Annotated in this window: 50 protein-coding genes; 22 read left to right on the top strand and 28 right to left on the bottom strand. The window is 64.1% G+C overall.

The genetic code is table 11. The annotated features are described in order from the left end of the window. The first annotated feature begins 115 nt into the window (after positions 1-115). A complete protein-coding gene (locus BMY68_RS28735; RefSeq protein ID WP_085534530.1) occupies positions 116-1,063 on the top strand; it encodes a S66 peptidase family protein in 948 nt (315 codons plus the stop codon). Between the two features lie 78 nt (positions 1,064-1,141). Here the strand turns inward: BMY68_RS28735 and BMY68_RS28730 are convergent, their stop codons facing one another. The 5 genes from BMY68_RS28730 to leuS all read right to left on the bottom strand — a co-directional run bounded on the left by BMY68_RS28730 (position 1,142) and on the right by leuS (position 7,217). After that, positions 1,142-2,464, bottom strand: coding sequence for a lytic murein transglycosylase (locus BMY68_RS28730; protein WP_009045786.1), 1,323 nt, complete (start codon positions 2,462-2,464; stop codon positions 1,142-1,144). A gap of 61 nt (positions 2,465-2,525) precedes the next feature. Next, positions 2,526-2,687 (bottom strand): alternative ribosome rescue factor ArfA, encoded by a 162-nt coding sequence (gene arfA / locus BMY68_RS28725; RefSeq protein WP_007927093.1) that lies wholly within the window; start codon positions 2,685-2,687, stop codon positions 2,526-2,528. Positions 2,688-2,839: 152 nt separating this feature from the next. Continuing rightward, positions 2,840-3,877: a DNA polymerase III subunit delta gene (gene holA, locus BMY68_RS28720; protein ID WP_007927092.1), complete on the bottom strand. Its 1,038-nt coding sequence runs from the start codon at positions 3,875-3,877 to the stop codon at positions 2,840-2,842. Positions 3,878-3,916: 39 nt separating this feature from the next. Beyond that, a complete protein-coding gene (gene lptE, locus BMY68_RS28715) occupies positions 3,917-4,522 on the bottom strand; it encodes an LPS-assembly lipoprotein LptE (RefSeq protein WP_085534532.1) in 606 nt (201 codons plus the stop codon). A gap of 88 nt (positions 4,523-4,610) precedes the next feature. Next, entirely contained in the window at positions 4,611-7,217 is a 2,607-nt protein-coding gene (gene leuS, locus BMY68_RS28710; protein WP_085534534.1) for a leucine--tRNA ligase, read from the bottom strand. Positions 7,218-7,477: 260 nt separating this feature from the next. Here leuS and BMY68_RS28705 point away from each other — a divergent pair, with 260 nt between their 5' ends. Next, complete coding sequence (locus BMY68_RS28705) at positions 7,478-7,798, top strand: hypothetical protein (protein WP_009045783.1); 321 nt, start codon at positions 7,478-7,480, stop codon at positions 7,796-7,798. 127 nt (positions 7,799-7,925) lie between these two features. After that, positions 7,926-8,696: a YdcF family protein gene (locus BMY68_RS28700; RefSeq protein WP_085534536.1), complete on the top strand. Its 771-nt coding sequence runs from the start codon at positions 7,926-7,928 to the stop codon at positions 8,694-8,696. Positions 8,697-8,768: 72 nt separating this feature from the next. On the opposite strand, the gene lnt is transcribed toward BMY68_RS28700, so the two are convergent. The 5 genes from lnt to miaB form a co-directional block, all read right to left on the bottom strand. Then, positions 8,769-10,292: an apolipoprotein N-acyltransferase gene (lnt, locus tag BMY68_RS28695; protein ID WP_085534538.1), complete on the bottom strand. Its 1,524-nt coding sequence runs from the start codon at positions 10,290-10,292 to the stop codon at positions 8,769-8,771. An 8-nt stretch (positions 10,293-10,300) separates the two neighbouring features. Next, positions 10,301-11,140, bottom strand: a complete 840-nt coding sequence (locus BMY68_RS28690) for an HlyC/CorC family transporter (RefSeq protein WP_007927086.1) — start codon at positions 11,138-11,140, stop codon at positions 10,301-10,303. 5 nt (positions 11,141-11,145) lie between these two features. Beyond that, positions 11,146-11,640, bottom strand: coding sequence for an rRNA maturation RNase YbeY (gene ybeY / locus BMY68_RS28685; RefSeq protein WP_007927084.1), 495 nt, complete (start codon positions 11,638-11,640; stop codon positions 11,146-11,148). After that, complete coding sequence (locus BMY68_RS28680; protein ID WP_007927082.1) at positions 11,633-12,652, bottom strand: PhoH family protein; 1,020 nt, start codon at positions 12,650-12,652, stop codon at positions 11,633-11,635. Before BMY68_RS28680 ends, ybeY begins: the two co-directional genes overlap by 8 nt. A gap of 178 nt (positions 12,653-12,830) precedes the next feature. Beyond that, positions 12,831-14,159 (bottom strand): tRNA (N6-isopentenyl adenosine(37)-C2)-methylthiotransferase MiaB, encoded by a 1,329-nt coding sequence (gene miaB, locus BMY68_RS28675; protein ID WP_175534876.1) that lies wholly within the window; start codon positions 14,157-14,159, stop codon positions 12,831-12,833. Positions 14,160-14,294: 135 nt separating this feature from the next. Between miaB and BMY68_RS28670 the strand changes: the two genes are divergently transcribed. Continuing rightward, on the top strand, positions 14,295-14,621 hold the full coding sequence (locus tag BMY68_RS28670) for a DUF1820 family protein (protein WP_007927079.1): 327 nt from the start codon (positions 14,295-14,297) through the stop codon (positions 14,619-14,621). A 47-nt stretch (positions 14,622-14,668) separates the two neighbouring features. Here BMY68_RS28670 and BMY68_RS28665 read toward each other — a convergent pair whose 3' ends face one another. From BMY68_RS28665 to BMY68_RS28650, 4 genes are all read right to left on the bottom strand, one after another. After that, complete coding sequence (locus BMY68_RS28665; protein ID WP_007927077.1) at positions 14,669-15,223, bottom strand: tetratricopeptide repeat protein; 555 nt, start codon at positions 15,221-15,223, stop codon at positions 14,669-14,671. Positions 15,224-15,438: 215 nt separating this feature from the next. Beyond that, positions 15,439-16,722 (bottom strand): glutamate-1-semialdehyde 2,1-aminomutase, encoded by a 1,284-nt coding sequence (gene hemL / locus BMY68_RS28660; RefSeq protein WP_009045779.1) that lies wholly within the window; start codon positions 16,720-16,722, stop codon positions 15,439-15,441. Positions 16,723-16,746: 24 nt separating this feature from the next. Beyond that, the gene (gene thiE, locus BMY68_RS28655) at positions 16,747-17,364 is read right to left on the bottom strand and encodes a thiamine phosphate synthase (RefSeq protein WP_009045778.1); all 618 of its coding nucleotides are present in this window, start codon (positions 17,362-17,364) and stop codon (positions 16,747-16,749) included. A 17-nt stretch (positions 17,365-17,381) separates the two neighbouring features. Further along, positions 17,382-18,179, bottom strand: coding sequence for a hydroxymethylpyrimidine/phosphomethylpyrimidine kinase (locus tag BMY68_RS28650; protein ID WP_062824496.1), 798 nt, complete (start codon positions 18,177-18,179; stop codon positions 17,382-17,384). Positions 18,180-18,470: 291 nt separating this feature from the next. Here BMY68_RS28650 and BMY68_RS28645 point away from each other — a divergent pair, with 291 nt between their 5' ends. From BMY68_RS28645 to BMY68_RS28630, 4 genes are all read left to right on the top strand, one after another. Then, complete coding sequence (locus BMY68_RS28645; RefSeq protein ID WP_085534542.1) at positions 18,471-20,852, top strand: hybrid sensor histidine kinase/response regulator; 2,382 nt, start codon at positions 18,471-18,473, stop codon at positions 20,850-20,852. Between the two features lie 75 nt (positions 20,853-20,927). Further along, positions 20,928-22,577, top strand: a complete 1,650-nt coding sequence (locus BMY68_RS28640; RefSeq protein WP_085534544.1) for an acyl-CoA dehydrogenase family protein — start codon at positions 20,928-20,930, stop codon at positions 22,575-22,577. 165 nt (positions 22,578-22,742) lie between these two features. Next, positions 22,743-24,215, top strand: a complete 1,473-nt coding sequence (gene amn / locus BMY68_RS28635) for an AMP nucleosidase (RefSeq protein WP_162270017.1) — start codon at positions 22,743-22,745, stop codon at positions 24,213-24,215. Between the two features lie 70 nt (positions 24,216-24,285). Next, positions 24,286-24,927 (top strand): pseudouridine synthase, encoded by a 642-nt coding sequence (locus BMY68_RS28630; protein ID WP_009045773.1) that lies wholly within the window; start codon positions 24,286-24,288, stop codon positions 24,925-24,927. On the opposite strand, the gene BMY68_RS28625 is transcribed toward BMY68_RS28630, so the two are convergent. Further along, the gene (locus BMY68_RS28625; protein WP_007927060.1) at positions 24,922-25,131 is read right to left on the bottom strand and encodes a DUF2788 domain-containing protein; all 210 of its coding nucleotides are present in this window, start codon (positions 25,129-25,131) and stop codon (positions 24,922-24,924) included. The two genes, BMY68_RS28630 and BMY68_RS28625, sit on opposite strands and share 6 nt — an antisense overlap. A 213-nt stretch (positions 25,132-25,344) precedes the next feature. Further along, the gene (locus tag BMY68_RS28620) at positions 25,345-25,824 is read right to left on the bottom strand and encodes an Lrp/AsnC family transcriptional regulator (protein ID WP_009045772.1); all 480 of its coding nucleotides are present in this window, start codon (positions 25,822-25,824) and stop codon (positions 25,345-25,347) included. Between the two features lie 443 nt (positions 25,825-26,267). Here BMY68_RS28620 and BMY68_RS28615 point away from each other — a divergent pair, with 443 nt between their 5' ends. Beyond that, on the top strand, positions 26,268-27,266 hold the full coding sequence (locus BMY68_RS28615; protein ID WP_085534546.1) for a DUF6515 family protein: 999 nt from the start codon (positions 26,268-26,270) through the stop codon (positions 27,264-27,266). On the opposite strand, the gene BMY68_RS28610 is transcribed toward BMY68_RS28615, so the two are convergent. Together BMY68_RS28610 and BMY68_RS28605 are read right to left on the bottom strand one after the other, a co-directional pair. Further along, on the bottom strand, positions 27,260-28,156 hold the full coding sequence (locus BMY68_RS28610) for a cation diffusion facilitator family transporter (RefSeq protein WP_085534548.1): 897 nt from the start codon (positions 28,154-28,156) through the stop codon (positions 27,260-27,262). The genes BMY68_RS28615 and BMY68_RS28610 overlap by 7 nt on opposite strands. A 31-nt stretch (positions 28,157-28,187) precedes the next feature. Further along, entirely contained in the window at positions 28,188-28,607 is a 420-nt protein-coding gene (locus tag BMY68_RS28605; protein WP_085534550.1) for a polyribonucleotide nucleotidyltransferase, read from the bottom strand. 117 nt (positions 28,608-28,724) lie between these two features. On the opposite strand from BMY68_RS28605, the gene hrpB reads away from it, so the two are divergent. Beyond that, on the top strand, positions 28,725-31,256 hold the full coding sequence (hrpB, locus tag BMY68_RS28600; RefSeq protein WP_085534552.1) for an ATP-dependent helicase HrpB: 2,532 nt from the start codon (positions 28,725-28,727) through the stop codon (positions 31,254-31,256). 388 nt (positions 31,257-31,644) lie between these two features. Here the strand turns inward: hrpB and BMY68_RS28595 are convergent, their stop codons facing one another. Beyond that, the gene (locus BMY68_RS28595) at positions 31,645-32,724 is read right to left on the bottom strand and encodes an endonuclease/exonuclease/phosphatase family protein (protein ID WP_085534554.1); all 1,080 of its coding nucleotides are present in this window, start codon (positions 32,722-32,724) and stop codon (positions 31,645-31,647) included. An 89-nt stretch (positions 32,725-32,813) separates the two neighbouring features. Continuing rightward, positions 32,814-33,473: a DUF7847 domain-containing protein gene (locus BMY68_RS28590; protein ID WP_007929142.1), complete on the bottom strand. Its 660-nt coding sequence runs from the start codon at positions 33,471-33,473 to the stop codon at positions 32,814-32,816. Between the two features lie 179 nt (positions 33,474-33,652). Here BMY68_RS28590 and BMY68_RS28585 point away from each other — a divergent pair, with 179 nt between their 5' ends. The 3 genes from BMY68_RS28585 (at position 33,653) to BMY68_RS28575 (ending at position 35,695) form a co-directional block, all read left to right on the top strand. Next, positions 33,653-34,435, top strand: coding sequence for a DUF2076 domain-containing protein (locus BMY68_RS28585; protein ID WP_085534556.1), 783 nt, complete (start codon positions 33,653-33,655; stop codon positions 34,433-34,435). Positions 34,436-34,571: 136 nt separating this feature from the next. Then, positions 34,572-35,051, top strand: coding sequence for an NYN domain-containing protein (locus BMY68_RS28580; RefSeq protein WP_007929138.1), 480 nt, complete (start codon positions 34,572-34,574; stop codon positions 35,049-35,051). Positions 35,052-35,083: 32 nt separating this feature from the next. Next, a complete protein-coding gene (locus BMY68_RS28575) occupies positions 35,084-35,695 on the top strand; it encodes a 3'-5' exonuclease (protein WP_085534558.1) in 612 nt (203 codons plus the stop codon). Positions 35,696-35,819: 124 nt separating this feature from the next. Here the strand turns inward: BMY68_RS28575 and BMY68_RS28570 are convergent, their stop codons facing one another. Then, entirely contained in the window at positions 35,820-36,272 is a 453-nt protein-coding gene (locus BMY68_RS28570) for an Lrp/AsnC family transcriptional regulator (RefSeq protein WP_007930752.1), read from the bottom strand. Between the two features lie 161 nt (positions 36,273-36,433). Between BMY68_RS28570 and yedA the strand changes: the two genes are divergently transcribed. Then, positions 36,434-37,348 (top strand): drug/metabolite exporter YedA, encoded by a 915-nt coding sequence (gene yedA, locus BMY68_RS28565; RefSeq protein WP_009045765.1) that lies wholly within the window; start codon positions 36,434-36,436, stop codon positions 37,346-37,348. A 71-nt stretch (positions 37,349-37,419) separates the two neighbouring features. Here the strand turns inward: yedA and BMY68_RS28560 are convergent, their stop codons facing one another. Continuing rightward, on the bottom strand, positions 37,420-40,287 hold the full coding sequence (locus BMY68_RS28560) for a discoidin domain-containing protein (RefSeq protein WP_085534560.1): 2,868 nt from the start codon (positions 40,285-40,287) through the stop codon (positions 37,420-37,422). Between the two features lie 289 nt (positions 40,288-40,576). Further along, positions 40,577-41,032 (bottom strand): hypothetical protein, encoded by a 456-nt coding sequence (locus tag BMY68_RS28555; protein WP_085534561.1) that lies wholly within the window; start codon positions 41,030-41,032, stop codon positions 40,577-40,579. A gap of 214 nt (positions 41,033-41,246) precedes the next feature. On the opposite strand from BMY68_RS28555, the gene BMY68_RS28550 reads away from it, so the two are divergent. After that, a complete protein-coding gene (locus BMY68_RS28550) occupies positions 41,247-42,581 on the top strand; it encodes an RNA helicase RhlE1 (protein ID WP_009045762.1) in 1,335 nt (444 codons plus the stop codon). A gap of 178 nt (positions 42,582-42,759) precedes the next feature. Here the strand turns inward: BMY68_RS28550 and BMY68_RS28545 are convergent, their stop codons facing one another. Both BMY68_RS28545 and BMY68_RS28540 read right to left on the bottom strand, forming a co-directional pair. Further along, on the bottom strand, positions 42,760-44,001 hold the full coding sequence (locus BMY68_RS28545) for a TIGR03862 family flavoprotein (protein ID WP_085534563.1): 1,242 nt from the start codon (positions 43,999-44,001) through the stop codon (positions 42,760-42,762). A gap of 759 nt (positions 44,002-44,760) precedes the next feature. Then, on the bottom strand, positions 44,761-45,681 hold the full coding sequence (locus BMY68_RS28540) for a histone deacetylase family protein (RefSeq protein ID WP_062824509.1): 921 nt from the start codon (positions 45,679-45,681) through the stop codon (positions 44,761-44,763). 74 nt (positions 45,682-45,755) lie between these two features. Here BMY68_RS28540 and BMY68_RS28535 point away from each other — a divergent pair, with 74 nt between their 5' ends. The 3 genes from BMY68_RS28535 (at position 45,756) to BMY68_RS28525 (ending at position 47,886) form a co-directional block, all read left to right on the top strand. Further along, on the top strand, positions 45,756-46,325 hold the full coding sequence (locus tag BMY68_RS28535; RefSeq protein WP_009045759.1) for a GNAT family N-acetyltransferase: 570 nt from the start codon (positions 45,756-45,758) through the stop codon (positions 46,323-46,325). A 101-nt stretch (positions 46,326-46,426) separates the two neighbouring features. Further along, entirely contained in the window at positions 46,427-47,296 is an 870-nt protein-coding gene (tesB, locus tag BMY68_RS28530; RefSeq protein WP_007928905.1) for an acyl-CoA thioesterase II, read from the top strand. Continuing rightward, positions 47,293-47,886 carry an HAD family hydrolase gene (locus tag BMY68_RS28525; protein WP_085534565.1) on the top strand — a complete coding sequence of 198 codons (594 nt, stop codon included), beginning with the start codon at positions 47,293-47,295 and terminating at the stop codon, positions 47,884-47,886. The genes tesB and BMY68_RS28525 overlap by 4 nt, the downstream gene beginning before the upstream one ends. A gap of 45 nt (positions 47,887-47,931) precedes the next feature. Here the strand turns inward: BMY68_RS28525 and BMY68_RS28520 are convergent, their stop codons facing one another. Next, on the bottom strand, positions 47,932-48,909 hold the full coding sequence (locus BMY68_RS28520) for a hypothetical protein (RefSeq protein ID WP_085534567.1): 978 nt from the start codon (positions 48,907-48,909) through the stop codon (positions 47,932-47,934). After that, positions 48,909-49,805 (bottom strand): KPN_02809 family neutral zinc metallopeptidase, encoded by an 897-nt coding sequence (locus BMY68_RS28515; RefSeq protein WP_085534569.1) that lies wholly within the window; start codon positions 49,803-49,805, stop codon positions 48,909-48,911. Before BMY68_RS28515 ends, BMY68_RS28520 begins: the two co-directional genes overlap by 1 nt. Before the next feature lie 139 nt (positions 49,806-49,944). Here BMY68_RS28515 and pcaQ point away from each other — a divergent pair, with 139 nt between their 5' ends. The 3 genes from pcaQ (at position 49,945) to pcaG (ending at position 52,313) form a co-directional block, all read left to right on the top strand. Then, entirely contained in the window at positions 49,945-50,874 is a 930-nt protein-coding gene (gene pcaQ, locus BMY68_RS28510) for a pca operon transcription factor PcaQ (protein ID WP_062824513.1), read from the top strand. A 103-nt stretch (positions 50,875-50,977) separates the two neighbouring features. Further along, positions 50,978-51,697 carry a protocatechuate 3,4-dioxygenase subunit beta gene (pcaH, locus tag BMY68_RS28505; RefSeq protein WP_053262773.1) on the top strand — a complete coding sequence of 240 codons (720 nt, stop codon included), beginning with the start codon at positions 50,978-50,980 and terminating at the stop codon, positions 51,695-51,697. Between the two features lie 10 nt (positions 51,698-51,707). After that, complete coding sequence (gene pcaG, locus BMY68_RS28500; RefSeq protein WP_085534571.1) at positions 51,708-52,313, top strand: protocatechuate 3,4-dioxygenase subunit alpha; 606 nt, start codon at positions 51,708-51,710, stop codon at positions 52,311-52,313. A gap of 173 nt (positions 52,314-52,486) precedes the next feature. Here pcaG and BMY68_RS28495 read toward each other — a convergent pair whose 3' ends face one another. Continuing rightward, a complete protein-coding gene (locus BMY68_RS28495; RefSeq protein ID WP_085534573.1) occupies positions 52,487-54,214 on the bottom strand; it encodes an FAD-dependent oxidoreductase in 1,728 nt (575 codons plus the stop codon). 210 nt (positions 54,215-54,424) lie between these two features. On the opposite strand from BMY68_RS28495, the gene BMY68_RS28490 reads away from it, so the two are divergent. Beyond that, the gene (locus tag BMY68_RS28490; protein WP_007928890.1) at positions 54,425-55,201 is read left to right on the top strand and encodes an IclR family transcriptional regulator; all 777 of its coding nucleotides are present in this window, start codon (positions 54,425-54,427) and stop codon (positions 55,199-55,201) included. Positions 55,202-55,947 lie beyond the last annotated feature (746 nt).

Below are 55,947 nucleotides of genomic sequence, written 5' to 3'. Positions count from 1 at the left end.
GCGTCTCCCTCCCTTCATAGACTTTTCCTGCAAGCGCCGTGGCGTTTCGGCACTTCTGTTTGCCCGCTTTCATGTCTACTGTGCACTAGAGAATCCACACAGGGAGAACCACTGGATGACCCTCCAACCGACTGATGTCCTTTGTGCGCAACGGCCAGTGCCGGCGCTGCCTTCGCAAGGGCTGATCGGCTTGATTGCGCCCGCCGGGCCCGCAGCCCTGGATACCGAGCAAGCCGCCCGCTGGATGCGCGCTCGAGGTTATTCACTGCGGATTTATCCTGGGGTCCAACAGAAGGACGGCTATCTGGCCGGTAGCGACGAGGTCCGCCTGAACGACCTGCACGCCGCTTTTGCCGATGATGATGTCGATACCATCCTGTGCCTGCGGGGCGGCTATGGCAGCCCACGCTTGCTCGACCGGATCGATTACGACCTGCTACGCCGCCATGCCAAGCCGTTTGTCGGCTACAGCGACATCACCGCGCTGCATCTGGCGATCAATCGTCATGCGGGTTTCGTGACCTTTCACGGGCCGATGCTCAATGCCGACTTGTTGGGGGACAAACAGCCACCTACCGAGTCCTCGCTGTTCAGCCTGCTCCGGGGGCAGTTGAAGGCTGGCAGCCTGCTGCCGCATCCGGCGGCTTATCCCTTGACCACCGTCGAGCCTGGCATCGCCTGCGGCCAGTTGCTGGGGGGCAACCTGTCGTTGATCGCCGCGACCATGGGCACGCCATACGAGATCAATGGCGACGGCATCATTCTGTTTATCGAAGACATCAACGAGCCGCTGTACCGGATCGACCGTCTGCTGACGCATCTGCGTCTGGCTGGCAAGCTCGACAGGCTTCGCGGGGTGCTGGTGGGAGATGTGGCGGGAGTAGAGCCCCAGGCGCTTGCCGGACTGCTCAAGCAGACCTTCGAACCCCTGTGCATCCCGGTGTTGGCGGGATGGCGCAGTGGCCACTGCGATCCGAACCTGACCCTGCCGCTGGGGGCGATGGTCAGGCTGGATGCGGGGGAGAAGCAGTTGATCCTGGAACAGGACGTGGTATTCGGCTGATCAGCCCGTGCTCGCTGCCCTTGTGGGAGCGAGCTTGCTCAACTATGGCGCCCCTATGATTCAGCGCGCAGGCCTGGCTCAACGCGAGCGCAGGCTCTCCAGCAGCTTGTGGGTCGGATAGCCGTCGGCAGGCCAGCCCAGCGATTGTTGGGCGCTGCGAATCGCTTTGCGGGTATTGGCGCCGATAATGCCGTCCGGGTTGCCGGCATCGTAATTGTTGGCACTGAGCAGGTTCTGCAGTTCGATGCGCTCGGAGCGGCTGAGGGGCATGTCGTCCTTCGGCCAGACGCCGTTGATCAGACCTGAACCGTTGAAGCGTTGTGACAGCAGGTTCACCGCCAGGGCATAGGACGAGGAGTTGTTGTACTTCAGAACGGCGCGGAAGTTGTCGAGGATCAGGAATGCCGGCCCGCGATAACCCGCCGGCAACAGCAAGGCCGCCGAAAGCTGTTCGGCGCCGGCCGGAACACTGGCACCGTTGGGCAACTGCATGCCCAGGCGCAGCCATTCGGCTACCGGTTTGCGGATCGCGCCATCCGCCAGCGCATAGTCGAAGCCGTTCGCCAGCTGCACTTCGAAACCCCATGGCTGGCCCTTCTGCCAGCCGGAGCTTTGCAGATAGTGCGCGGTCGAGGCCAGGGCGTCGGCCGGGCTGTTCCAGATGTCGCGGCGGCCATCGCCGTCGAAGTCCACGGCATGGGTGTTGTAGGTGGTCGGGATGAACTGGGTCTGCCCCATCGCGCCGGCCCAGGAGCCGAGCATCTTCTCGGGCTGGATGTCGCCGTGCTGGAGAATCTGCAGGGCGGCCAGCAGCTGGCTGTTGGCAAAGGCCGGACGGCGACCTTCGTAGGCCAGGGTCGCGAGGGAGCGGATGACCGATTTGTTGCCCTGGAACTCACCGAAGTTGCTTTCCATACCCCAGACCGCCACCAGGGCCTGGCGATCGACGCCATAACGCTGTTCGATCTGCTGCAGGATGTCGGCGTACTGATTGAGCAGTGCCTGGCCCTTGCGCACGCGCAGCGGCGACAGGGCTCCGTCCAGGTATTCCCACACCGGCCGGGTGAATTCCGGCTGGCTGCGGTCGGCCTTGATCACACCCATGTCGGGGGTGATACCGGCGAATGCACGGTCGAAAAGATCGGCACGGATCCCGGCGTTCAGGGCTTCGACACGAAAGCCTGCCTGCCATTGGGCAAAGGTCTGGGTTGGCTGGATGTCCAGGTTGTCGACGGCCAGCGGAGCGACGGTTGCAGGCGCGGCGAGAGGGGCGGCTTGAATGCTTTGGAGTGGCTGGGCATCGGCGGCGGTGGGTTTTTCCGCGCAGGCGACGAGCAGGGCAAGGCTGGAGGCAGCGATCAGTTGGCGCAGGTGCCAACGACGGGAAAGACAAAAGGGCATGCACAGGTCCAGAGAATACGAATCAGATACAGACCTTATCATGCCGGCGGGGTTCTCCGCTTTATGCAGCCAGAAAGTAAGAAGCCTCCCAGCTTTTAGACTGGAAGGCTTCGCGGCGGTAGCTGCCTTTGCCCTTGGCGGGTCGTTCCTGACGGCTGCGGAACAGTGGCTGGGCGATGATGGATTTGGCCTTGTTGGGGCCATGCTTGGATGGCTTGCTCATTTTGGGTTCTCGCTTGAGGTGGGTTTACGCGGCAGATGATCGGCCAGCTTGACCCTGCTGTCCAGCCCTGTGATGCGTAGGGTTTTTCAGCAAACCTCACGGATTCCCCCATTCCCTGTAGGAACGAGCCTTGCTTCTGCAAGACGTTGGGGTTACTCGGCTGGGAGAGGCAGGCGTTGCCCTGCCATCAACAGCGATAGGCGGCTCAGGCTGCTCCAGGGCGAACCGGCGGCCTGCCCCTTGATCTGCGCATCGATACGCTGGGCGTCGAGCAGCAATTGCGCCCAGCGCGGCGCGGAATAGCGCTGCAGGGCCTTGCTCATCAACGGCTTGCGTTTGTCCCAGACGGGCGGACGGGCCTGGCTGAACACTTTGTCCAGCGGAGTGCCCTGGCTGTACTGCAGCGACATATTGGCCAGCGCCCGCAATTCCCGGGACAGCGCCCAGAGAATCACCGGCGGTTCGACACCTTCGCCGCGCAGGCCTTCGAGCATGCGCAGGGCATGCGCGGCCTCGCCATTGAGGATGGCGTCCACCAGCCCGAAAACATCGAAGCGCGCACTGTCGGCGACTGCCGCTTGCACGGTTTCCACCGTGATCTGGCCACCCTCGGCCATCAGCTTGAGCTTTTCGATTTCCTGGGCCGCGGCCAGCAGATTGCCTTCTACCCGGGCCGCAATGAGCTCCACGGCGTCCTGGCTGGCGGAAAGCCCGGCCTGGGACAGGCGTTGGCGAATCCACTGCGGCAATTGGTTGGCATCCACTGGCCAGATCTGGATGAACTGGGTCTGCTCGCCATCGATCAGGGCCTTGCCCCATTTGGTCTTTTGCGCGCTGCCATCGAGCTTGGGCAGGCTGATCAGCAGCAGGGTGTCTTCGGCCGGCCGTGAGCAGTATTCGATGAAGGCCGCGGCGCCTTTGTCGCCGGGCTTGCCCGAAGGCAGGCGCAGTTCCAGCAAGCGTTTTTCGGCGAACAACGACATGCTCGCGCCGGCTTGCAGCAGCGTTCCCCAATCGAAATTGGCGTCGGCGCTGAATACCTGGCGTTCATCGAAGCCTTGCTGGCGGGCGGCGGTGCGAATGGCGTCGGCGGCTTCCTGGCACAGCAACGGGTCGTCGCCACTGATGACATAGACCGGTGCGAGCGTGCCTTGCAGGTGTTTGCCGAGCTGAGCGGGGGCGAGTTTCATAAGGAGGGGCAAGCGGGGCGCCTGGGCGCCCCACAAGGCTTACTGGTTCGGCAGCTGCATGGGCGACTGTTGCGGGGTTTCCGCCTCAGCCTTCTGCGCGGCTTCCAGCGCATCGGCCTCGGCCTTGGCGCGGGCATCCGCGGTCTGCTGCAGTTGATCCAGCTGGGTCGGGGTCAGCAGTTGCAGGCGCAGCATCATGTTCTGCACCAGGTCGCGACGCATTTCCTTGCGCACTTCCAGCGATTCCTGGTCGGAACCCACCAGGTTGTTGCCGTCGTGGATGTAGACCTTCTGCACTTGTAGCTTGTCGCTGAGCAGGGTCAGGTTGTTCTGGCCCTGGATTTCGTAGTTCAGCACGGTGGTCAGTTCATACTCGGCTGAACGACCGGCACCGGCGTAGCTGAGGCTGCGCTGGGATTCCTGCTCGCGGGTCAGCACCAGCTTGTAGGGCGCACCGGCATAGACCTTGACGCCACTGCTCTGCAGAACCTGGCGCAGCTGGGTCACGGTTTCGCCGTAAGCGTTACGGGCGCTCAGGTCGAGTTCCTTGATCGCCAGTTCGGTGGTGCCGGTACCGCGCAGCTGAAAGCCGCAGGCGCTCAGCAGTACGGCCAGGCCCATCATCAGGAGGTTGCGTTTGATCATCTTGTTGCTCCCCTTGAAACCATGTGGGCCGACAGGGCGGCCCTGGAGGTTTTATTCGGCGTCAGCCATGGGCTGACGCCTGATCCAATTAGCTAGCGACGATATTGACCAGCTTGCCAGGCACGACGATCACTTTACGAATCGTCAGGCCTTCGGTGAAGCGCAGCACGTTCTCGTTGCTCCGGGCGGCGGCTTCGATCTCTTCACGGCTGGCGCTGGCCGGCATTTCGATCTGGCCACGCAGTTTGCCATTCACTTGAATGACCAGCTGCAGGCTGTCCTGAACCAGGGCGTTCTCATCCAGCACCGGCCAGCCGGCGTCGATGATGGCACCGCTGCGACCCAGCTGGCTCCACAGCTCGTGGCTGATGTGCGGGGTGATCGGTGCCAGCAGCAGGGCCACGGTTTCCAGGCCTTCCTGCAACAGGGCACGGTCCTGCGGGGTGGCTTGCGGTGCTTTTTCCAGCACGTTCATCAGCGTCATGACCTGAGCGATGGCGGTGTTGAATTTGTGGTTCTGGCCGACGTCCTGGCTGGCTTGCTTGATCGCCAGGTGGATGGCGCGACGAATGACTTTCTGTTCGTCGTTCAGCGAACCCAGCTCCAGTGTGCCCGGCAGGCCCTGGGCTACGTGAGCCTGAGCCAGACGCCAGACGCGCTTGAGGAAGCGATGGGCACCCTCGACGCCGGAGTCGGACCATTCCAGGCTCATGTCGGGCGGCGAAGCGAACATCATGAACAGGCGGCAGGTGTCCGCGCCGTACTGTTCGATCATCGACTGAGGGTCGACGCCGTTGTTCTTCGACTTGGCCATCTTCTCGGTGCCGCCGATTTCCACCGGCAGGCCGTCGCTGATCAGCTTGGCGCCGACGATCTTGGCCTTGCTGTCACGCTCCAGCTCGACATCGGCCGGGTTGTACCAGGTGTAGGCACCGTTGGCTTCGCGGCGGTAGTAGGTCTCGGCGACCACCATGCCTTGCGTCAGCAGGTTCTTGAACGGCTCGTTGGAACTCACCAGGCCTTCGTCGCGCATCAGCTTGTGGAAGAAGCGAGCGTAGAGCAGGTGCAGGATCGCGTGTTCGATACCACCGATGTACTGGTCCACCGGCAGCCAGTGGTTGGCCGCGGCCGGGTCGACCAGGCCACCCTCGTATTTTGGCGAGGCATAGCGGGCGTAGTACCACGAGGACTCGACGAAGGTGTCCATGGTGTCGGTTTCACGCTTGGCAGGCTTGCCGCATTTCGGGCAGCTGCACTCGTAGAACTCGGGCATGCGCGCCAGTGGCGAACCGGCGCCGTCCGGCACCACGTCTTCCGGCAGTACTACCGGCAGTTGGTCTTCCGGTACCGGTACATCGCCACAGCTGTCGCAGTGGATGATCGGGATCGGGCAGCCCCAGTAGCGCTGGCGGCTGATGCCCCAGTCGCGCAGGCGGAACTGGGTGCGGGATTGGCCGAGGTTTTTCTTCAGCAGGGCGACTTCGATGGCATCGAAGGCGCCGGCAAAATCCAGACCGTTGAACTCGCCGGAGTTGATCAGTTCGCCGTGCTCGCCGTAGGCGTCCTGCCAAGGTGCTGGCGTTTCGTCGCCAGCGCTGGTGCGCACCACGTTCTTGATCGGCAGGTTGTACTTGGTGGCGAATTCGTAGTCGCGCTCGTCGTGTGCCGGAACGGCCATCACCGCGCCATCGCCGTAGTGCATCAGCACATAGTTGGCGACCCATACCGGGAGTTTTTCACCGGTCAGCGGGTGTTCGACGAACAGCGAAGTCGGCAGGCCTTTCTTCTCTTGAGTGGCGATGTCGGCTTCGGCGACGCTGCCGCCCTTGCACTCGGCGATAAAAGCTTGCAGCGCCGGGTCGTTCTGCGCTGCCAGGGTGGCCAGCGGGTGCTCGGCGGCTACCGCGACGTAGGTCGCACCCATCAGGGTGTCAGGGCGGGTGGTGAAGACTTTCAGTGCGCCCGCTTCGCCAATGGAGGCCTGGTCGTAGGGGAATTGCACTTCCATGCCACGGGATTTGCCGATCCAGTTGCGTTGCATGGTCTTGACCTGCTCGGGCCAGCCCGGCAGTTCGTCGAGACTCTCCAGCAGCTCATCCGCGTAGGCGGTGATCTTGAAGTAGTACATCGGGATTTCGCGTTTTTCGATCAGCGCGCCGGAACGCCAGCCGCGACCGTCGATCACCTGTTCGTTGGCCAGGACGGTCTGGTCGACCGGGTCCCAGTTCACGGTACCGTTCTTGCGGTAGATCACGCCTTTTTCGAACAGGCGAGTGAACAGCCACTGTTCCCAGCGGTAGTAGTCCGGCTTGCAGGTAGTGACCTCGCGGGACCAGTCCACCGCCAGGCCCAGGCTGCGCAGTTGGGACTTCATGTAGGCGATGTTTTCGTAGGTCCACTTGGCCGGTGCGACGTTGTTCTTCATCGCGGCGTTTTCCGCTGGCATGCCGAAGGCGTCCCAACCCATGGGTTGCAGCACGTTCTTGCCTTGCATGCGCTGGTAGCGGGAGATCACGTCGCCGATGGTGTAGTTACGCACGTGCCCCATGTGTAGCTTGCCGCTGGGGTAAGGGAACATCGACAGGCAGTAGTAAGTTTCCTTGCCTGGCTGTTCACTGACTTCAAAGGACTTTTGCTCATCCCAGAACGACTGGGCGGCGGCTTCGATTTCACGGGGCTGATAGTGTTCGTGCATGGCTACTTTTGAACTGAATAGGGGTGGCCTAATCCTCTTCAATGCAACGTTGGGTGGTGATGGCGCCAGATATGGCGTTTTCGCTACCCAGTCGAGCTGGAAGTGGAGTTACAGGAAGCGCCGTAGCATACATGACCGCGCTCTACCGAGGGAAACCCTGATTACGCGCCGTGGGCCGTTGGTCGCGGCACCCTGCCGGTTTCGGCAGTGCGGCTAAGCTCAAAAAGGGGGAGTGATTCTTACTTTCATGAGGTGAGTGGATGGTTGAGTCGCAGCGAAAAGTTACAAAACCCGAGTTGTACGAACGATTGATAGATCGTCTGGCTTTGGCCTTGGATACAGCGAAAACAGCAGGGAGCTTGCGTAATGAGCGTCCTGCGGAGTTGGAGTTGCGGGGCCTGAGTCACGCCGAGCTCGAGGTGATCAAAGCCTATCTGGATCGTAGCGAGCGTGAGACGCAATTGAGCGTGCTCGAATGCCTGAGGCACGAAGTGACTCCACATTCGGCCAAGGTCATCTGGTTGAAAGACAAGGTGCCCGCCCGGGATGCGGTAAAGGTCCGATCCCTGCAGTTCAAGTGAGTCTGCGCAGCCCATGCGGGCATCTGCGCAGCGTCAACGCCGCGTACCTTGTGCGTGAAATCTGTTTCATATCTGTTGTTGCTTTGCTTTTACCCACTTAGGCTTCGAGCATCTTTGGAGATGCTCGATGCCTTTTCGTTATTTCGTCAAACAACTACTCCTGCCGCCAGGCCTTCTGTTGCTGCTGCTTCTGCTCGCCTGGTGGTTTCGCCGCTCGAGGCCGCGATTGGCCGGTGTGTGTTTTGCCCTCGGCCTGGGCGGGTTCTGGTTGATGAGCCTGCCTGTGATGGTGGAGTGGGGCGCGAGTGCCCTGGAAAGTGAGCCGGCGCTGACGCAAAGCCAGTGGTCGACCCTGGCCGGACAGGCCGATGCGATTGTGGTGCTGGGTTCGGGCCGTGAGCGTGGCGATCCGGCCTGGGGTTCCGACCAGCCGACCGGTGTCGGCCTGGAGCGCCAGCGCTATGCGGCGCGCCTGGCCAAGGCTTCCGGGCTGCCGATCCTGACCAGCGGTGGCCTGCACTACGGCACGCCGCCCACGGAAGCAGCGCTGATGGCCGAGTCGTTGCTGAACGATTTCGACGTAACGGTGCGCTGGCAGGAAGGGCGTAGCCGCACGACCTGGGAAAACGCCCAATTCACCGCGCAAGTGCTTAAGCCGCAGGGCGTCAAGCGTGTGGTGCTGGTCACCCAGGCCTGGCATATGCAGCGGGCTGTCTGGAGTTTCGAGCAGGCAGGATTCATTGTGGTGCCGGCGCCCGTGGGGTTCCTCGGGGTGGATAACGCCAGGCCGCTGGGCGGCTGGATGCCGGAGTTCAAATCGATCTGGCAGAGCGGCCAGTTGTTGAACGAGGCGGTGGGGCTGGTAGGCTACAAGCTGTTTTATCGTGGAGAGGACTAGGTTCATCTCGAGCCAGTCCGCTCCCACAGGAATCGCAAATCCCCGGCAGGAGCGAGCAGGCTCGCGATGAAGTCAGACGGTCTTGGCGATCCGGCTGGCCAGCAGGGCCCAGCCGAACAGCAGGACGCTCAGGATGATCAGGGGCCACGAGCGCCACTGCAGGTAAGGCGTCAGGTTGTGCATCGGCACCACTTCGCCGTACAGGATTCCTCGTTCGAACTGCGGAATCTGCACGGTGATCTTGCCGAACGGATCGATCAGGCCGGTCACCCCGTTGTTGGTGGCGCGGATCATCCAGCGGCCGGCTTCCAGGGCACGCATCTGGGCCATCTGCAAGTGCTGCAGCGGGCCGATCGAGGTGCCGAACCAGGTGTCGTTGCTGATGGTCAGCAGCAGGTCGCTGCGGGCTGACAGGCTGGCGGCGAATTCCGGGTAAACCACCTCGTAGCAGATGAACGGTGCGATCTGGTAACCCTTGGCTTGCAGCAAAGGCTGGTCGGCGGGGCCGCGGGCGAAGTCCGACATGGGCAGGTCGAAGAACGCGATCAGGCCACGCAGCAAGTCCTGCAGGGGCACGTACTCACCGAAGGGCACGAGCTTCTGCTTGAGGTACTCGCCATCGCCTTCGCCAACCACGGTAATGCCGTTGAAGTAGCGCTTCTGGTGGTGCACTTCCTGGCGGATCGGTACACCGGTGATCAGCGCCGAATGCCGGTCGGCGGCGAAGTTGCCCATCATGTTCAGATAACCTTCGGCCGACTCCTTGAGCACGGGCACCGCGGTTTCCGGCCACACCAACAGATCCACGCGCTTGGAACTGAAGCTCATGTCGCGGTACAGCGCCAGTTGGGAGTTGAGTTGCGCAGGGTCCCATTTCAGGCTCTGTTCGATATTGCCCTGGATCGCCGCCACGGTCAGCGGCTCGCCCGACGGGCTGGTCCAGGCATGTCCCTTGAGCGCGATGCCGATCACCCAGGGGGCGACCAGCAGCGCCAGGCCGGCGGCGATGAACCCCTTGCGTCCGGCGCGGATCAAGCCGGGCAGGTTGTAGAGCAGGGCTGCGGTCAGCGCCAGGGTAAAGGAGATCAGCCACATGCCGCCCAGAGGGGCCAAGCCGGCCAGCGGGCCGTCGAGTTGGCTGTAGCCGGAATAGAGCCAGGGGAAACCCGTCAGGAACCAGCCGCGGAAGGCTTCCTGGCCCACCCAAAGGGCGGCGAAGGCCAGGGCATCGGCGAGAGGGGCTTCATTGCGACGCAGCCAACGCGCCCAGAGCCAGGCCGGCAGGGCGAAAAAGAAGGCGATGGCGGCAATGAAGGCCAGCATCAGTAAACCCGCCAGCAGCACCGAGGCGCCGCCGTAGGTATGGATGCTGACGTAGATCCAGCTGGTGCCGGCGGCAAACAGGCCGAAGCCGAAACACCAGCCGCGCCACAGCGCCTGGCGCGGGCTTAGCTCGCGCAGGCCGGCGTAAAAGAAGCCGACCGCCAGCAGTGCCAACGGCCAGATGTCGTACGGCGCCAGGGCCAGGGTGGTGATTGCGCCAGCCGCCATGGCCAGCAGGTTACCGGGCCAGCCGGGGCGGGTTAAGCGCAGCATGTCGATCCTTAGCGGGGGATAGGCGTTAGTCGCAGCAGATGAATCCGACGGCTGTCGGCATTCAGGATACGGAAGCGATAGGCACCGATTTCGGTGATTTCGTTACGTTTAGGCAGGTGCCCGAACGCGCTCATCACCAGGCCGCCAACGGTGTCGAACTCGTCGTCGGAGAACTCGCTGTCGAAGAACTCGTTGAAGTTCTCGATCGGCGTCAACGCCTTGATCAGGAAATCGCCGCTCGGCAGCGGCTTGATGTAGCTGTCTTCCTCGACGTCGTGCTCGTCTTCGATGTCGCCGACGATCTGCTCCAGCACGTCCTCGATGGTCACCAGGCCTGCCACGCCGCCGTATTCGTCGATGACGATGGCCATGTGATTGTGGTTGGCGCGGAACTCACGCAGCAGTACGTTCAGGCGCTTGGATTCGGGAACGAAGGTCGCCGGACGCAGCAGGTCCTTGATGTTGAAGCTGTCGCCGTTCTCCTTGAGGATCAGCGGCAGCAGGTCCTTGGCCAGCAGGACGCCCATGACGTCGTCATGGCTTTCGCCGATCACCGGATAACGCGAGTGTGCGGAATCGAGGACGGACGGCAGGAATTCGCGGGGAGTCTGGGTCGCCTTGATGCTGATCATCTGCGAGCGCGGAACCATGATGTCCCGTACCTGCAGGTCAGCGACCTGGATGGCGCCTTCGACGATGGCCAGCGCTTCGCTGTCCAGCAACTTGTTCTGATGGGCTTCGCGCAGCAGCTCCAGCAGCTCCTGGCGGTTTTTCGGCTCATGGGCAAAAGCCTGGGTCAGTTTACCCAGCCACGACTTTTGCCCGCTGCTCGATCGGTCTTCGCTCATAGCGATTACTCTAAATCCTTGGTTGTTACAGATGGATGTTCTTCGGTTTCGTCGTCCGCATAAGGGTCGGGATGACCCAGTTCTGCAAGCAACGTTCGTTCCAGTGCTTCCATTTCCTCGGCTTCGTCGTCATCTATATGGTCGTAACCCAATAGATGCAAGCAGCCGTGAATCACCAGATGGGCCCAGTGGGCCTGGAGATCCTTGCCTTGTTCGGCGGCTTCGCGCTCGACCACTTCGACGCAGATCACCAGATCGCCGAGCAATGGAATGTCCAGCAGTTCGTCCGGCACATCGGCGGGGAACGACAGGACGTTGGTGGCGTAGTCCTTCTGCCGCCAGGTGCGGTTCAGTTCGCGGCCTTCGGGTTCGTCCACCAGGCGGATGGTCAGTTCCGAGTCGGCCGTGCGCTGGCGCAGGGCCAGCTCACACCATTGGCGGAACAGGGCTTCACTGGGAGCAGGCTTGTCGCTTGCCAGTTGCAGATCAAGCTCAAGCATCGTGGCGATTGCCTTTTTCCGCGGCGGACTGGGCGGACTCGTCGGCCACGCGCTGCTCGAAGCGCTCGTAGGCTTCGACGATGCGTTGCACCAGCGGATGGCGCACCACGTCCTTGGGCATGAAGTGGGTGAAGCTGATGCCCGGGACGTCCTTGAGAACGTTGATCACATGGGCCAGGCCGGACTTGGTGCCCTTGGGCAGGTCGACCTGGGTGATGTCGCCCGTGATCACGGCGGTGGAGCCGAAGCCGATCCGGGTCAGGAACATCTTCATCTGCTCGACGGTGGTGTTCTGGCTTTCGTCGAGGATGATGAAACTGTTGTTCAGCGTACGGCCGCGCATGTAGGCCAGCGGCGCAATCTCGATGACCTGGCGCTCGATCAGCTTGGCCACGTGTTCGAAGCCGAGCATTTCATACAGTGCGTCATACAACGGGCGCAGGTACGGGTCGATCTTCTGGGCCAGGTCACCCGGCAGGAAACCGAGTTTCTCACCGGCTTCGACCGCCGGACGCACCAACAGGATACGCCGTACCTGCTCACGCTCCAGTGCGTCTACCGCACAGGCCACGGCCAGGTAGGTCTTGCCGGTACCGGCCGGGCCGATGCCGAAGTTGATGTCGTTGCCGAGGATTTCCTTGACGTAGCGCTGCTGATTCAAGCCGCGGGGGCGAATCATGCCTTTTTTGGTGCGCAGGGCCACGGCCGCTTCGGCGACAGGGTGATTGTCCAGTTCTTCGACGGCGGATTCCTGGAGGAACAGGTGCACCATGTCCGGCGACAGCTCGGTACCCTTGGTTTCCCGGTACAGGCGGCGCAGGAGGTTTTCCGCGGAGGTGGTGTGCTTGGGTTCGCCGATCAGTTCGAACTGATTGCCGCGGTTGCGGATCTCGATGGTCAGGCGCTGCTCGATCAAGCGCAAATGCTCGTCGAATTGCCCGCACAGATTGGCGAAGCGGCGAGCCTCAAAGGGCTCGAGGATGAAACGATGTGGTTCTATGGGTGCGTTCAAGGTCGTTTTTTAGCCGCCCAACGGCAATAAAGGATGAAATCAAGGATAACGCCAGAGGCCTGGGTGCGAAAGCTCTTATACAAAGCAATGTCTTTCGCCACATTTTCCTTGGAGGCCGGCTTCCCGGCGATGGCGTGCCCGAGGCCACTACCGCTGGTCAGCCCGCATCGGCAGGAGGTTATTGCAGCAGCGATCCGCGCAGCGAGTGAGGCTGGGCCGAGTCGATATGCACATCGGCAAACTGGCCGATCAGCGTCGGGTTGTCGCACCGGAAATTGACGATGCGGTTGTTCTCGGTTCGCCCCTGCAGTTCGCCCGGGTCTTTCTTCGAATAGTCGGTAACCAGGATGCGCTGGATCGAACCGACCATTTGTCGGCTGATTTCGAATCCTTGCTGATTCAGCCGATGTTGCAGCGCGTTCAGGCGTTCCTTTTTCAACTCTTCCGGGGTGTCGTCCGCCAGGTCGGCCGCCGGGGTGCCTGGGCGCTGGCTGTAGACGAACGAGTAGGAGAAGTCGAAGCCGACGTCTTCGATCAGCTTCATGGTCTGTTCGAAGTCTTTTTCGGTCTCGCCGGGGAAGCCGACGATGAAGTCCGAGCTGATGCAGATGCCCGGCACGGCGGCGCGCAGTTTGCGCAGCTTGGATTTGTATTCCAGCACCGTATGGTTGCGCTTCATGGCTGCGAGAATCCGGTCGGAGCCCGATTGCACCGGCAAGTGCAGGTGTTTCACCAGTTCCGGCACTTCGGCGTGGGCCTGGATCAGGCTGTCGGAGAACTCCAGCGGATGGGAGGTGGTATAGCGGATGCGCTCGATACCATCGACCGCCGCGACCACGCGGATCAGTTCGGCGAGGTCGGCCAGGCGGCCGTCGTGGGTCTGGCCACGGTAACCGTTGACGTTCTGCCCCAGCAGGGTGACTTCGCGCACGCCGTTTTCCGCCAGGTGGATGATCTCGCAGATCACGTCGTCGAATGGCCGGCTGACTTCCTCGCCACGGGTGTAGGGCACCACGCAGAAGGTGCAGTACTTGCTGCAGCCTTCCATCACCGAGACATAGGCACTCGGGCCGTCGATGCGTGGCTCTGGCAGGTGGTCGAATTTCTCGATTTCCGGGAACGAGACGTCGACCTGCGGCAGCTTGCTGCTGCGGGCGGCATCGATCATTTCCGGCAGGCGGTGCAGGGTCTGCGGGCCGAAGACCACGTCGACATAGGGCGCGCGATCACGGATGGCCGCGCCTTCCTGGCTGGCCACGCAACCGCCGACGGCGATGACCATGTCCGGGTTGGCCAGCTTCAGCTCGCGCCAGCGACCCAGTTGGGAATACACCCGGTCCTGGGCTCGTTCGCGGATCGAGCAGGTGTTGAGCAGGATGACGTCCGCGTCTTCGGCGCGGGCGGTGACTTCCAGGGCCTGGTGTTCACCCAGCAGATCGACCATGCGCGAGCTGTCGTACTCGTTCATCTGGCAACCGTGGGTTTCTATGTAGAGCTTCTTGGCCATGGACGGAGTCATCACGTGATTCAAAGAACCGCGCATTATAGGGAACATGGCCTGAGGTTCCTACCGCTGCGCGTCCGGTGGCTATGCTATAGTTCGCGCCCTCTTTTATATCCCCCGATGTGTTACCCGCCCACCATGACCAAACGTGAAGCTCCAATCTACAAGGTGATTTTCCTCAACCAGGGACAGGTGTTCGAAATGTACGCCAAGCAGATCTATCAAAGTGATCTGTGGGGTTTCCTGGAGGTGGAAGAGTTCGTCTTTGGCGAGCGCACGCAAGTGGTCGTCGATCCGAGCGAAGAGAAGCTCAAGGCCCAGTTCGAAGGCGTGGTGCGCAGCTTTGTGCCGATGCATTCGATCGTGCGCATCGACGAGGTCGAGCGCCTGGGTACGCCGAAGATCAGCGAGGCGCGTGGCGTGAGCAACGTCATGCCGTTTCCGATGCCGATGCCTGAGAAGTAAGGGCTGTATCGAGTGTGCTATCGCGAGCAAGCTTGCTCGCGATGTCATCAAGGCAGGGGTGAGAAGGGCGAACGCCCGTCGGCGCTCTGCAATTCCATCAGGTATTTGCGGAAAATCTGCCCCAGCACCTGGGTGGCGACTTCCAGCTCATCGCGCTGCATGTGTTCGGCCACTTCGTCGGCCGTGTCCAGTGCCTCTTCGGCGCCGTTGACCGCCGCCATCTTCAGCACGATATAGGCCTGAACGTTGTTGGCCGGTACGCCTTCGCCGCGAAAGAACATGGTGCCGAGTTTGAATTGCGCCTGGGCGTGGCCTTGCAGCGAGGCCTTTTCAAAGTAGCTCAGGGCCTGATTGAGATCGCGCGGGGTATTTTTACCTTCGTAGTAGAACTCGCCCAACTCGTATTGCGCTTGCGCATCCCCTTCGTCAGCCGCCTTCTGGCAGACCGCCAGGGCCTCGGACAGATCCTGTGACTGAGTATTGAGGGTGCAGCGACCCATCGCTGGGATCAACAACGAGTTGCCGCCTGCTTGTGCGTGCGCGAGCAGGGGCTGAAGGAGCAACAGGCAGCCCAGTGCAAGGGCGCGGCCGGTGCGGTTCATGGGAATCGACTTACCTCTGAAGGGCGCGCGGACCCATCGAGGGATCCAATAAGCGCGCATTATGAAATAAGCAGGGCCAACCTTACAAAGTCTTTACTCGTTTTTCTGCTGCGCGGGCGCGATATCCGCCGCTTTCGGGGCTGTTTCGGGAGTTGGGGCGCGAATGCAGCGTAAAACCGGCGCCAGCAAGTGTGGCGCCGGTTTGGCGGGGAAGGTTACTTCAGGGCAGCGAAAGCGCGTTCGGCCGCGTCCAGGGTCAGTTTCAGCTCGGCGTCGCCGTGGGCGATCGAGGTGAAGCCGGCTTCGAAGGCACTCGGGGCCAGGTAGACACCGCCTTCGAGCATCAGGTGGAAGAAGCGTTTGAACAGGTTGGCATCGCTGGCCATCACATCGTCGAACGTGACGATATCGTCGGCGCCGCTGAAATACAGGCCGAACATGCCGCCCGCCTGGGTGGTCACGAACGGGATGCCGGCGGCGTCAGCACGTTGCTGCAGGCCGTCGAGCAGGCGGCTGGTGTAGTCGCTCAGCTCGGCGTGGAAGCCCGGGCGGCTGATCAGGCGCAGGGTGGTCAGGCCGGCGGCCATGGCCAGCGGGTTGCCCGACAAGGTGCCAGCCTGGTAGACCGGGCCCAGCGGCGCGATGTGTTCCATGATCTTGCGTTTGCCGCCGAAGCAGCCCACCGGCATGCCGCCGCCGATGATCTTGCCGAAGGTGGACAGGTCCGGGGTCACCCCGTAGTGCGCCTGGGCACCGCCCAGGGCGACGCGGAAACCGGTCATCACTTCGTCGAAGATCAGCACCACGCCGTGTTTGTCGCACAGGCTGCGCAGGCCTTCGAGGAAGCCCGGCGCCGGTGGCACGCAGTTCATGTTGCCAGCCACCGGCTCGACGATGATGCAGGCCACTTCCTGGCCGACTTCGGCAAGCATCTTCTCGACCGCGTCGATGTCGTTGAACGGCAGGGTCAGGGTGTGTTTGGCGAAGGCCGCCGGTACGCCGGCCGAGCTGGGCACGCCCTGGGTCAGCGCGCCGGAGCCAGCCTTGACCAGCAGGCTGTCGGAGTGGCCGTGGTAGCAGCCTTCGAACTTGATGATGCTGTCGCGGCCGGTGAAACCACGGGCCAGGCGGATCGCGCTCATGGTCGCTTCGGTGCCGGAGCTGACCATGCGCACCATTTCCATGGACGGCACGATGGAGCAGACCAGGTCGGCCATTTCGGTTTCCATGGCGGTCGGGGCGCCGTAGGACAGACCGTGTTCCAGCTGCTTGCGTACCGCGTCCAGCACATCCGGGTGGCTGTGGCCCAGGATCATCGGCCCCCAGGAACCGACGTAGTCCACATAACGCTTGTCGTCCTCGTCGGTGACGTAGGCGCCTTCGGCGTGTTTGAAGAACAGCGGCGTGCCGCCCACGCTCTTGAACGCACGCACGGGCGAGTTCACGCCACCGGGGATGTGTTTCTGGGCATTGGCAAACAGGGTTTCGGAACGAGACATGATCGGACTCTCGGAAATCAGCGGTTAGAAGAGGGCATTGAAGGCGCGGGCACGGCGGGTCACTTCCTGGGCGCTGTCGGCGCCGAACAGGCCATGGACCACGGCCAGCAGGTCGACGCCATGGGCGACCAGCGGCGCGGCGTTCTCCAGGGTGATGCCGCCGATCGCGCAGATCGGCAGGTGCAGCCGGGCGCGGGCCTGGTCCAGCAGTTCCAGGTTGGCCGTCGGCGCGCCGGGCTTGGTGTTGGAATTGAAGAAGCGACCGAAGGCGACATAGCTGGCGCCTTCCTTGGCGGCTTGCTCGGCCAGCTCCAGCTGGGCGTGGCAGGTCGAGCCGATGATCGCCTGGCGGCCAAGCAGGGCACGGGCCGGAGTCAGCGGGCCGTCGGTCTGGCCCAGGTGCACGCCGACGCCAATGCGCGCGGCCAACTCGGCGTCGTCGTTGATGATCAGTTGTGTCTTGTAGCGCTCGCACAAGCTGTGCAGGGCTTCGGCTTCGCGCAGACGGCGGGCCTCGTCGCTGCTCTTGTCGCGGTATTGCAGGAGGGTCACGCCACCGTCGAGCGCCGCCTCCACGTACTGCAGGAATTTGCCGGCCAACAGTTGGCTGTCGGTAATGGCATACAGACCACGTAGTTTCATCGAGCGAGCCTCATGGCTTACGAGCAGAAGTCCAGCGGCAGGCGGCGCGGTACGAACTGGCCTTGGCCCAGTTGCTCGGCGTCGCGCAAGGTGCGCCAGGTGTAATCGAGGGCCGACTTCACGGCGCTGGCCAGGTTTTCGCCCTGGGCCAGGCGTCCGGCCAGGGCGCTGGCCAGAGTGCAACCGGAACCGTGATAACTGCCCGGCAGCCGCTGGCAGGTGTAGGTGTGACGGCTGCCGTCGCGGCTGTACAGGCGATTATGCACTTCCTGCTCGTCGCCATGGCCGCCGGTGATCAGCAGGTGTTTGACGAATGGCAGGAGCTTTTCCGCGCATTGGTCCGCAGTGCCTTCGGGCAACTCGGCGAGGATTCGTGCTTCTGGAAGGTTCGGGGTGGCGATGGTCGCCAGTGGCAGCAGGCGTTCACGCATGGCGTAACCGACCTCGTCCTTGCCCAGGCGCCCGCCGCCGCCGGCGCGCAATACCGGGTCGCAGACCATCGGCAGGTGCGGATGCGCCTGCAACAGCTCGACCACGGTGTCGACCATTTCCAGCGAGCCGAGCATGCCCAGCTTGACCGCGGCGACCGTGGAGTCGTTGAGTACGGCGTTGGCCTGGGCCAGCACCCACTCGCGATCCAGCACACGGAAGTCGCTGACGTTGACCGTATCCTGCACGGTCAGCGCGGTCACAGCGGGAGCTGCATGGCAACCCTGGGCGAGCAGGGCTTCGATATCTGCCTGCAGGCCGGCGCCGCCACTGGGGTCGTGGCCGGAGAGACAGAGGACAACGGGGCGAGAGCTGTAGATATTCATGGTGCGCGAGCTTACCACCAAACGTCTTTTTTGCACGGCCCTCGCGCGTTGGCCGGAGCTGGTTTTTCCGCCTTCCCGACAAGTTGACCGAGGCAACAGCTCTAGATCAATGGATAGCGCTGAAACGCCCGTTCTAGAGCCTTTAAACTAAAGTTTTTGGTGGTGTTCATTGGCCATCAACGGCTATGCTAGAGTGGATCCAAACCAATAACAGGTAATGCCGGTTTTACGTCTACTCAAAGGGAAATGGGGGGCTTCCTGACATAACCGGACAAGCCACGCTGGGGCTTTATGCGCTATTTGCTGATGTTGCTGTTGAGCTTGCCGATGCTGGCTGGCGCGGTCGAGTTCGACGAGTTCACCCAAAGCCTGCCCTTGGGTCGGGTGATGCAGGTGTTTGAAGACGCGAGTGGTCAGGCAACGATCGCGGATGTCAGCACAGCGGCGATGGCCGGCAGTTTCAAGACCCATGACAAGGCCACCCTCAACGCCGGTTACTCCCGCTCGGCATTCTGGCTGAAAATCCACCTCAGCTACCGTCCCGCCAACCCTTCCATACGACACACCTGGCTGCTGGAGCTGGCCTATCCGCCGCTCGATCATCTGGAGCTGTATGTGCCCGATGAAACCGGTGGCTACCGTCTGGCCCAGCGCACCGGCGATGCCTTGCCGTTCGACAGCCGGCAGATCCGCCAGAACAATTACCTGTTCGACCTGAGTTTTGCGCCCTACGAGCAAAAGACCCTGTTCCTGCGCCTGCAGAGCCAGGGCTCGGTCCAGGCGCCGGTGACGCTCTGGTCCAGCACGGCGTACCTGGAAGCGCAGCCGGTGCGCCTGTATGTACTCGGCCTGATCTACGGCGTGCTGCTGGGGATGCTGGTCTACAACCTGTTCATTTACCTGAGCGTGCGCGACACCAGTTACCTCTATTACATCCTCTACATCGCCTCGTTCGGGCTGTACCAACTGTCGGTGAACGGCGCCGCGGTGGAGTACTTCTGGCCGGACAACCCGTGGTGGGCCAACGCGGCGACGCCGTTTTTCATTGGCGCGGCGGCCCTGTTCGGCAGTCAGTTCGCCCGCAGTTTCCTGCAGACCGCCAGCCACAGCCGCTGGGTCGATCGCCTGCTGCTGGTGCTGATCCTGTGCAGCATTGTGGTGGTGGCCCTGTCGCTGATGACCAGCTACGCCCTGGCGTTGCGTCTGGCCACGGCCCTGGCGCTGGTCTTTACCGTGGTGATCTTCGTCTCCGGCATCGTCGCCTGGTGCCGCGGCATGCGCGTGGCGCGTTACTTCATCATCGCCTGGTCGGCGTTCCTGGTGGGCGGGATCATCAATACCCTGATGGTGCTGGGTTATCTGCCGAACATGTTCCTGACCATGTATTCCAGCCAGATCGGTTCGGCCATCGAGGTGGCGCTGTTGTCGCTGGCCCTGGCCGACCGCATCAACTCGATGCGCGAGCAGCAGGCGCAGACCCTGTTCGATGCCGGGCAGAAGCTCGAAGTGCTCAACCAGCAGTTGGCCCACAGCAACCGGCTCAAGGATGAGTTCCTCGCCACCCTGACCCACGAACTGCGCACGCCGATGAATGGGGTGATCGGTTCCCTGGAGCTGATGCAGACCGTCGATCTCGATCCGGAGCTGGAGCAATACCAGCAGACTGCCGCCGGTTCGGCCCGGGACATGATGCGCATGGTCAATGGCATCCTGACCCTGACCGAACTGCAGGCCGGCAAGCTCAGTGCCCAGCACGAGAGCTTCAGCCTGCGTTCGCTGCTCGATGCCTTGCTGGGCCAGTTTTGCGCCAACGCCTCGGCCAAGGGGCTGGGCTTCGATGTCGACCTGGCCACCGGGCTGCCCGATCGGCTGCTGGGCGATCGCGGCAAATTGAGCCAGTGCCTGGAGTGCCTGCTGGACAATGCCATCAAGTTCACCCGGGTGGGTGGCCTGGTCCTGCGAGTGACTGGCAAGCCGGTGGCAACCGGGCGGGTGGCGCTGACCTTCGCGGTGATCGACACCGGCATCGGTTTCGTCAATCTCGATGAGGCCTCGTTGTACCAGCGTTTCTTCCAGCTCGATGGTTCGATGACCCGTGAATACGGCGGGCTGGGCGTGGGGCTGGCGATCTGTCGGCAACTGGTGGATCTGCTGGGTGGCCATCTGACCCATGAATCGGAGCCGGGGCGTGGCAGCTGTTTCCGGCTGGAGGTGACCTTCGATGTGGACGGCGAGCAGCCGATGGCCTCCCAGCCGGCCTTGCGGGTCCGCGCCGTCCGGCGCAGGCCGCAGGATTGCAGCGTGCTGCTGGTGGACGACAACAGCATCAATCAACTGGTGATCCGCGGCATGTTGCTCAAGCTGGGTTATCAGGTACGCACGACGGAGAACGCTCGCGGGGCGCTGGCGTTGTTGCGCCGGGAGTCGGTGGATGCGGTGCTGCTCGATTGCCAGATCGAGCAGGCCGAGGCGCTCAAGCTGTGCGATCAGGTGCGCGGCATGCCGGGTTGCGCCGGCTTGCCGGTGCTGCTGGTGTCGGCCTCGGCGTACGCTGTGGAGGCTGAGCGCTGCCTGCTCGATTACCTCTCCCGGCCGGTGAAATTCGAGGAGTTGCAAGCTGTTCTGGCGCGTCGGGTGCTGGCCTCGGAACAGGGCGAAAGCGCCGGTATTTAGGCGGGTATGCCACTTTGTTCGGTGGGGAGGGGGTGCTTAACTGAGGTTCTGGCACACCCCTCAAGGAGCCCCGACATGAACCTGCATCAGTTCGCCGAGACCCACGAAGTCACCAACCAGCCACCTTCCCTGGACGGTACCAACCTCTATCGAATCGATCTGCCGTTGCAGGAGTGGGCACGGCGTTTCGGCGCTGGTTGGGCCGAATCGCGGATCGACGCCTACGGTGCCCTGGCCGGTGGGCCGCTGATGGAGGCGGGGTTCCTGGCCAACCAGAACAAGCCGGTGTTCACCAGCCATGACCGTTACGGGCATCGCCTCGATCTGGTGGAGTTTCATCCGGCGTATCACGAGCTGATGCGTACCGCCATCGAGCACGGCCTGACGTCCTTGCCCTGGGCTCATCCGCAATCCGGGGCGCATGTCGCGCGTGCCGCCATGACCTATTTGCATAGCCAGGCCGAGGCCGGCAGCGGTTGCCCGCTGACCATGACCTTCGCCTGTGTGCCGGCGTTGAAGCTGCAGCCGGATCTCGCCGAACAATGGCTGCCGAAAGTCCTCGCCACCGAATATGACCCACGCAATGTCGGCATGGCCCACAAGGCCGGTGTCACCATCGGCATGGCGATGACCGAGAAACAAGGCGGTACCGATGTGCGCGCCAACACCACCAAGGCGTATCCGGTGGGCGCTACGGGGCCGGGGCAGGCTTATGAGCTGGTGGGCCACAAATGGTTCTGTTCGGCGCCGATGTGCGACGCCTTCCTGACCCTGGCCCAGACCGAAAAAGGCCTGACCTGCTTCCTGTTGCCTCGCCATCGTCCGGATGACAGCCGCAACCAGTTCTATATCCAGCGCCTGAAAAACAAGCTCGGCAATTGCTCCAATGCCTCCAGTGAAGTGGAGTTCCGCGGGGCCCTGGCGTGGATGATCGGTGAAGAAGGGCGCGGCGTGCCGACCATCATCGAGATGGTGGCCATGACCCGCTTCGATTGCATGGTCGGCTCCAGCTCGCTGATGCGCCAGGCCCTGACCCAGGCCGCCCATCACTGTGCCCATCGGCTGGTGGGCGGGCGTGTGCTCAGCGAGCAACCCTTGATGCAGAACGTGCTGGCCGACCTGGCGCTGGAAAGCGAGGCGGCGCTGGCCTTGAGCCTGCGCATGGGCCGCGCGCTGGATAACCTGGATGACCCGCAAGAAGCCATGTTCTCGCGGCTGGTGACGGCGGTGGGCAAATACTGGATCTGCAAGCGGGCCCCAGCAATGATCAACGAGGCCGCCGAGTGCATGGGCGGTGCCGGTTATGTCGAGGAGAGCATTCTGCCGCGGCTGTACCGCGAAGCGCCGGTCAACTCGACCTGGGAAGGCTCCGGCAACGTGCAGTGCCTGGATGTGCTGCGCGCCTTGTCCAAGGAGCCGGGCGTGCTCGATGCGCTGTTCGCCGAGCTGGGCGATGGCCATGGCGACAGGCGCCTGGCCGCGCATATCGCCAACCTGAAAGGCGCCTTCCAGGACACCGACGACATTCAGTACCGCGCCCGCCAACTGACCGAGGACATCGCCCTGGGCCTGCAGGCCAAGCTGTTGCTGGAAGCCGGCAACGCGGCGGTCAGCGATGCCTTTATCGCCAGTCGCCTGGGTTCGGCAGGAAGGGTCTACGGCACCTTGCCGCGAGGGCTGGATGTCGAGGCGATAGTCGCGCGCTCCACCCCGGCAGGCTTCTGACTGGTTTGTTGTAGGAGCGAGCTTGCTCGCGATAAATAGTCCAGGCTACCGATCGGCTGGGGCCTGAAAGATCTTTCGCGAGCAAGCTCGCTCCTACGCATATTCCGCTGTTCCCGTGAGACGGCGTTGCAGGCAAGATGAAGGCCTGCAAGATCAGAACACAGGATGCTTACCGTGACCGAAGCTTTTATTGTCGTTCAAACCGCCGAGCAAGCCGTGGACCGGCTTGCCGCTTTGCATGAGCGGGCCACCACGTCGCTGAGCCAGGCGCTCAAGCGTTACCTCAAGGATCGTGTCGAACCGGACGCCGAACAGCGCGCCCTGTTTCGTTACCCGGAATTACGCCTGACCTATCTCTGCCAGGGCGAAGTCCCGCAGACCACCCGGGCCTACGCCAAGGTCCAGTTGCCGGGCACCTACAGCGTCACGGTCACCCATCCCGCCGCCTTCCGTAAGTACCTGCTGGAACAGCTGGTGCCCCTGATGCACGACTTCACCGTGACCGTGGAAGTGGGCGTCAGCGAGCAGAACATCCCGTATCCGTACGTGGTCGAGCAGGGCGATGAACTGGCCGGTTCCGGCGTCACTGCCGCGGTGCTGGCGCGGGTGTTCCCCAGCACCGACCTGTCCGCCGCCACCGATGGCATCGCCGACGGGCTGTACGATTGGGAAAACACCAATCCGCTGCCCCTGGCGCTGTTCGATGCCGCGCGGGTGGATTTCTCCCTGCGCCGCCTGGTGCACTACACCGGCAGCGATTGGCGCCACGTGCAGCCGTGGATCCTGCTGACCAACTACCACCGTTATGTCGACCAGTTCATCACCCACGGTCTTGAACAGCTGCGCAGCGATCCGCGGTTCGTGCGCATGGTCCTACCGGGCAATGTGATCATCGAGAAAGGCATGGATCACGGCGAAGCCTCGTCGATCGCCGCCGGGGTGGTCTGGCACCGCTACCAGATGCCGGCTTATCACCTGCTGGCCAGCGACGGCCACGGCGTGACCCTGGTGAACATCGGGGTCGGTCCGTCCAACGCCAAGAACATCACTGACCATTTGGCGGTATTGCGTCCGCACTGCTGGCTGATGATCGGCCACTGCGGCGGCCTGCGGCAGTCGCAGACCATCGGCGACTACGTACTGGCCCATGCCTACATGCGTCGCGACGGCATTCTCGATCGCGTGGTGCCGCCGAACATTCCGATTCCGGCCCTGGCCGAAGTGCAGTTGGCGTTGCAGCAGGCCGCCGCCAACGTCACCGGCGAGAAGGGCGACGATCTGAAAAAACGCCTGCGCACCGGCACCGTGCTGACCTACGACGACCGTAACTGGGAATTGCGTTGGGCCCAGGAGCGTCCGCTGATCAACCTGTCCCGCGCCGTGGCGGTGGACATGGAAAGTGGCACCATCGCCGCCCAGGGGTATCGCCTGCGGGTGCCGTACGGCACCTTGCTGTGTGTCTCGGACAAGCCGCTGCACAGTGAAATCAAGCTGCCGGGTTCGGCCAACGCCTTTTATGAGCGCGCGGTCAGCCAGCACCTGAAGATCGGTATCGCCGCGGTGGACCTGCTGCGTACCGAGCTCAATTCGCTGCACTCGCGCAAGCTGCGCAGCTTCGACGAGCCGCCGTTCCGCTGATCGCGGGATGGTCATTTAACGGTCGGGCCACTAGCATGGTCGGCCCTGACCGTTAGATGTTCTTTTCGCCATGTCTCGTCCTCCTCGTCCCGCTTCCCGCCGCCCTGGCGTGAAGAGTCCTTCGTCGTCTTCCGCGCCGCGCCGTGTTGCCAAGGCGCCACCGGCCGAGCCGAAGCTGATCCTGTTCAACAAACCCTTCGATGTGCTGACCCAGTTCAGCGACGGCGAAGGGCGGGCGACCCTCAAGGACTTCATCGCGATCCCCGGCATCTACCCGGCCGGGCGCCTGGACCGCGACAGCGAAGGCTTGCTGCTGCTGACCAATGACGGCCAGTTGCAGGCGCGCATCGCCGATCCCAGGCACAAGTTGGCCAAGACCTATTGGGTGCAGGTGGAGGGGGAGCCCACGGCCGAGCAATTGCAGCGTCTGCGTGATGGCGTGGAGTTGAATGACGGCATGACCCTGCCGGCCGAAGCCCGGCAGTTGGAAGAGCCGCAACTGTGGCCGCGCAATCCGCCGGTGCGCTTTCGCAAGAGCGTGCCCACCAGTTGGCTGGAATTGATCATTCGTGAAGGGCGTAATCGCCAGGTGCGGCGCATGACCGCGGCCGTGGGGTTGCCGACATTGCGCCTGGTGCGGGTCAGGATCGGCGACTGGACGATCGAGGGGCTTGATCAGGGCCAGTGGAAGGAGGTTCCGGCGCGCTTATAAGGCGCCGGATTCGATCAGGCCGATCACCACGCTCTTGATAATGAACGCGGCCACGCCCAGGCCCAGGACGAAGAACAGGATGAACGAGCCGAAGCGTCCGGCCTTGGACTTCTTCGCCAGATCCCAGACGATGAAGGCCATGAAAATGATCAGGATGGTCACCAGACCGGTCATCATCCACTCTTCGAATACTGCAGGATCCATCGAACATCTCCAGCGCGGGCAAGGCTAAAAGGCGGGGGCGAGTATACGCCAAGGGGCTGCGACCGGGCATTGGTCCAGGTGCGCTTCGTCGTCACAGGCTCTGCATGTCCTTGTAGGAGCGAGCTTGCTCGCGATAAATATTCCAGGCCATACATCGGTTGCGGCCGGACATTTCTATCGCGAGCAAGCTCGCTCCTACAGAAGAGATAGCGCTCAGTTGCGCAGGTGAGTCAGCGGCAGTTCGGTGCTGTTGAGCACCTGGTTGAGCACGAAGCTGGAGCGTACGCTGGTCACGCCTTCGATGCGGGTCAGATGGCCGAGCAGCAGTTTCTGGTAGTGATCCATGTCCGGCACCACCACCTTGAGCTGGTAGTCGGCGTCCATCCCGGTCACCAGGCTGCATTCGAGGACCTGCGGCAGGCTGCGGATCGCCGCCTCGAAGTTCTCGAAACGCTCGGGGGTGTGGCGGTCCATGCCGATCAGCACGTAGGCGGTCAGGCTCAGGCCGAGCATTTTGCGGTCCAGTAGGGCGACCTGGCGGGAAATGTAGCCGTCGTCTTCCAGTTGCTTGACCCGACGCGAACACGGCGAAGGCGACAGGCCGATACGTTCGGCCAGTTCCTGATTGGAGATGCGGGCGTCGCGCTGCAATTCCGCCAAAATGCTGAGGTCGTATCGGTCGAGTTTGCTCATGGGACAGGCCTTTTTAATAACTATTGCGCGATATTATCTATCCCGGGTTAAAAATTGCGCAAGTCATGTTTATTAGAGCAATCTTCGCAATTCTCTGTCGGCGCCCCAGGCCTATTCTTATCACCAGAATCACTGCCCGGACATAGAGTCCACTGCGGCCCGCCGAATCAGGCCTGCCGCGGCCGCCAATCCCACAGGGTTGAGCCGGCCCCCGGGCTACACACTGTCCAGAAGACGGCGTGAGGTGAGCCGGCGTCATAAGCGTCGAGCACGGACGAAATTCTCAAAGGGGGACCGACGGGTCCCCCTTTTTTATTGTCTGCGCGCCAGGAAATATCCCGTGGCGCCTCAATAAATAAGTGTTGCGACTGATAACCTGTGGCAGAACCGGCCTGGGCTTTTCCAGTCTTATCTACAGGCCCCCATCCGTAGTGAGGAATAGCATGAAATCGCGCATCTGGCGTTTGGCAGGTGTTGGTTTGCTCTGTGTGAGCGTCAGTGCGCAGGGGCTTGCCGATGACCGCAATGACGGCCGTGGTTGGTCCAATGGCGGCCAGCGCAGTGACGACGGGTATCCGGGAAACGGCCAGGGGCGAGGCGAAAGCCATCAGTCGCGCCAGCAGACTGAAATCATTCGCGGCGACAACAGCCAGCAGTTCGAGCGCAACGTCGAGAACGGGCGTTGGCAGAACCGCGGGCCGAATGATCAAGGGCGGGAACGACAGGCACAGCCGTCCGCCAACCTGCCGATCCAGGGTCGCCCCGATACCGTCCGCCAGACCCAGGAACCGCGCCAGGGTTATTACCAGGACATCCCGCGCCGCAACGACTACAACCCGCATTGGCAGGCCGGCGGAGGGGGTTCGCGTCCCTACGACTATCGCTGGCCGGGCCGTCCGGAGGGACGGGGCAACGGCTGGGGGCCAGGCCCGCAATATCGGCCGGGTTATGTGATCGATCGTTTTCCGGACCGGCATTACCGTGTGCCTTATCGCGGCCGGGACTATTACTTCTCCGGTGGCTATTGGTACCGCCCAGAGGGGCCGCGTTACGTTGTGGTGCGCCCACCCTACGGGATTCGCGTGGCCTACCTGCCGGACTACGCGCGCGAGGTGTGGATCGGCAGCGCGCTGTTCTTCCTGGCCGCGGGCGCCTACTACATCTACGAGGCCAGTACCCAGCAGTACGTAGTGGTCGAGCCGCCGCAGGCCAGCCCGCCGCCGCAGGCCGGCAATGATTACAACGTGCTGGCCTACCCGGTCAGCGGGCAGAGCCCGCAGCAGATCAATCAGGACCGCTACGACTGTTATCGCTGGGCGGTGCAGCAGAGCGGCTTCGACCCGGCGGCGATGACCTATCCCCCGGCGCCGCAGGTGGTCCAGACCTACCGCCAGGCCCAGGGCGGTTGCCTGAGCTCGCGCGGCTATCAGGTGACTTACTGAGCCCGGGCGGCGAGCACCGCTTCCTGCGGGTCGGCGTGCACCAGCACCTCGGCCCGCGGATAGGCCGCATGAATCGCCTCGGCGGCCTGATCGCTGATGCCGTGGGCCACCGAGAGGGTCAGTTCCCCTGGTAATTCCAGATGCAGTTGCACGAACCAGTGGTTGCCGGAAATCCGCGTGCGCAGGTCATGGGCGCCGAGTACCCCGGGCACGGCGCATACCAGTTCCAGCATGTGCTGGCTGACCTCGGGCGGCAGTTCCTCATCCATCAGCACCGCCACGCTTTCCCGAGCGATCTGGATCGCGCTCCACAGGATGTAGACGGCTATCGCCAGGCCGAACCAGGCGTCCAGTTGCTGCCAGCCGAAACTGGCCAGCACCAGCGCCAGCAGGATGCTGCCATTGAGCAGCAGGTCGGAGCGATAGTGCAGCGAGTCGGCGCGTACCGCGGTGGAGCCGGTTTCGCGGATCACCCGGTGTTGCACCATCAGCAGCGCCACGGTCAGCGCCAGCGACAGCAGCATCACGCCGATACCGATCCAGGGCGCGCCCAGCGGTTCGGGGTTTTGCAGGCGCTCGACGGCCTGTACCCCGATCAGCACCGCGCTCACCGCGATGAACAGCGCCTGGGCCATGCCCGACAGCGATTCGGCCTTGCCGTGGCCGTAGCGGTGGTCTTCGTCTGCCGGGCGCAGGGCGTAGTGCACGGCCAGCAGGTTGAGGAACGACGCGGCGCCATCGAGCAGCGAGTCGGTGAGGCCGGCCAGCAGGCTGACCGAGCCGCTCAGCCACCAGGCGATGGCCTTGGCCACGATCAGGATACTGGCCACTGCCAGCGAGGCGCGGGTGGCCAGGCGCAACAGTCGTGCGTGTTCCGGGCTACTGCTCATACAAGGCTTGTTCCTTCAAGAAGCGCGAGGGTCAGGCTGCCGGTTGCAGACCGTACAGGGCCAGTTGCTGCGCGCTGCCCTTGTGCTGGATCAGGCGTGGATCGTCCAGAGGGAAGCTGCGGCCCAGCTCGCTTTCGAGGATAGCCTGCAACTTGTGGTTATCGACCTGGCCGTCGGCGCCTATGGCTTGCTGCAGCTTGTGCTGGTCGACCTGCGCGGTCTTGCCCGGTTCCAGGTAGATGGCGCCGGTGGCGAAGTCGACGCCAAAGGCGATCAGCCCCGGGATCACATAAAACAGCAGGCCCACAGCGTCGAGCACGGCTACCAGCGGGTCGATCTTGCCGTCGATCTGGCCGCGTCGGTCGGGGAAGAAGATCGAGCCGCAGGCGGTGAGCTGAGTCAGCAGGGTGGCAACCAGGACGCCACCGATGATGCGGAAAGGAATACGCATGTAAATCTCCTGAACAGACACGAAAGAGCAAGGCTGAAGCGTTGCCGGTATGAATTCAGACCGTGATTAACGCCAGGCAGTTCGCCGTTATACTCGCGCCTCTGTTTGGGAGCCAGTATGAATTCTTTGCCAATTGATGAAGTTTTACCCGCCCTGCGTGAAGCCCTGGCGACACGCCACGAGGCCGTGCTCGAAGCACCGCCCGGCGCCGGTAAGACCACCCGTGTGCCTTTGGCCCTGTTGAACGAACCCTGGCTGGCCGGACAACGCATTCTCATGCTCGAACCGCGGCGCCTGGCGGCGCGGGCTGCGGCCGAGCGGCTGGCCAGCGAACTGGGGGAAAAGGTCGGCGAAACTGTGGGCTACCGCATCCGTCTGGATAGCAAGGTCGGCCCGAACACCCGCATCGAGGTGGTTACCGAGGGGATCCTGACCCGCCGCCTGCAGGACGATCCGGCGCTGGAAGGCGTCGGCCTGCTGATCTTCGACGAATTCCACGAGCGCAGCCTCGACGCCGACCTGGCCCTGGCCTTGAGCCTCAATGGCCGCGATCTGTTCCGCGATGAGCAGCCGCTGAAAATCCTCCTGATGTCGGCGACCCTGGAAGGCGAGCGCCTGGCCGGGCTGCTGGACGACGCGCCGATCCTGCGCAGCGAAGGCCGCATGTTCCCGGTCGATGTGCGCTGGGGGCGGCCCTTCCAGCCGGGCGAGTTCATCGAGCCGCGGCTGGTGCAGACCGTTCTTGAAGCGCTGAACGATGAAAGCGGCAGCGTCCTGGTGTTCCTGCCGGGGCAGGCCGAGATCCGTCGGGTGCACCAGCAGTTGGCCGACGCCCTGGGCGAGCGCCCGGAGATTCTGCTCTGTCCGTTGCACGGTGAACTGGACCTGGCGGCGCAGCGCGCGGCCATCGAGCCGGCCCCGCCGGGCAAGCGCAAAGTGGTGCTGGCGACCAATATCGCCGAGACCAGCCTGACCATCGACGGCGTGCGCGTGGTGGTCGATGCCGGGCTGGCGCGGGTGCCGCGTTTCGACCCGGGCAGCGGCATGACCCGTCTCGACACCCAACGTATTTCCCGGGCCAGCGCCACCCAGCGCGCCGGTCGGGCCGGGCGCCTGGAGCCGGGCGTGTGCTATCGCCTGTGGTCCCAGGACCAGCATGAACAGCTGGCGGCCTATGGCAGCGCGGAGATTCTCCAGGCGGACCTGGCGGGCCTGGCCCTGCAACTGGCCCGCTGGGGTGTGACACCGGCGCAACTGGTGTGGCTGGATGTGCCGCCCGGCGCGGCCTATGCCCAGGCCCAGGACTTGCTCGAACGCCTCGGAGCGCTGACGGCCAAGGCTGGCGAGGACTACAAGCTGACACCTCATGGCCAGGCAATGGCCGAGTTGCCGGCCCATCCGCGCATTGCCCATCTGCTGTTGCGGGGCCAGGCCCTGGGGCTGGCGAACATGGCCTGCGACGTCGCCGCCTTGCTCGGCGAGCGCGACATCCTGCGTGGCGGCGGTGCCGACCTGCACAGCCGCCTGGTGCTGCTGTCCGGCGAAGAGCGCGCGGCCCGTGGCGCCCAGGGCGGGGTCCAGCGGGCTCGGCAACTGGCCCGGCAGTATCGTGGTTATTTGCGCGGCCAGCCAAGCCAGGCGGTGGCGGACCCGGATCACCCGCGCTGGCTGGGCGCCTTGCTGGCGCTGGCCTATCCGGATCGGGTCGCCCAGCAACGTCGCCCCGGCGGCGCCGAATACCGGCTGGCCAACGGCCGCGCGGCGCTGTTCAGCGAGACCGACAGCCTGATGAAGCAGCCCTGGCTGGTGATCGCCGATCTGGGCAGTCGCCAGGGGCAGCGGGAAGAGCGCATCTACCTGGCGGCGGATTTCGACCCGGCGCTGTTCGACTCGGTCCTGGCCGAGCAGGTGCGCTGCGTCGATCAGCTTGATTGGGACGAGCGCGAAGGGCTGTTGCGCGCCGAGCGCCAGCGCAAGGTCGGCGAACTGGTGCTCAGCCGCGAGCCGCTGACCGGCCTGGATGAGGCGGCGCGCTGCCAGGCCCTGGTCAATCTGGTGCGGCGCAAGGGCCTGGAGCTGTTGCCCTGGACCCCGGAGCTGCGCCAGTGGCAGGCCCGGGTGGCTTTGTTGCGCCAGCTCGATCTAGAGGCCAAGGGCGAAAGCCAGTGGCCGGACGTCAGTGACGCGGCGCTGCTCAAGAGCCTGGAAAACTGGCTGCTGCCGTACCTGGGCAAGGTTTCGCGCCTCAGCCACTTCGCCAACCTGGAACTGGCCAGCATTGTCCACAGCCTGCTGCCCTGGCCGTTGCCACAGCGCCTGGACGAGCTGGCGCCGCACCACCTGACGGTGCCGTCCGGCTCGTCGATCCGCCTTGATTACAGTGAACAACCGCCGATTCTCGCGGTGCGTCTGCAGGAGTTGTTCGGCCTGGCAGAGACACCACGGATCGCTGGCGGCCGGCAGGTGGTCAAGCTGCACCTGCTGTCCCCGGCGCGGCGGCCGGTGCAGGTCACCCAGGACTTGGCGAACTTCTGGCGCAGCACCTACGCCGAGGTGAAGAAGGACCTCAAGGGCCGTTACCCGAAACACTACTGGCCGGATGACCCGCTGGTGGCCGAAGCCACGGCCCGCGCCAAACCGCGCAAGTAACCAGTGTGTAGCCGCTGCCGAAGGCTGCGATCGAGCGCGTAGCGCTCGCCATCCCGGTTCATGTCAGGACTCAGGTTTTGCGTCCGCTGCGTCGGAATGCCGCCCAAGCCGATCACAGCCTGCGGCAGCGGCTACAGGTGTTGGTCGAAAAGTGAGCAGTGGACTGGAGAGCTTGTATTGCCTGGCGTGCAGCGGCTTACGCGCAGGTTATCCACAAGCGGCTCCACAGCGGTTGGGGGTAAGGCGGCCACTTTTTGATGACAACCTGATGACGCCACAGGCCCCGTTTCCGTAGCCGCTGCCGCAGGCTGCGATAGGTCCGCAGGACCTCCAGCGTCAGTGCCGACGCCAGCGACCGTTCCGGCCTTATCGCAGTCTGCGGCAGCGGTTACAGTGCGGCGGGCAGCAGGAAACGGGCGATCAGTGGCAGGTGGTCGGAGATGCGCAGGGTGTCGTCCTGCCGTACTTGGGCCTCGACCCGCTTGAGCCGCGGGCTATGGAACAGGTAGTCGACGGTGCGATCCGGGCCGCTCAGGGCCGGGTCGTTGGGGTAGTGGGTCAGCCACAGGGCGCGGTCGATGCCGCTGGCCTCGTTGTTGGTGGGAATCATCGGGTACTTGTCCCAGAGCGTGTGCAACGCGCTGTCGGCGGAGTAGGGCGTGCGTTGCTCGGGGGCGAGACGCTGGTACTGGCCCAGGGGCAGCAGGTTGAAGTCGCCGCCGATCAGCCAGGGCGTGCCACGGGCTTCGAGGCGGTCGAGGATCCTGGTGACCGCATTCACCTGGGCTTGCAGGGTGTCGTCGGGTTTCGTCGCGCGGTCCAGATGGGTATTGAGCACCGCCATCTGCCCGCCGTCGCTTAACGGCAGGTAACTCACCAGCACGGCGTTTTTCGACTGGAACTGGCGGCTGAGGAGATTGGCCTCGGGCACCGGCAATTGCAGGCGTTCGGCGTGTTCGATGCGGTAGCGGCTCAAGGTCGCCAGTTGCCGGCCGACGCTGCCGAAGATGTGCGGGGAGGGTACGAAGTCGGCCTTCCAGTCGAAGGCCTGTGTGCTGCACGGATACAGGTCGGTCAGGCGTTCCTGCAGCAGCTTGAGCTGGTCCTGGTAGCCGCTGGCCTTGGCGCCGTTGTCCAGTTCCTGCAGCAGCACGATGTCCGGCTGTTCATCGCGAATCACCCGGGCCACTTCGTCCAGGCTGAAGGCCATGTCTTCCGGGGTCGGGCGCTCGTCCGGCCCCCGGGCCTGGTCGTTCCAGAACACGTAGCGCTTGCCTGCCAGGTACTGCACGTTCCAGGTCATCACCTTCAGCGCCTGGCCCGGCACCAGGCTGGGCACCTTGCCGGTGCAGGCGACCGGTAGCGACTCCTTGGCGTCGGGGCGCCAGGTCAGGCTGTAGACCAGGGCTGACAACAGGCCTGCGCTGATCAGCAGGCCCAGGAGGATGAAGCGAAATAGACGGGGCATCGGCTCGGCTTATGGCGTTGCTGGATTGAGCCCGAGCATAACCGAGAGCGGGACCGCGGCCCAAGGGGTAGAGCGGTCGGCCCCCGGAGTCATTGCTGGTCAGGCGAGTCGCCGATCAGCATGAACAGGCGGAATACCACCACGCTGGTGAACAACTGCAGGAAGCTGTGGGCGCTTTCGATCAGCAGCGACAGCATCGGACCCGGCTCGGGGTACGCCGCCAGGCTGGCGCCCTTGAGCACCCACAGCGGGGCCATCACGGCCAGGATGCAGACCAGGATCCGCAGGAAGTGTCCGCGGGTCAGGCGGAAGCTTTCCTTGATCGCGGCCAGCGGTTGCAGGCCCTTGAGCACCAGCAGGTATTCGGCGAAGGCCAGGGTCACCATCAGCCACAGCCCGGGCAGGAAATACAGCGACAGGCCCAGCAGGATCAGCAGGGTGTTGATGGCGGTCAGCAAGGCAAAGCGCGGCCACAGGCTGACGGTCGCGGCGAGCAGGTCGCGGGCCAATGGCGATTCGCCACGGCTGCGGGCATCGAGAAACAGGATCAGTACCCCGGTGTAGAGCGGGTAGATCAACAGGCCGACGATCACGCTGTAGCCGGGAAAGGCCTCGGGGCCCAGCGAGCTGTCGACCGCCTGCTGCAGCAGCGCTTCGAGGACCACCAGCGGCAGGCACAGTTGGACGATACGGCCCAGGTTGCGCTGGCAGAAGTACAGGGAGTCGCGCAGAACGGTTAACGGATTCATCAGTGGTTATCGCAGATCACAAAAAGCGGTTGGACACTTTAACCGATGCAGCCCCGGGGCGAGCAAACGTAAACGTTAGGTAAAGGCCATTGAAAGCTCGCTGGGCAGCCCCATTACTGGTTGCACCTTGTGCATGACGACAAGGCCCCGTTTTTTACCGGCAATCTAAAGAGGTCGCCATGAATAGCGAAGAGCAAACCCTGATCGATGGACTGTTTTCACGGTTGCAGCAAGCCGAGAAGGATTCAGCCCCGCGCGACGCCCAGGCCGAGGCGCGGATCAAGGAGCATCTGACCCGGCAGCCTGCCGCCGGGTATTTCATGACCCAGGCGATTCTGGTGCAAGAGGCGGCAATCAAGAGCCTCGACGAGCAGAACAAGCAACTCACCCAGCAAGTCCAGCAACTGCAGGCCGAGTTGCAGCAGGCCAGATCCCAGGCCGCGGCGCCGGCGCCCAGCAGCGGTGGCGGCTTCCTTTCGAGCATCTTCGGCAGCGGTTCCCGCGATCCGCAGCCGGCGCCGACGCAAAGCGCTCCGGCCTCGTCCGGTGGTGGCTGGCGCGAACCGGCGCGGCCGGCGTTCAACCCGCAGCCGCAGCAGAACTACCCGCAACAGAGCTATCCCCAGCAGAACTACGCAGCTCCACCCCAGCAGACTCCGGCCGCGGCTGGCAGCAGCTTCCTCGGCGGCGCGCTGAAAACCGCCGCCGGCGTGGCGGGTGGCGTGATGCTGGCGCAAGGCCTCAGCAGCCTGTTCCACGGCAACCAGCAGCCGCAGGAAATCGTCGAAGTGATCAAGGAAGAACCGTCGCCCGCCAACGACAACGCGGGTGGCTGGGGCAATGACGAGCAGCGTATGGCCAATAACGACTCCTGGGGCAACAACGACCAGGGTGGTTTCAGCGATGCCGACTACGGCAACGACGACAGCTCGTTCTTTTCCGACGACGATTCCTTCGTCTGACCCGCCATCGGTCCGGAACGCAACAGCGTCCCGGACCGATTATTCGCGGAACCTTCCTTCTGGCTGGCATACTGGGCGACTTTTCAGGGTTGAGTCCCGGCCCAGTTCGCGCGCGTGAGCGCCATGAGGATAAGCGGTGAAAAAAATCGCTGTGTTCGCCGATGTCCAGAATCTCTATTACACCGTGCGCCAGGCCTATGGTTGTCACTTCAACTATGCCGCCCTGTGGGCCGATATCAGCCAGCAGGGGCAGATAGTCGAGGCCTACGCCTATGCGATCGACCGGGGCGACAGCAAGCAGCAGCAGTTCCAGCAGATCCTGCGCAACCTGGGCTTCACGGTAAAACTCAAACCCTATATCCAGCGCAGCGACGGTTCGGCCAAGGGCGACTGGGACGTGGGTATCACCATCGACATCATGGACGCCGCGGCCCATGTCGACGAAGTGGTGCTGGCCTCCGGCGACGGCGATTTCGACCTGTTGCTCGAGCGCATCATCAGCAAGCACGGGGTCGAAGCGGTGGCCTATGGCGTGCCGGGGCTGACCGCCAATTCGCTGATTCGCGCGGCCACGCGCTACGTGCCGATCGAAGGCGCACTACTGCTCAAAAGCTGAGCTGACTATTTTTTGTACGGAGCTGGACAGGTTTGGAACGCATCGCAGTCATCGACTTTGAAACCACCGGGATCTCCCCGAGCAGCAGTTGCCGGGCCACGGAAATCGCCGTGGTGATCCTTGAGCAGGGGCGCATCGTCGAGCGTTACCAGAGCCTGATGAACGCCGGCGTGCGGGTGCCGGCCTTCATCGAACAACTGACCGGCATTAGCAACGCCATGCTGCGCGGCGCGCCGCCGGCCGAGCAGGTGATGAACGAGGTCAACGAATTCGTCGGCACCACGCCGCTGCTGGCGCACAACGCTGCGTTCGACCAGAAGTTCTGGGACTACGAGCTCGGCCGGATCAAGCGCACCCGCTTGCAGAACTTCGCCTGTTCCCTGTTGCTGGCCCGACGGCTGATGCCGGCGGCGCCCAACCACAAGCTCGGCACCCTCACCCGTTTCGCCAGCTTGCCCCATACCGGCCAGGCTCACCGGGCCATGGCCGATGCGGAAATGGCCGCCAACCTTACCGCCCACCTGGCGCTGGAGCTGCGGCAGAAACACGGGCTGCGCGAGCTGTCCCACGATTTCCTGTGCAAATTGCAGAAAGTGCCGGCCGCCAAGATCGGTGAACACCTCAAGCGCCATCGCGGCGCCTGACTCCTGTAGCCGCTGCCGCAGGCTGCGATCGGCTCCGAAGGAGACGCGCTCTTGAGGGCCTCGGAAGGCTCTTCGAGCCTTATCGCAGCCTGCGGCAGCGGCTACAGATCGGTGCTGGCTGGGTTCACTTGCCGTTGCTCTCCAGATGCCCCAGCGGCACGCGCTGTTCGATGGCGCTGGAGAGCACGATCGAGGTCTTGCTGAACCCGTACTTCGCCACCCGGTTGATCAGCTCTTCCAGCTCCGGCATCGAGCCGACGGCGGCGCGCATGATCACGCACGGATCGCCGGTGACCCGCTGGCATTCGGTGAGTTGCGGGATCCGGCTCAGTTCGTCGTAGGCCTTCTGATTGCCGTGCTGGGCCATGCGCAGTTCGATCACGCACTGGATCGGCAGCCCGAGCTTGGCCAGGTCGACCTTGGCCTGGTAACCGGTGATCACTCCGCTGGCTTCGAGTTTGGCCACCCGTTCGGCCACGGCGGGGGCGGAGAGGTTCACCTTGCGCGCCAGCTCCGCGTAGCTCGCCCGGCCATTTTCCAGCAGGGCGGCGAGGAGCATGCGGTCATATTTATCCATGATAAGGCTCCCAAACTCAGCGACTTTCGAAAGCATGGTTTATAGCCAGAATCTCCATGTTTTGAAAAGTGTACCGATGCTTTAAACAGGTTTTGTAACTTAAGTTCCGCCGGCCGGCTTTCTAGAATAACCCTCTCCCTCGTCCTGTCTTCGAGCTTCCCATGCCTGGCCTACGCCGTTTTCCCTTGCCCCTGATTGCCGCCTTTTTTGCGTTGTACGTGATCTGGGGGTCGACCTACCTGGTGATCCGTATCGGTGTCGAATACTGGCCGCCGCTGATGCTCGCCGGCATCCGTTTCGTGATCGCCGGCAGCCTGATGTACGGCTTCCTGCGTTGGCGCGGGGCGCCGGCGCCGACCTGGGCGCAATGGCGGGCGGCGGGGGTGATCGGCATCCTGCTGCTGAGCTGCGGTAATGGCGCGGTCACTGTCGCCGAACACATGGGCGTGGCGTCCGGAGTGGCGGCCCTGGCGGTGGCCACGGTGCCGCTGTTCACCCTGCTGTGCGGTTACTTCTGGGGCGCGCGCAACACTCGCCTGGAATGGGCCGGGATCGTCCTCGGGCTGATCGGCATCGCCATGCTCAACCTTGGTTCCAACCTGCAGTCGAGCCCGACCGGCGCGGCCTTGCTGGTGTTCGCGGCGGCGGCCTGGGCCTTCGGTTCGGTGTGGAGCAAGCACCTGCCATTGCCGCAAGGGGCGATGGCCAGTGCCGTCGAGATGCTGGTGGGCGGCGTGGTGCTGCTGATCGGCAGCTGGTTGAGCGGCGAGCAACTGGCCGCCGTTCCGCCGATCGAAGGCTGGGCAGCCCTGGCGTACCTGATCGGTTTCGGCTCGATCATCGCCTTCAACGCCTACATGTACTTGCTCAAGCATGTGCGTCCGGCGGCGGCCACCAGCTATGCCTACGTCAACCCGGCGGTAGCGGTGCTGCTGGGGATCGTGTTTGTCGGCGAGACCATCGGCCTGGAGGAGGCGCTGGCGATGGTGGTGATCATCAGTGCCGTGGTGTTGATCGGCCTGCCGCAGTGGAGCCGACCGAAAGTGAAAGTGCTGGCGGAAGAAACGACCGCCTGACACTGGCGGTCGTGATTGCCTTAACCCCCGGACGCGCGCGCTGCGTTCGCCCGGGAGCAGTTACAGGGGCATCAGTTACAGGCGCCTTCGTCGCGCCAGACCTTGCCGCTGCCTTCGCCTCCGGTATACGCCGGGTTACCCGGTTCATTGCCCTGGGTCCACCAGCGCGCGGTATAGAAGTGGCCGTTGTGGCTGACCTTGTTGCCGGTCAGGTACGCGCTATTCGCGTTCCATTGCCCCAGGCAGAGGCTGGGTTGTCCACCTTCCTCGGCGCTGACCTTCACGTTGTGCTCGCTGACCACTGTGTGATGGCCGTTGCTCAGTTCGAGGCTGAAGCGGTAGTTGGCGTCCTTGCCGGTCTTCGGCGCGATGAACGTCAGTTGCGGCCCGTTGGCCTGGAAACTCAGGCTCGGGGTGACGCTCCAACGGTACTCCAGGGGCAGGCCCGCGGGGTCGCTGGAGCCCGAGGCGTCGAGCCGGACCTGCTCGCCGGCCTTGGCTTGGGTCGCACCGTTGATGCTCGGTAGCGGTGGCTCGACCTGAGTGTCGTTGTCGCATGGCCCCAGATCCTTCCACACCTTGCCGCTGCCGTCGGCGCCGGTGAAGTTCGGATTGCCGGGTTCGCTGCCCTGTACCCACCAGCGGGCCATGTATTGGCGACCCTTGTGCTGCACCTGGTTTTTTTCCGTATAGACCTTGTCGGCTTCCCACTGGGCTTGGCAGCTGGCCGCGTTGCCGCCGGCCTTGACCAGCACTTCATGGCTGGCGCTGCTGCTCTGCTTGCCGTTGCTCAGCTTCAACGTGAAGCGGTAGCGGGTGTCGCTGGCCCGTTCGGGCGCGCTGAAGCTCAGGCGCGGGCCGTCGAAGCTGAAGTCCAGGGCCGGCGTCACTTCCCAGGCGTAACTCAGGGCATTGCCCTGCGGGTCGCTGGACGCGGAGGCATCCAGGACCACCTGCTGACCGGCCTCAGCCTCGGTCTTGCCATTGATCACCGCCACCGGCGGCAGGTCGGCGTCGACCGGCTTGAGGGCGGCGGACTTGACCTCGTTGTCGGCGCTGAATTCGCCATCGGCGAGCAGCGTCCACGGACCGTCCGGGCCGGCGCCGCCATACACCTGGTAATCCTTGATATTGCCGCTCAGGCCCTGGTCCTGGCGTGGCAGGTAATGCAACTGGGAGAAGCGGCTCTCGGTGCCCAGGTCGATCACCAGTTGATGGGGATAACCGGCCCCGGTCGCCGAAGCCCAGTAGGACTTGGGGTTGCCGTCGAGGATGTTGCTGCCGGGCGAACCGGCCTGGGTGCTGCTGGCGGAGTGGATGCGCCAGCCGCGGGGCAGGGATTTGCCGCGGGCATCGGCCAGGTGCAGTTCGGCGATGCTGGCGCCTTCCTTGCCATCCACCGAGGAGTTGGCCACCAGCCGCACATAACGCGCCTTGACGGTTTCGTTCTGGGTGGCGAAAGCGTGACCCTCGATCACCATGCCGGCCACGCTCTTGTTCTTTTCCACGCGCAACGCCAGGTACCAACGGCCGGCCTGCGGATCGTTGACCGCCAGGGCCACACCGTTGTTTTCCAGGGAACGGTAGTCATAGTCGCTGACGCTTGGCTGGCTGCCCTGCTTGAGCAGCAGTTGGACCTTGCTCGACGACTCGTTCTGCGGGCCCTGGGTCACGCTGAACACCAGGCGCTGGGTGCCGCTGGGGACGTCCAGGGGGAAGTAGCGTATTTCGTCCTTGGCCAGATCGACCGACTGTTGCAGCAAGGGTGTGGCTTGCTCGTCGGCCAGGGGCACCACGGCAGGCGCGTAGGCGGAGATCTTCGCCGCGTTCTCGCGCCAGACCCTGGCCATGTTCGCGGTCTGCGCATCGCCCAGCGGCACTCCACGGCTGTCCTTGAGATCCGGGTTGGAGTAGTAGGGCACCTGGTTGCCGCAGAGGATGGTGCCGACCCGGCCGTTGTTATAGCCGAAGCGGTAGCTTTTGCCGTCCGAGCAGTGGCTGCCGCCGATGTTGTGCGCCAGTTCATGGCGAAACACCGTCGGCCCATTGATGTAGTTGATCGAGTAGCGCCCGTTGACGTAGGCCCAGCCGACCGCCGTGTCCTGGCCTGGGACCCCGCGCACGAAGCTGGCGACCAGGTCCGGGCTGTACTGCTTGATGCCGTCGGCGAACACTTTGCTGACCTGGCTCAGGGAGCCCGTGGTGATCGGCATGTCATCGCTGACCACCTGGGTACCTACCAGGCGTAAACGCACGCCCTGGATCTGCGATTGCTGCACGGCGCGGTTGACCGCCACCACCTGCGCCAGGGCATAGGCTTCGGGGTCACCGATAAACCTGGCCGACGCCTCCGAGAAGCCTGCCAGCAGGTCGATGAGGATGTCCCCGTTGGCGCTGCGATCGAGCTGATAGCTGCGTTGGCCGCTGCGCGATTCGAGCAGGTTGGGTTGCTCCTTGCCCGGGGCCTCCAGGGAGTCCTGGGCATGGGCCGGGCGTTGCGGGCCGTCGAAGCGCAACAGCGACTGCTGGCCATCGGCGGTGCCACGAATGATCGCATTGGCTTGCGGCAACAGCGCGACGAAGCTGCCATCGGCGCGACTGGCGACAATCATTTCGTCCTCCGGCTGCAAGCTGCGGCTATGGGTCTTGCCGACCAGCACCCTGAGGTCCTTGAAGCCATCGGCCGTGGTCGGCACGAGGCTGCGGATGCTCAGGCCGGTTTCCTGTTGCAGGCGTTGGGTGCCGACCTCGGCCGTGCTGCGGGCTCCCGGGGCGAGGGTCTGGAGGTTGATGAAGGGGCCGCTCTGGGCGGCCGAAGCCTGCGAGCCGGTCTCCTGGGCCAGTAGCTCGCCGCTCAGGGGCAACAGTACGGCCGCCGCGAGGCTGGTGCAGTAAAAGCGGTGGGCGCGGGAAAACGCGGTCAATCTGAAGCGAGGCATAACCATTCCTGAAACCGCACGGACGCCCCCCAGCCGATCGGGATCGACAGAGTGCCTGTGCGGGTAAGTGATGAATAAGGAGGTGTGCCGGCGGCCGGGATCATAGGCGGTGGGTCACTGCCCTGTACATTGACCCGGCGGCTTTTCGTACCCGTCCGAAACGCTCGGTGTCCGGGCGCAAGGTATTTTTACGTGATGCCTGGAAGAAGCCTCCGCTTGAGAGTGCCGGGTAGCGCGCGAGCAAAAACGCCGGGCATTGCCCGGCGTTTTTTGTTCCAGCCCGTCGTACTCAGTCCGGGTTGGACAGCATCACCAGCGCTAGCAGTACCAGGACGAAGGCCAGCATGAACAGCAGGCTGATCCCGGCGACGCGCCACAACGAGAAGAAAGGCCCCTTGCTGAGTTTGTGTTCGATGACGACCGGACCGAAGAGTTGGCGCGCGTAAGTGTTCATCGCAAAAATCGGTGGCAGTACGAAGACCACGGCTGGAACGCTTTCCGGCAGCACCGCGCCCAGCACCATCATCAGGATGAGCAGGCCGATACCGATGTACCAGGCCTTCTTCACTTCGCTTTCACGGCCGAGCGCCTTGAGGTTGGCGGCGATCATGTAGGACCCCGCCACGGAAGTGCCGAGGAAGGTGGCAAGGCCGACAGCGTTGATGCTGTACAGGCGCAATGGCGCAGTCGCCGCCGGGGTCTGCAATTCGGCGGTCGGTGTCTGGAAGGGGTTGGGCGTATCCATACAGGTCAGGCTCCTGGATCTTCAAAGGTGCAATAGGGAAAAAAGGGACTGAATTCTCCTCCCGTACCTCAAGGCGCGTCCACCCGCATTCTTCATGCCCGCCAGCTGGCGACCTGTTGCGGGGCAACTCGTCAGCCCGAAAGAAACCCGCCTGAATTAGGGTAAACTGCCGCCCATTGCACACCTGCGCTGACAATTTCCCTACGGTATCCCCATGACATTCGCCACTCTTGGCCTGATCGAACCCTTGCTGCGCGCCCTCGAAACGCTTGGCTACCAGACCCCGACACCGGTGCAGGCGCAAGCCATTCCGGCGGTGCTGGGCGGTCGCGACCTGATGGCCGCGGCCCAGACCGGCACCGGCAAGACCGCCGGCTTCGCCTTGCCGCTGTTGCAGTTGCTGGCCATGGAAGGGCCGAAAGTCACCGCCAACTCGGTGCGCGCCCTGATTCTGGTGCCGACCCGCGAACTGGCCGAACAGGTGCACGAAGCGGTGCGCCAGTACGCCGAGAACCTGCCGCTGCGCACTTACGCGGTGTACGGCGGCGTCAGCATCAATCCGCAAATGATGAAGCTGCGCGGCGGCGTTGACCTGCTGGTGGCCACGCCGGGCCGCCTGCTCGATCTGTTTCGCCAGAACGCGCTGAAGTTCAACCAGTTGCAGACCCTGGTGCTGGACGAAGCCGATCGCATGCTCGACCTGGGCTTTTCCGAAGAGCTGGCGAACATTTATCGCGCCCTGCCGAAAAAGCGTCAGACCCTGCTGTTCTCCGCGACCTTCTCCGATGACATCCGCCTGCTGGCCGGGCAGATGCTCAACGACCCGCTGAGCATCGAAGTCAGCCCGCGCAACGTTGCCGCCAACACCGTCAAGCAATGGGTGGTGACGGTGGACAAGAAGCGCAAGCCGGAGCTGTTCAGCCACCTGCTGCGCAAGAACCGCTGGAAGCAGGTGCTGGTGTTCGCCAAGACCCGCAACGGCGTGGACGCGCTGGTGGAAAGGCTGCAGGGCCAGGGCGTGAACGCCGACGGCATCCATGGCGACAAGCCCCAGGCTACCCGCCAGCGGGCGCTGGACCGCTTCAAGGCCAGCGAGATCCAGATCCTGGTGGCCACCGATGTCGCGGCCCGTGGCCTGGACATCGAGGACTTGCCGCTAGTGGTCAACTTCGACCTGCCGATCGTCGCCGAGGATTACATCCACCGCATCGGCCGCACCGGCCGCGCCGGCTCCACCGGTGAGGCGATCTCGCTGGTGTGCGCCGATGAAGTGAACCTGCTGTCGGCCATCGAGATGCTGACCCGCCAGACCCTCAAGCGCCACGACGAGCCGGACTTCATCCCGGAGCACCGGGTGCCGGAAACCGACGCCAGCGGCCAGGTGATCAAGAAACCGAAAAAACCGAAGAAACCCAAGACTTCCGGCGGTGGCGGCAAGCGCAACCTGGGCAAGTGGGTGGACAGTGGCGAAGTGGCCGAAGCCCCGGCGGTGAAACCGGTGCGCAAGGTGCCGGCGTTCAATACCGGGCCGCGCAAGCGCAAGCCGTAAGCCAGAGGCCAACACCGCCCCTGTAGCCGCTGGCGCAGCCTGCGATCGAGGACGCAGTCCTCGTAAAACCAAACGACCCGGTTCTCCTGGAGAAGCCGGGTCGTTTGCTTTGGCGGCCGCTGCGCGGCCGTTCGCAGCCTCGCTTCGCTCGGCAGCGGCTACAGGGCGTAGGCCGGGTTCAGGCCTTTTCCCGCAACCACTCGAGCATCCCCAACCCCGCTGCCCGCCCGCTGGCGAAACACGCGGTGAGCAGGTAGCCGCCGGTGGGCGCTTCCCAGTCGAGCATCTCCCCGGCGCAGAACACGCCGGGCAATTGCTTGAGCATCAGGCGTTGGTCCATGGCCTCGAACGTCACGCCGCCGGCGCTGCTGATGGCTTCGTCCAGGGGCCGGGTTTTCACCAGGGTCAACGGCAGGGCCTTGATCGCCTTGGCCAGCAGCGCCGGGTCGGCGAAGCAGTCGGCGCTGGTCAGTTCACGCAAGAGCGCGGCTTTTAACCCATCGATGCCCAGCTGGCTGTGCAGGTGCTTGGCCATGGAGCGCGAGCCCCGTGGCTTGCTCAGCGCGGCCTGGATCCGGTCATGGGGTTTGCCCGGCAACAGATCGATATGCACCGTAGCGGTGCCGTGCTTGTTGATTGCCTCGCGAATCGGCGCCGACAGCGCGTAGATCAGGCTGCCCTCGATCCCGGTGGTGGTGATCACGCACTCGCCGAGGCGGGGGATGTCGTCGTTCAGGCCGATGGCCACGTTCTTCAACGGGGCACCGGCGAACTTGCTGCGCAGCAGATCGCTCCAGTCCTGCACCTCAAACCCGCAGTTGCTCGGTTGCAGGGGCGCCAGTTGCACGCCGCGCTGTTCCAGCGGCAGCATCCAGGCGCCATCCGAACCCAGGCGCGACCAGCTGCCGCCACCCAGCGCCAGCAACAGGGCATCGGCCTGAACCGATTTTTCGCCTTCCTGGCTATGGATGCGCAGGCTGCCATCGACATTCCAGCCGAGCCAGCGATGGCGGGTGTGGATAACCACGCCGGCATCGCGCAGACGCTTGAGCCAGGCGCGCAGCAGCGGCGCGGCCTTCATGTCGGTGGGGAACACCCGGCCCGAGCTGCCGACGAACGTCTCGATGCCCAGGCCATGAATCCATTGGCACAACGCCTCGCTGCCGAACTCGCGCAACAGCGGGGCAATCTGTGGGGCCCGTTCGGCATAACGCGAGAGGAAGGCCGGGTAGGCCTCGGAATGGGTGATGTTCATGCCGCCGACCCCGGCCAGCAGGAACTTGCGGCCTACCGATGGCATGCCGTCGTAGAGATCGACGCGCAGGCCCGCCAGGCTCAGCACCTCGGCCGCCATCAGGCCGGCGGGGCCGCCACCGATAATGGCGACGTGATGGGGCAGGGTGGTGCGGGATAAGGTCATGGCGGGCGGCGGCGTGGCGGAATAAGCCGGGCATTCTACCCGAGGCAGGCCCGTCGCCAATGCTCCATGCGTCCCGCAGTGGCTTATGCAGGGAGCTGATCAAAAAACGTTCAGTGCTCTGCAGGGCTTGTATCCCATGGGCTGCAGAGGCTTGCGCTCAGGTTATCCACAAGCCGCTCCACAGAGATTGGGGGTAAGGCGCCCATCTTTTGATGACAACCTGATGACGCGACCGGCCCCCGTTTCTGTAGCCGCTGCCGCAGGCTGCGATAGGTCCGCAGGACCTCCAGCGCCAGTGCCGACGCCAGCGACCGTTCCGGTCGATCGCAGCCTGCGGCAGCGGCTACAGGTGTTGGTCGAAAAATGAGCAGCGGGCTGGAGGGTTTGTACTGCCTGGCGTGCAGCGGCTTACGCGCAGGTTATCCACAAGCGGTTCCACAGCGGTTGGGGGTAAGACGCCCACCTTTTGATGACAACCTGATGACGCGACCGGCCGCCGTTTTTGTAGCCGCTGCCGCAGGCTGCGATAGGTCCGCAGGACCTCCAGCGCCAGTGCCGACGCCAGCGACCGTTCCGGTCGATCGCCGCCTGCGGCAGCGGCTGCAAGTGTTGGTCGAAAAATGAGCAGCGGGCTGGAGGGCTTGTATTGCCTGGCGTGCAGCGGCTTACGCGCAGGTTATCCACAAGCGGCTCCACAGCGGTTGGGGGTAAGACGCCCAGCTTTTGATGACAACCTGATGATGCGGCGGCGCTCATTTTTCAATGGCAACCCAATGACGTCCACACCCGTTGCGCGCTGTGGTGGAGGATGCCGTGGCGCCGCGCCAGGGCCTGGCGGTCCTTGCTGTAGCCACCGCCGATCACCCCGAGTACCGGGATGTCGCGGCCCAGGCAATGGCGCATCACCTGTTCGTCGCGGGCGGCGACACCCTGGTCGGTCAGCTTCAGGTAACCCAGGGCATCGTCCTGGTGCACATCCACCCCGGCGTCGTACAGCACCAGGTCCGGCTGGTACAGCGGCAGCAGGTAATTGAGGGCATCGTCGACCACCTTCAGGTAGTCGGCGTCGCCCATGCCCATCGGCAGGGGGATGTCCCAGTCGCTGGTGGCCTTGCGCGCCGGGAAGTTTTTTTCGCAGTGCAGCGAGACGGTCACGGCGTCCGGGGTATGTTCGAGAATCCGCGCGGTGCCGTCGCCCTGATGCACGTCGCAGTCGAAGATCAGCACCCGGCCGACCCGCCCGGCTTCCAGCAGGTAATGGCTGATCACCGCCAGGTCGTTGAAGATGCAGAAGCCCGCCGGGTGGTCGTAGTGGGCGTGATGGGTGCCGCCGGCCAGGTGACAGGCCAGGCCATGCTCCAGGGCCTGTTCGGCGGCCAGCAACGAGCCGCCGACGGCGCGCACGGTGCGTCGGGCCAGGGCTTCGTTCCAGGGCAGGCCGAGGCGCCGCTGGTCTTCCCGCGACAACTCGCCGGCCATATAGCGTTCGATATACCCAGGGTCGTGGGCCAGGGCGAGAATTTCCCTGGGGCACAGCTCCGGGCGCAGCAGGTCGGCATCGCGGGTCAGGCCGCTGTCCACCAGGTGGTCGCGCAGCAGGCGAAACTTGTCCATGGGGAAGCGGTGCTCCGCCGGGAACTCAGGGCTGTAGTCTTCGTGGTAGATCAGCGGCAGTGGCATGGCAATTTCATGTAGGAATCCGAAAAGGATCCTACCAGCGATGTAGACTGGCACGCATGGAAATGGAGGGGACGATGGAGCCGATACTGCAACTCGAAAGTGCTCGACTGCTGTTGCGCCAGTGGCGCGACGAGGATTTGCCGGCGTTCGCGGCGATGTGTGCCGATCCGCAGGTGATGCGTTACTTTCCGGCCCCCTTGAGCCGCCTGGAAAGCGCTGCGCTGATCGGGCGGATCCGTGGGCATTTCGCCGAGCACGGTTTTGGCACGTGGGCGCTGGAGCGCAAGGATACCGGGGCCTTTATCGGTTTTACCGGGCTGGGCGTGGTGGGCTTCGAGGCGCCGTTCACCCCGGCGGTGGAAATCGGCTGGCGCCTGGCGCGCGAGCACTGGGGCCTGGGCTATGCCAGCGAAGCAGCCTGGACCGCGTTGCGCTGTGGCTTCGATCGCCTGGCCCTGAAGGAGATCGTCGCCTTCACCACCACCAGCAACCTGCCGTCGCAGAAAGTCATGCAGGCCATCGGCATGCAACACGCTGCGGACGACGATTTCGATCACCCAAAGCTCGGCAGCGAGCATCCGCTGCGTCATCATGTGCTGTATCGCATCAACCGCGAACAATGGTTGGAAACCTTGCATGGATAGCAGGTCGGGGGCATCTGGAGTGTGCCCATGTGTGTGAACCCGATTGAATCGACCGCGGCAGCGAAGACTGCGCGGCATTGCTCTGTGTGAGGAGAGTCTGAATGAGCCACGTGTTGGATGATCTGGTCGACCTGTTGACCCTGGAACCGATCGAGGAAAACCTGTTTCGCGGTCGTAGCCAGGACCTGGGTTTCCGCCAGCTGTTCGGCGGCCAGGTGTTGGGTCAGTCCCTGTCCGCGGCCAGCCAGACTGTCGAAGAGGCCCGCCATGTGCATTCGCTGCACGGTTATTTCCTGCGCCCGGGCGACGCGGCGTTGCCGGTGGTGTACCAGGTCGACCGGGTACGCGATGGCGGCAGCTTCAGCACCCGCCGGGTGACGGCGATCCAGAAGGGCAACCCGATCTTCACCTGCAGCGCCTCGTTCCAGTACGACGAGGAAGGCTTCGAGCACCAGGACACGATGCCCCAGGTGGTCGGCCCGGAAAACCTGCCGTCGGAGCTGGAGATCACCCAGCAGCGCGCGCACTTGATCCCCGAGCACATGCGCGAAAAACTGTTGTGCCCCAAGCCCATCGAAGTGCGCCCGGTCACCGAGAAAGACCCCTACAACCCGCAGCCGGCGGACCCGATCAAATATGTCTGGTTCCGTGCCGACGGCAGCCTGCCGGACATTCCCGCGCTGCATAAATACCTACTGGCCTACGCCTCGGACTTCGGCCTGCTGACCACCTCGATGCTGCCCCACGGCAAGTCGGTGTGGCAGAAGGACATGCAGGTCGCCAGCCTCGACCACGCGCTGTGGTTCCATGCCGACCTGCGCGCCGACGACTGGCTGCTGTATGCCATGGACAGCCCGTGGGCCGGCAATTCCCGCGGTTTCTCCCGTGGCAGCGTGTTCAACCGCGCCGGCCAGCTGGTGGCGTCGGTGACCCAGGAAGGCCTGATCCGCCACCGCAAGGACTGGGCATGAGCCTGGCCGAGGTTCGGCATTGGGTGTTCGACATGGACGGCACCCTGACGGTGGCCGTGCATGATTTCGCGGCTATCCGCGAAGCGCTGGGGATCCCGCCGGAGCACGACATCCTGACCCACCTCGCGGCCTTGCCCGCCGCCGAAGCCGCGGCGAAACACGCCTGGCTGCTGGAGCACGAACGCGACCTGGCGCTGGGTTCGCGCCCGGCGCCAGGGGCGGTGGAACTGGTGCGGGAGCTGGCGGCGCGGGGCTATCGCCTGGGCATCCTGACCCGCAATGCGCGGGAGCTGGCCCATATCACCCTGGAGGCCATCGGCCTGGCCGACTGCTTTGCCGTCGAAGACGTGCTGGGGCGCGACGAAGCGCCACCCAAGCCTCACCCGGGCGGCTTGCTGAAGCTGGCCGCGGCCTGGGCGGTGGCGCCCGCCGAGATGGTGATGGTCGGCGACTACCGCTTCGACCTCGACTGCGGTCGCGCGGCGGGCACCCATACGGTGCTGGTCAACCTGCCGGATAACCCGTGGCCGGAGCTGGCCGACTGGCACGCCGAGGATTGCGTGATCCTGAAGCAGATGCTTTTGGCCTGAGATCCATCGCGAGCAAGCTGATCTCACTCTGTTTATTGGCCGAGCTTATTGGCCGAACAATGCCTTCTGCCCTTCGGGCGAAGTGAACATCTTGTCGCCGTCATGCCCGACGCCGGGCACTTCGATCAATTGCTGTTGCAATCCCTGGGGATGGCGCTGTTTCAGGTAGTTGAAATAGTTGTGCCCGCGAATCAAGCGGTAGGCGCCCTGGGCCTCGGCGGCGCAGCTGGTGTCCAGCGCCGGGTGGTGCGGGTCGGTGTCCTGTTTGCCCAGCAGGTAGGTGATATCGCGCTTGACGTAGCTCTGTTCCAGTTGCTGCGCGGTCTGGCCGGCGGCGTAGGCCGGCAGCTTGAGCAGGCCGTACTTCCAGTGGTTGAAACCGGGGCACGCGCCGGCATCGACCTTCACCGGGCGCTGTTCGTCGAAATAGGCATAGGACGACGGGTTGGCGATGACGTAGCGCAGCTTGATGCCGTCATCCTCCAGGCCCGGATGGTGCTGGCCGAGCAGGGCGAAACGCTGCACCACCTGGGCGCCACCGGAGTGGCCGGCGATGACGATCTCGGTCAGGGACGGGAACTGCTGGCGATCGCTCAGCCGCGTGATGATCGCGTCCAGCATCGCATAGGAACTGACCGTCCTGGGCCCGCTGGACGGCTCGCCGGCCATCCAGTCATTGCCCTGCCAGCGCAGCAGCGAACCGGGTAGTTGGTGACGCTCGATATCGCTCTGGTTGAGAAACTGCGGCGCGACCACCAGGGTGGACGCGCTTTGCCCGGCCTGGCTGGCGGCCTGTTCGGCGCTTTGCAGGTAGGTCTGGGCATTACGCAGGCGCCCGTGGACGATGATCAGCGCCCGCTGGACCTCGGGCAGCGGCCGCTGCCAGTCCTGGCTCAGGCCGATGGCCAGTTCGCCGCCTTCGAGGTTCAGCCGCGCGGGGCTGACCGTCTTGACGCCATTTTCCGCTGCCTGCGCGCCGGCGCAGATCATCCATAACGTGAGCAGCACCAGTACCCGGCGCATTACAGACTCTTCGCCGCGAAGGTGTCGCACTGGGCAACTTGGCCTTGAGTGAAACCGGCCTTGAACCAGCGTACCCGTTGCGCCGAGCTGCCATGGGTGAAGGAGTCCGGTACCACGCGGCCCTGGCCTTGCTGTTGCAGGCGGTCGTCACCGATGGCGTTGGCGGCGTTCAGGGCTTCTTCGATATCCCCCGGCTCCAGCCAGTTCAGGCGTTTCTGCGCATGGTTGGCCCAGACGCCCGCCAGGCAGTCAGCCTGCAGCTCCTGGCGCACCAGCAGGCCGCCGTCGCCTTCCATCTGCCGGCCTTGTTGGCGGGCCGCCTGGATCTTCGCCGAGACGCCGAGCAGGGTCTGTACGTGGTGGCCGATTTCGTGGGCGATCACGTAGGCCTGGGCGAAGTCGCCGGCGGCCGAGAAGCGCTGGTCCATCTCGCGGAAGAAGTCCATGTCCAGGTACACCTGCTGGTCGGCCGGGCAATAGAACGGGCCGGTGGCGGAGGTCGCCGAGCCGCAGGCGGAGTTCACCCGGCCACGGAACAGGATGAGCTTGGGTTGCTGATAGGCGCGTCCGGCCTGTTGGAAGATCTGGCCCCAGGTGTCTTCGGTGTCGCCGAGGATGGAGCGCACGAATTCCGCCTGCTCGTCGTTGGCCGGCGGCGCCTGGCGGGTCTGCTGGGTGGTGGCGGGCGCCGAGGACTGGTCCATCTGCCCGGCGAGCTGCCCGAGGATTTGCAACGGGTCCTGGCCGGTGACCCAGCCGATGCCGACGATCAGGATGATGGCGGTCAGGCTCAGCCCCTTGCCGCCGCCAAAGCGCAGACCGCCGCCTCCACCGCCGCCACTGTCATCGCGAGCATCCACCACGTTGTCGCTGCGCCGTCCTTTCTTCCAAAGCATGGGTGAATCCTCGTTCTAATTTGCTGATCAGTGTTGCTGGTGAGTAGGGCAGACGCCAGTCCGGTCGTCAGCCTTTTGCATGCACGCTACCATTGCCCGCAGCCGCATCGATCCTGTCGCGACACATCCGGGGCCTCCTTTGAACATCGATACCCGCATCAAATTCCGTCACCTCGTATGTTTTCTTGAAATGTCTCGCCAGGGCAGCCTGGCGCGGGCGGCGGATGTGCTCGCGGTAAGCCAGCCGGCGATGTCGAAAACCCTCAAGGAACTGGAAGAACTGCTCGACACCCGGCTGTTCGCCCGGAGCAAGGCCGGGCTCAGCCTGACCGAGGCCGGCATGGCCTTTCTGCGTTACGCCGGGCCCTCGGTGCAGGCCCTGCGCGAGGGGGTGAACACCTTGCGTGGTGGCGAATATGCCGCCGGCGTGGTGCGCCTGGGTGTGCTTTCGACCGCCGAAAGCCTGCTGCTGCCGGAGGTGGTGCGGCGCCTGCACGAACGGCATTCGGCGCTGGTGGTGAGCGTGGTCACCGGCCCCAGCGCCTATCTGCTGTCGCAGTTGCGGGTCGGCGATGTCGACCTGGTGGTCGGGCGCATGACGGACAGCCCGCAGATCCAGGGCCTGAGCTTCGAGCATCTGTACAGCGAGTCCATGACCCTGGTGGCGCGCCCCGATCATCCGTTGCTGCACGGGCCATTGGACCGGCATGCGCTGGAGCGCTACCCGCTGGTACTGCCGCTGGCCGGCACCACCATCCGCAAATTCGCCGACAGCCTGTTCGTGCAGTGCGGCATCAGCCAGTCGCGCCAGCGCCTGGAAACCCTCTCGGTGGCCCTGAGCCGGCGTTATGCGCTGTCCAGCGATGCACTGTGGATCGCCCCGCTGGATGCGGTGCGCCTGGACTTGGCCAATGGCGAGTTGCGCGAGATCGACCTGGGGCAGCGCGAGCCGGGCGGCTCGGTGGGCATCTCCAGCAACGCCAGCCTGCCGCTGTCGCTGGCGGCGCAATGGTGCGTGGAGGTGCTGCGGGAGGTCGGGCAGGCCTATCGCGAGGGGCGTTATCCCTAACCGTTTGGTTATGTTCTTGAGGGGGCTTTTCAATAGTCGTTGGGCTGCCGTTGTTTGAAACTGCGCGGGCTGCGCTCCATAAATCAAACAACAGGAGACCGACATGTCTGATGCAGACAGCAGTCGCTTCGTTATCCGTGACCGTAATTGGCATCCCAAGGCCCTGACTCCCGACTACAAGACCTCCGTGGCCCGTTCGCCACGCCAGGCGCTGGTGAGCATTCCGCAATCGCTGAGCGAAACCAGTGGCCCCGATTTCTCCCATCTGAAGACCGGGCGTTTCGACAACGACCTGCTGCTCAATTTCAATAACGGCGGCTTGCCGGTGGGCGAGCGGATCATCGTCGCCGGCCGGGTCTGCGATCAGTACGGCCAGCCGATTCCCCACACCCTGGTGGAGATGTGGCAAGCCAACGCCGGTGGCCGTTACCGGCACAAGAACGACCGCTACCTGGCGCCCCTGGACCCGAACTTCGGCGGTGTCGGCCGGGCCCTGACCGACCGTGACGGCTACTACAGCTTCCGCACCATCAAGCCCGGCCCTTACCCGTGGCGCAACGGCCCGAACGACTGGCGCCCGGCGCATATCCACTTCTCCATCAGCGGGCCGTCGATCGCCACGCGGTTGATCACCCAGCTGTATTTCGAGGGCGACCCGCTGATCCCGCTGTGCCCGATCGTCAAGTCGATCGCCAATCCGCAGGCGGTGCAGAGCCTGATCGCGCGGCTGGACATGAGCAGTGCCAACCCGATGGACTGCCTCGCCTATCGCTTCGACATCGTGTTGCGCGGCCAGCGCAAGACCCACTTCGAGAATTGCTGAGGAGCCCGTCATGCCTATCCAATTGCTGCCCGAAACCCCTTCGCAAACGGCCGGCCCTTATGTGCACATCGGCCTGGCGCTGGCTGCCGCGGGCAACCCGACCCGCAGCGACGAGATCTGGAACCGGATGGCCGGGCCCGACGCCCAGGGGGAAAAGATCCTGCTGATCGGCCACGTGTACGACGGCAACGGCCATCTGGTGCGCGACTCATTCCTTGAGTTCTGGCAAGCCAACCACGAGGGCGTCTACGACCCTGTGTTCGATTCGGAGAAAGCCTTCAACAGCTTCGGGCGCACGGCCACCACCTTCGATGCCGGCGAGTGGACGCTGCACACGGTCAAGCCGGGCGTGGTGAACAACGCCGCCGGGTTCCCGATGGCGCCGCACATCAACGTGGCGCTGTTCGCCCGGGGGATCAACATCCACCTGCACACGCGCCTGTATTTCGCCGACGAGCCGGAAGCCAACGCCGCCTGCCCGGTGCTGAACCTGATCGAGCAGCCGCAGCGGCGCGACACCCTGCTGGCGCATCCCTGTGACGTGGATGGGCAGCGGGCGTACCGCTTCGATATCCGCATCCAGGGAGAAGGGGAGACGGTGTTCTTCGATTTCTGATTGGCCATCCGTCACCGCGGGCGTCTCCTGCGGAGCCGATCGCAGCCTCGCGGGCTCGGCAGCGGCTACAGGGATTCCATGCTTTTTGTAGCCGCTGGCGCAGCCTGCGATAAGGTCCGCAGGGCCTTCAAGCGATCTCAGGAACCACACCCTTTTCGAGCTTGATTGCCGCTTTATTCGTAAGCGCTGGCACCCGCGATGTGCCGCCCGGCGATGTAGCCAAAGGTCAGCGCCGGGCCGAGATTGATGCCGCCGGCGGGGTAGTGGCCGCCCATGATACTGGCCATGTCGCTGCCGGCGGCGTACAGGCCGGCGATGGCCTGGCCCTGGCCGTCGAGCACCTGGGCGTGGGGGTTGACCTTGAGCCCGGCGAAGGTGCCGAAGCAGCCCGGCTGGACTTTCACCGCGTAGAACGGCCCCTGTTCGATGGGCGCCACGCACGGGTTGGGTTGCTGGCGCGGGTCGCCCTGCTTGCGGTTGTAGGGCGTCGAGCCCCGGCCGAACAGCGGGTCCTGGCCTTGTCGGGCATGCCGGTTGTATTCCGCCAGGGTGGCACGCAGGCCGTTCACCTCGATGCCGCAGGCCTGGGCCAGTTCCTCGATGCTCTCGCCGCGCTTCAGATAGCCGCTGCGGATAAAGGGCGTCATCGGCACCGGGAAGGGCCGGGAGATGCCCAGGCCATAGCGGCGCTGGAAGCCGTGGCTGCAGATCAGCCACGACGCCACTTCTTCGCCCTCGGGCGCCGCCGCGACCATTGCTCGCACATAGTCGTAGTAACCGTCGGCTTCGTTGACGAAGCGTTGGCCGTTGCGCAAGACGCCGATGATCCCCGGCTTGCCGCGCTCGATGATGTGCGGGAAATGCCCGCGGCTGCCGTCCTGGTAGGGCACCGCGGAAACCGGGGCCCAGGCCACGGGGGATTCCATGTCGGTATCGACCCGGGCACCGACGCTTTCCCCCAGGCGCAAGCCGTCGCCCGAGACTGCCAACGGCGGTAGGGCCAGATGCTCGTGGCCGGTGGGCGTGCGTGGGAACAGCGCCTTGCGTCGCTCGATGTCATTGGCAAAACCACCGGCCGCCAGCACCACCGCTTTGCGGGCGCGGATACGAATGGGCCCCCGGGTGGAGCTGCTGACAATCGCTCCGGTCACCGCGTCGCCGTCGCGCAGCAGCTCGGTGACCGGTGCCGATTCCCAGAGCAGTACGCCAAGGTCCTGCGCCGACTTGGCCAGGCGCGCCACCAGCGCCACACCGTTGACCAGTTGCAGGGCGCGGCGATGGGTGACGAGGTCGCGCAGGTGGCGAGCGACGCGTTTGCTCACATGCCAGGCCGCCGGTAGCGAACGGCTCAGGTTGAGGAAGGCTGTCAGGTCGGCGCCGGCCATGATCGGCATGCCGATGAACGAGGTTTCGCGCAGGGTCTTGCGCAGGCGCTTGAGCAGTGTGCCGACCTCGCGCCCATCGTAGGGCGCGGCGATCACCGAACGTCCGCCGGTGCCGGCTCCTGGCGTATCGCCGTGGATATCGGCGATGGCGTTGCCGTCGGCGAATTGCAGCGCGGTATGGCGCTCGAAGAACGACACCATGCGCGGGCCGGCTTCGAGGAAGGCGTCGATCAGCTCCGGCTGGTAGCGTTCGCCCAGTTCGTGTTTCAGGTAAGTCCGCGGCAGTTCCACGTCTTCGATTATGCCGGCCCGTCGCGCCAGCGGGTTGCACGGCACCCAGGCCCAGCCACCGGACCAGGCGGTGGCGCCGCCGAACACCGGGTCTTTCTCCACCACTATGACCTTCAGGCCATGCCAGGCCGCGGTCACGGCCGCCGAAAGGCCGGCGGCGCCGGAGCCGACGACCAGCACGTCGCAATCGATATCGGGGTGGTGCAGGGAGGCGGTGGCAGGCATGGAAGAAGCAACTCCGCTAAACGAACGATTATTATTTTTGGAACTTGATTCCAAAAAATATACGGAGTCGAATAGTCGACAGCAAGGCGAGGGCAGGATCATCTGCGCCGTGCCGAGGTTTTTATGGGCGGTTATCGAACGAGGCCGCGGTGTGTTTCCCCATTGCGCCGGTTGTCACTAGAATCGGCCAAATTTCGTCTGGACCCGACCATGGCCGGCAGTCAAATCGAGCGCGTCTTCAGCGTTCTGGAAAGTCTTACCAGCGACCCCCGCGGCCTGCCGATGCAGACCCTGGCCGAGCAACTGGGCATCCCCAAAAGCGCCACCCACCGGCTGTTGGCGGAGCTGATCCGCCTGGGCTACGTGCGCCAGAATCCGGACAACCTGCGCTATCACCTGTCGACCAAGCTGGTGGCTATGGGCTTTCGCTACCTGTCCAGCAGCGGCGCGGATATCGTCCAGCCGGTGCTCGACCGGCTGGCCCAGGAAACCGGCGAGCTGGTGCGCCTCGGGGTGATCGAGGACGAGCGCCAGACCTGGATCGCCAAGTCCCAGGGCGCCCGTTCCGGGTTGCGCTACGACCCCGACATGGGCCGCGAGGCGCCGTTGTTCTATACCGCTTCCGGGCACGCCTGGCTGGCCTGCCTGAGCGATGCCGAGGCGTTGTCGCTGGTGGAGCGCCAGGCTGCCGAGATCCCCGCGGACCTGGGCCCGAACGCGCCGCGCTCGAACATCGAACTGCTCGAACGCCTGCGCCTGGCTCGGGAACAGGGTTACGCCTGGGTCGAGGAAAGCTCGGCGGTGGGCACCTCGGCGGTGGCCGCGGTGGTGCGTCATCCGGTCGACGGCCGGGTGGTCGGAGTGCTGAGCATCGCCGGCCCCAGCGCGCGCATGCCGCTGGCGCGCCTGCATGAACTGGCGCCGCTGCTGTTGAAGTTCACCGACGAACTCTCGGCCGCCAGCCAGGCCTCCGAACTCTTCAGCTGACTCTGTAGCCGCTGGCGCAGCCTGCGATCGGCTCCGCAGGCGCCGTAAAACCGCTCACTACGGGTGGGGCAGGCTGAACGCGGTCGCCTATTTTACGGCCGCTGCGCGCCCGATCGCAGCCTCGCGGGGCTCGGCAGCGGCTACAGGATTTCTCCGTTTTCTGTAGCCGCTGGCGTAGCCTGCGATCGGCTCCGTAGGAGCCGCAAAACCGGCCACTGCGGTGGGGCAGGCCGAATACGGTCGTCTGTTTTACGGCCGCTGCGCGCCCGATCGCAGCCTCGCGGGGCTCGGCAGCGGCTACAGGATTTCTCCGTTTTCTGTAGCCGCTGGCGTAGCCTGCGATCGGCTCCGTAGGAGCCGCAAAACCGGCCACTGCGGTGGGGCAGGCCGAATACGGTCGTCTGTTTTACGGCCGCTGCGCGCCCGATCGCAGCCTCGCGGGGCTCGGCAGCGGCTACAGGGTTTCCCCGTTTCCTGTAGCCGCTGGCTCAGCCTGCGATCGGCTCCGCAGGAGCCGCAAAACCGGCCTCTGCGGTGGGACAGGCCGAACACGGTCGCCTGTTTTGCGGCCGCTGCGCGCCCGATCGCAACCTCGCGGGGCTCGGCAGCGGCTACAAAGGTTTCCCCGTTTCCTGTAGCCGCTGGCGCAGCCTGCGATCGGCTCCGCAGGAGCCGCAAAACCGCTCATTACGGGTGGGGCAGGCTGAACGCGGTCGCCGGTTTTACGGCCGCTGCGCGCCCGATCG

Source organism: Pseudomonas sp. NFACC41-3 (assembly GCF_900109505.1).
GTDB lineage: Bacteria > Pseudomonadota > Gammaproteobacteria > Pseudomonadales > Pseudomonadaceae > Aquipseudomonas > Aquipseudomonas chlororaphis.
The sequence above is the reverse complement of the archived record's forward strand: the minus strand, read 5'-3'. Positions and strand labels throughout refer to the sequence as shown.

Bases quoted from the DNA above. Each gene is read 5' to 3' on its own strand.
- BMY68_RS28735 (WP_085534530.1), top strand. From the start codon at position 116: ATGACCCTCCAACCGACTGATGTCCTTTGTGCGCAACGGCCAGTGCCG.
- BMY68_RS28730 (WP_009045786.1), bottom strand. From the start codon at position 2,464: ATGCCCTTTTGTCTTTCCCGTCGTTGGCACCTGCGCCAACTGATCGCT.
- arfA (WP_007927093.1), bottom strand. From the start codon at position 2,687: ATGAGCAAGCCATCCAAGCATGGCCCCAACAAGGCCAAATCCATCATC.
- holA (WP_007927092.1), bottom strand. From the start codon at position 3,877: ATGAAACTCGCCCCCGCTCAGCTCGGCAAACACCTGCAAGGCACGCTC.
- lptE (WP_085534532.1), bottom strand. From the start codon at position 4,522: ATGATCAAACGCAACCTCCTGATGATGGGCCTGGCCGTACTGCTGAGC.
- leuS (WP_085534534.1), bottom strand. From the start codon at position 7,217: ATGCACGAACACTATCAGCCCCGTGAAATCGAAGCCGCCGCCCAGTCG.
- BMY68_RS28705 (WP_009045783.1), top strand. From the start codon at position 7,478: ATGGTTGAGTCGCAGCGAAAAGTTACAAAACCCGAGTTGTACGAACGA.
- BMY68_RS28700 (WP_085534536.1), top strand. From the start codon at position 7,926: ATGCCTTTTCGTTATTTCGTCAAACAACTACTCCTGCCGCCAGGCCTT.
- lnt (WP_085534538.1), bottom strand. From the start codon at position 10,292: ATGCTGCGCTTAACCCGCCCCGGCTGGCCCGGTAACCTGCTGGCCATG.
- BMY68_RS28690 (WP_007927086.1), bottom strand. From the start codon at position 11,140: ATGAGCGAAGACCGATCGAGCAGCGGGCAAAAGTCGTGGCTGGGTAAA.
- ybeY (WP_007927084.1), bottom strand. From the start codon at position 11,640: ATGCTTGAGCTTGATCTGCAACTGGCAAGCGACAAGCCTGCTCCCAGT.
- miaB (WP_175534876.1), bottom strand. From the start codon at position 14,159: ATGGCCAAGAAGCTCTACATAGAAACCCACGGTTGCCAGATGAACGAG.
- BMY68_RS28670 (WP_007927079.1), top strand. From the start codon at position 14,295: ATGACCAAACGTGAAGCTCCAATCTACAAGGTGATTTTCCTCAACCAG.
- BMY68_RS28665 (WP_007927077.1), bottom strand. From the start codon at position 15,223: ATGAACCGCACCGGCCGCGCCCTTGCACTGGGCTGCCTGTTGCTCCTT.
- hemL (WP_009045779.1), bottom strand. From the start codon at position 16,722: ATGTCTCGTTCCGAAACCCTGTTTGCCAATGCCCAGAAACACATCCCC.
- thiE (WP_009045778.1), bottom strand. From the start codon at position 17,364: ATGAAACTACGTGGTCTGTATGCCATTACCGACAGCCAACTGTTGGCC.
- BMY68_RS28650 (WP_062824496.1), bottom strand. From the start codon at position 18,179: ATGAATATCTACAGCTCTCGCCCCGTTGTCCTCTGTCTCTCCGGCCAC.
- BMY68_RS28645 (WP_085534542.1), top strand. From the start codon at position 18,471: ATGCGCTATTTGCTGATGTTGCTGTTGAGCTTGCCGATGCTGGCTGGC.
- BMY68_RS28640 (WP_085534544.1), top strand. From the start codon at position 20,928: ATGAACCTGCATCAGTTCGCCGAGACCCACGAAGTCACCAACCAGCCA.
- amn (WP_162270017.1), top strand. From the start codon at position 22,743: ATGCTTACCGTGACCGAAGCTTTTATTGTCGTTCAAACCGCCGAGCAA.
- BMY68_RS28630 (WP_009045773.1), top strand. From the start codon at position 24,286: ATGTCTCGTCCTCCTCGTCCCGCTTCCCGCCGCCCTGGCGTGAAGAGT.
- BMY68_RS28625 (WP_007927060.1), bottom strand. From the start codon at position 25,131: ATGGATCCTGCAGTATTCGAAGAGTGGATGATGACCGGTCTGGTGACC.
- BMY68_RS28620 (WP_009045772.1), bottom strand. From the start codon at position 25,824: ATGAGCAAACTCGACCGATACGACCTCAGCATTTTGGCGGAATTGCAG.
- BMY68_RS28615 (WP_085534546.1), top strand. From the start codon at position 26,268: ATGAAATCGCGCATCTGGCGTTTGGCAGGTGTTGGTTTGCTCTGTGTG.
- BMY68_RS28610 (WP_085534548.1), bottom strand. From the start codon at position 28,156: ATGAGCAGTAGCCCGGAACACGCACGACTGTTGCGCCTGGCCACCCGC.
- BMY68_RS28605 (WP_085534550.1), bottom strand. From the start codon at position 28,607: ATGCGTATTCCTTTCCGCATCATCGGTGGCGTCCTGGTTGCCACCCTG.
- hrpB (WP_085534552.1), top strand. From the start codon at position 28,725: ATGAATTCTTTGCCAATTGATGAAGTTTTACCCGCCCTGCGTGAAGCC.
- BMY68_RS28595 (WP_085534554.1), bottom strand. From the start codon at position 32,724: ATGCCCCGTCTATTTCGCTTCATCCTCCTGGGCCTGCTGATCAGCGCA.
- BMY68_RS28590 (WP_007929142.1), bottom strand. From the start codon at position 33,473: ATGAATCCGTTAACCGTTCTGCGCGACTCCCTGTACTTCTGCCAGCGC.
- BMY68_RS28585 (WP_085534556.1), top strand. From the start codon at position 33,653: ATGAATAGCGAAGAGCAAACCCTGATCGATGGACTGTTTTCACGGTTG.
- BMY68_RS28570 (WP_007930752.1), bottom strand. From the start codon at position 36,272: ATGGATAAATATGACCGCATGCTCCTCGCCGCCCTGCTGGAAAATGGC.
- yedA (WP_009045765.1), top strand. From the start codon at position 36,434: ATGCCTGGCCTACGCCGTTTTCCCTTGCCCCTGATTGCCGCCTTTTTT.
- BMY68_RS28560 (WP_085534560.1), bottom strand. From the start codon at position 40,287: ATGCCTCGCTTCAGATTGACCGCGTTTTCCCGCGCCCACCGCTTTTAC.
- BMY68_RS28555 (WP_085534561.1), bottom strand. From the start codon at position 41,032: ATGGATACGCCCAACCCCTTCCAGACACCGACCGCCGAATTGCAGACC.
- BMY68_RS28550 (WP_009045762.1), top strand. From the start codon at position 41,247: ATGACATTCGCCACTCTTGGCCTGATCGAACCCTTGCTGCGCGCCCTC.
- BMY68_RS28545 (WP_085534563.1), bottom strand. From the start codon at position 44,001: ATGACCTTATCCCGCACCACCCTGCCCCATCACGTCGCCATTATCGGT.
- BMY68_RS28540 (WP_062824509.1), bottom strand. From the start codon at position 45,681: ATGCCACTGCCGCTGATCTACCACGAAGACTACAGCCCTGAGTTCCCG.
- BMY68_RS28535 (WP_009045759.1), top strand. From the start codon at position 45,756: ATGGAGCCGATACTGCAACTCGAAAGTGCTCGACTGCTGTTGCGCCAG.
- tesB (WP_007928905.1), top strand. From the start codon at position 46,427: ATGAGCCACGTGTTGGATGATCTGGTCGACCTGTTGACCCTGGAACCG.
- BMY68_RS28525 (WP_085534565.1), top strand. From the start codon at position 47,293: ATGAGCCTGGCCGAGGTTCGGCATTGGGTGTTCGACATGGACGGCACC.
- BMY68_RS28520 (WP_085534567.1), bottom strand. From the start codon at position 48,909: ATGCGCCGGGTACTGGTGCTGCTCACGTTATGGATGATCTGCGCCGGC.
- BMY68_RS28515 (WP_085534569.1), bottom strand. From the start codon at position 49,805: ATGCTTTGGAAGAAAGGACGGCGCAGCGACAACGTGGTGGATGCTCGC.
- pcaH (WP_053262773.1), top strand. From the start codon at position 50,978: ATGTCTGATGCAGACAGCAGTCGCTTCGTTATCCGTGACCGTAATTGG.
- pcaG (WP_085534571.1), top strand. From the start codon at position 51,708: ATGCCTATCCAATTGCTGCCCGAAACCCCTTCGCAAACGGCCGGCCCT.
- BMY68_RS28495 (WP_085534573.1), bottom strand. From the start codon at position 54,214: ATGCCTGCCACCGCCTCCCTGCACCACCCCGATATCGATTGCGACGTG.
- BMY68_RS28490 (WP_007928890.1), top strand. From the start codon at position 54,425: ATGGCCGGCAGTCAAATCGAGCGCGTCTTCAGCGTTCTGGAAAGTCTT.